At 49.9% G+C, this 57,391-nt stretch carries 56 protein-coding genes (1 of these 56 cut by a window edge); 27 read left to right on the top strand and 29 right to left on the bottom strand.

The genetic code is table 11. The features are described 5' to 3' along the window. The 11 genes from ACXAF9_RS02010 to ACXAF9_RS01960 all read right to left on the bottom strand — a co-directional run. Window positions 1-73, bottom strand: the start of a protein-coding gene (locus ACXAF9_RS02010; protein ID WP_475069682.1) for a DNA polymerase III subunit delta'. Its footprint begins 950 nt before the window's first position; the window shows 73 of its 1,023 coding nt (coding positions 1-73); its start codon is at window positions 71-73; the stop codon falls past the left edge of the window. Then, entirely contained in the window at window positions 70-702 is a 633-nt protein-coding gene (gene tmk / locus ACXAF9_RS02005; RefSeq protein WP_475069680.1) for a dTMP kinase, read from the bottom strand. Before tmk ends, ACXAF9_RS02010 begins: the two co-directional genes overlap by 4 nt. Window position 703: 1 nt before the next feature. Then, window positions 704-1,741: an endolytic transglycosylase MltG gene (mltG, locus tag ACXAF9_RS02000; protein WP_475069678.1), complete on the bottom strand. Its 1,038-nt coding sequence runs from the start codon at window positions 1,739-1,741 to the stop codon at window positions 704-706. Continuing rightward, window positions 1,738-2,592: an aminodeoxychorismate lyase gene (gene pabC / locus ACXAF9_RS01995; protein ID WP_475069674.1), complete on the bottom strand. Its 855-nt coding sequence runs from the start codon at window positions 2,590-2,592 to the stop codon at window positions 1,738-1,740. Before pabC ends, mltG begins: the two co-directional genes overlap by 4 nt. Before the next feature lie 52 nt (window positions 2,593-2,644). After that, window positions 2,645-3,883 (bottom strand): beta-ketoacyl-ACP synthase II, encoded by a 1,239-nt coding sequence (fabF, locus tag ACXAF9_RS01990; RefSeq protein ID WP_475069672.1) that lies wholly within the window; start codon window positions 3,881-3,883, stop codon window positions 2,645-2,647. Window positions 3,884-3,982: 99 nt separating this feature from the next. Then, window positions 3,983-4,216: an acyl carrier protein gene (gene acpP, locus ACXAF9_RS01985; protein ID WP_475069670.1), complete on the bottom strand. Its 234-nt coding sequence runs from the start codon at window positions 4,214-4,216 to the stop codon at window positions 3,983-3,985. Between the two features lie 168 nt (window positions 4,217-4,384). After that, window positions 4,385-5,128, bottom strand: coding sequence for a 3-oxoacyl-ACP reductase FabG (gene fabG, locus ACXAF9_RS01980; RefSeq protein ID WP_475069667.1), 744 nt, complete (start codon window positions 5,126-5,128; stop codon window positions 4,385-4,387). A gap of 14 nt (window positions 5,129-5,142) precedes the next feature. Beyond that, window positions 5,143-6,075 carry an ACP S-malonyltransferase gene (gene fabD / locus ACXAF9_RS01975; protein WP_475069664.1) on the bottom strand — a complete coding sequence of 311 codons (933 nt, stop codon included), beginning with the start codon at window positions 6,073-6,075 and terminating at the stop codon, window positions 5,143-5,145. Between the two features lie 123 nt (window positions 6,076-6,198). Next, window positions 6,199-7,260 carry a phosphate acyltransferase PlsX gene (gene plsX, locus ACXAF9_RS01970; protein WP_475069662.1) on the bottom strand — a complete coding sequence of 354 codons (1,062 nt, stop codon included), beginning with the start codon at window positions 7,258-7,260 and terminating at the stop codon, window positions 6,199-6,201. A 2-nt stretch (window positions 7,261-7,262) separates the two neighbouring features. Next, window positions 7,263-7,442: a 50S ribosomal protein L32 gene (gene rpmF, locus ACXAF9_RS01965; protein WP_475069660.1), complete on the bottom strand. Its 180-nt coding sequence runs from the start codon at window positions 7,440-7,442 to the stop codon at window positions 7,263-7,265. Between the two features lie 17 nt (window positions 7,443-7,459). Next, window positions 7,460-7,981, bottom strand: coding sequence for a YceD family protein (locus tag ACXAF9_RS01960; RefSeq protein WP_475069658.1), 522 nt, complete (start codon window positions 7,979-7,981; stop codon window positions 7,460-7,462). A 122-nt stretch (window positions 7,982-8,103) separates the two neighbouring features. Here ACXAF9_RS01960 and ACXAF9_RS01955 point away from each other — a divergent pair, with 122 nt between their 5' ends. Further along, the gene (locus tag ACXAF9_RS01955; protein WP_475069656.1) at window positions 8,104-8,682 is read left to right on the top strand and encodes a Maf family protein; all 579 of its coding nucleotides are present in this window, start codon (window positions 8,104-8,106) and stop codon (window positions 8,680-8,682) included. Between the two features lie 22 nt (window positions 8,683-8,704). Here the strand turns inward: ACXAF9_RS01955 and sppA are convergent, their stop codons facing one another. After that, entirely contained in the window at window positions 8,705-9,715 is a 1,011-nt protein-coding gene (gene sppA, locus ACXAF9_RS01950) for a signal peptide peptidase SppA (protein ID WP_475069654.1), read from the bottom strand. Next, complete coding sequence (locus tag ACXAF9_RS01945) at window positions 9,705-10,370, bottom strand: HAD-IA family hydrolase (RefSeq protein WP_475069651.1); 666 nt, start codon at window positions 10,368-10,370, stop codon at window positions 9,705-9,707. The genes sppA and ACXAF9_RS01945 overlap by 11 nt, the downstream gene beginning before the upstream one ends. A 307-nt stretch (window positions 10,371-10,677) precedes the next feature. Between ACXAF9_RS01945 and ACXAF9_RS01940 the strand changes: the two genes are divergently transcribed. From ACXAF9_RS01940 to ACXAF9_RS01930, 3 genes are all read left to right on the top strand, one after another. Beyond that, window positions 10,678-12,171: an alanine/glycine:cation symporter family protein gene (locus ACXAF9_RS01940; RefSeq protein ID WP_475069647.1), complete on the top strand. Its 1,494-nt coding sequence runs from the start codon at window positions 10,678-10,680 to the stop codon at window positions 12,169-12,171. Window positions 12,172-12,304: 133 nt separating this feature from the next. Beyond that, entirely contained in the window at window positions 12,305-14,113 is a 1,809-nt protein-coding gene (gene nadN, locus ACXAF9_RS01935; RefSeq protein WP_475069643.1) for an NAD nucleotidase, read from the top strand. Window positions 14,114-14,297: 184 nt separating this feature from the next. After that, window positions 14,298-16,973 (top strand): bifunctional diguanylate cyclase/phosphodiesterase, encoded by a 2,676-nt coding sequence (locus ACXAF9_RS01930; RefSeq protein ID WP_475069639.1) that lies wholly within the window; start codon window positions 14,298-14,300, stop codon window positions 16,971-16,973. 16 nt (window positions 16,974-16,989) lie between these two features. On the opposite strand, the gene ACXAF9_RS01925 is transcribed toward ACXAF9_RS01930, so the two are convergent. From ACXAF9_RS01925 to ACXAF9_RS01910, 4 genes are all read right to left on the bottom strand, one after another. Next, a complete protein-coding gene (locus ACXAF9_RS01925) occupies window positions 16,990-19,818 on the bottom strand; it encodes an EAL domain-containing protein (RefSeq protein WP_475069637.1) in 2,829 nt (942 codons plus the stop codon). Window positions 19,819-19,968: 150 nt separating this feature from the next. Further along, the gene (locus tag ACXAF9_RS01920; RefSeq protein ID WP_475069633.1) at window positions 19,969-21,126 is read right to left on the bottom strand and encodes a type III PLP-dependent enzyme; all 1,158 of its coding nucleotides are present in this window, start codon (window positions 21,124-21,126) and stop codon (window positions 19,969-19,971) included. A 144-nt stretch (window positions 21,127-21,270) separates the two neighbouring features. Then, window positions 21,271-21,870, bottom strand: a complete 600-nt coding sequence (locus tag ACXAF9_RS01915) for a CBS domain-containing protein (protein WP_475069630.1) — start codon at window positions 21,868-21,870, stop codon at window positions 21,271-21,273. A 206-nt stretch (window positions 21,871-22,076) separates the two neighbouring features. After that, window positions 22,077-22,247, bottom strand: a complete 171-nt coding sequence (locus ACXAF9_RS01910; RefSeq protein ID WP_475069627.1) for a DUF1127 domain-containing protein — start codon at window positions 22,245-22,247, stop codon at window positions 22,077-22,079. A 184-nt stretch (window positions 22,248-22,431) separates the two neighbouring features. Between ACXAF9_RS01910 and ACXAF9_RS01905 the strand changes: the two genes are divergently transcribed. The 5 genes from ACXAF9_RS01905 (at window position 22,432) to guaD (ending at window position 30,003) form a co-directional block, all read left to right on the top strand. Then, window positions 22,432-23,868 carry an aminotransferase-like domain-containing protein gene (locus ACXAF9_RS01905; RefSeq protein ID WP_475069624.1) on the top strand — a complete coding sequence of 479 codons (1,437 nt, stop codon included), beginning with the start codon at window positions 22,432-22,434 and terminating at the stop codon, window positions 23,866-23,868. A 158-nt stretch (window positions 23,869-24,026) separates the two neighbouring features. Beyond that, window positions 24,027-25,484 carry a xanthine dehydrogenase small subunit gene (gene xdhA, locus ACXAF9_RS01900; protein ID WP_475069621.1) on the top strand — a complete coding sequence of 486 codons (1,458 nt, stop codon included), beginning with the start codon at window positions 24,027-24,029 and terminating at the stop codon, window positions 25,482-25,484. Next, window positions 25,481-27,838 (top strand): xanthine dehydrogenase molybdopterin binding subunit, encoded by a 2,358-nt coding sequence (gene xdhB, locus ACXAF9_RS01895; RefSeq protein ID WP_475069619.1) that lies wholly within the window; start codon window positions 25,481-25,483, stop codon window positions 27,836-27,838. The genes xdhA and xdhB overlap by 4 nt, the downstream gene beginning before the upstream one ends. Next, window positions 27,835-28,677 (top strand): xanthine dehydrogenase accessory protein XdhC, encoded by an 843-nt coding sequence (xdhC, locus tag ACXAF9_RS01890; protein WP_475069617.1) that lies wholly within the window; start codon window positions 27,835-27,837, stop codon window positions 28,675-28,677. Before xdhB ends, xdhC begins: the two co-directional genes overlap by 4 nt. A 6-nt stretch (window positions 28,678-28,683) precedes the next feature. Further along, on the top strand, window positions 28,684-30,003 hold the full coding sequence (gene guaD / locus ACXAF9_RS01885) for a guanine deaminase (RefSeq protein WP_475069615.1): 1,320 nt from the start codon (window positions 28,684-28,686) through the stop codon (window positions 30,001-30,003). On the opposite strand, the gene ACXAF9_RS01880 is transcribed toward guaD, so the two are convergent. Further along, window positions 29,992-30,735 carry a GntR family transcriptional regulator gene (locus tag ACXAF9_RS01880; RefSeq protein WP_475069613.1) on the bottom strand — a complete coding sequence of 248 codons (744 nt, stop codon included), beginning with the start codon at window positions 30,733-30,735 and terminating at the stop codon, window positions 29,992-29,994. The genes guaD and ACXAF9_RS01880 overlap by 12 nt on opposite strands. Window positions 30,736-30,761: 26 nt before the next feature. Then, window positions 30,762-31,115, bottom strand: a complete 354-nt coding sequence (uraH, locus tag ACXAF9_RS01875) for a hydroxyisourate hydrolase (protein ID WP_475069611.1) — start codon at window positions 31,113-31,115, stop codon at window positions 30,762-30,764. Window positions 31,116-31,297: 182 nt separating this feature from the next. On the opposite strand from uraH, the gene puuE reads away from it, so the two are divergent. From puuE to ACXAF9_RS01845, 6 genes are all read left to right on the top strand, one after another. Continuing rightward, window positions 31,298-32,206: an allantoinase PuuE gene (gene puuE / locus ACXAF9_RS01870; RefSeq protein WP_475069608.1), complete on the top strand. Its 909-nt coding sequence runs from the start codon at window positions 31,298-31,300 to the stop codon at window positions 32,204-32,206. Between the two features lie 5 nt (window positions 32,207-32,211). Continuing rightward, window positions 32,212-32,745, top strand: coding sequence for a 2-oxo-4-hydroxy-4-carboxy-5-ureidoimidazoline decarboxylase (gene uraD, locus ACXAF9_RS01865; RefSeq protein ID WP_475069607.1), 534 nt, complete (start codon window positions 32,212-32,214; stop codon window positions 32,743-32,745). Beyond that, the gene (gene alc / locus ACXAF9_RS01860) at window positions 32,742-33,749 is read left to right on the top strand and encodes an allantoicase (RefSeq protein ID WP_475069605.1); all 1,008 of its coding nucleotides are present in this window, start codon (window positions 32,742-32,744) and stop codon (window positions 33,747-33,749) included. Before uraD ends, alc begins: the two co-directional genes overlap by 4 nt. Before the next feature lie 13 nt (window positions 33,750-33,762). Continuing rightward, complete coding sequence (locus tag ACXAF9_RS01855) at window positions 33,763-34,263, top strand: ureidoglycolate lyase (protein WP_475069602.1); 501 nt, start codon at window positions 33,763-33,765, stop codon at window positions 34,261-34,263. A 119-nt stretch (window positions 34,264-34,382) separates the two neighbouring features. Continuing rightward, window positions 34,383-35,006: a TetR/AcrR family transcriptional regulator gene (locus tag ACXAF9_RS01850; RefSeq protein ID WP_475069599.1), complete on the top strand. Its 624-nt coding sequence runs from the start codon at window positions 34,383-34,385 to the stop codon at window positions 35,004-35,006. Window positions 35,007-35,107: 101 nt separating this feature from the next. Beyond that, window positions 35,108-35,365, top strand: a complete 258-nt coding sequence (locus ACXAF9_RS01845) for a hypothetical protein (RefSeq protein ID WP_475069596.1) — start codon at window positions 35,108-35,110, stop codon at window positions 35,363-35,365. Window positions 35,366-35,373: 8 nt separating this feature from the next. Here ACXAF9_RS01845 and ACXAF9_RS01840 read toward each other — a convergent pair whose 3' ends face one another. Both ACXAF9_RS01840 and ACXAF9_RS01835 read right to left on the bottom strand, forming a co-directional pair. Beyond that, window positions 35,374-35,610, bottom strand: a complete 237-nt coding sequence (locus ACXAF9_RS01840; RefSeq protein ID WP_475069594.1) for a DUF1653 domain-containing protein — start codon at window positions 35,608-35,610, stop codon at window positions 35,374-35,376. Window positions 35,611-35,676: 66 nt separating this feature from the next. Continuing rightward, window positions 35,677-36,183 carry a hypothetical protein gene (locus ACXAF9_RS01835; protein ID WP_475069592.1) on the bottom strand — a complete coding sequence of 169 codons (507 nt, stop codon included), beginning with the start codon at window positions 36,181-36,183 and terminating at the stop codon, window positions 35,677-35,679. Between the two features lie 137 nt (window positions 36,184-36,320). On the opposite strand from ACXAF9_RS01835, the gene ACXAF9_RS01830 reads away from it, so the two are divergent. Beyond that, window positions 36,321-36,764 (top strand): universal stress protein, encoded by a 444-nt coding sequence (locus ACXAF9_RS01830; protein ID WP_475069589.1) that lies wholly within the window; start codon window positions 36,321-36,323, stop codon window positions 36,762-36,764. Window positions 36,765-36,792: 28 nt separating this feature from the next. Here ACXAF9_RS01830 and ACXAF9_RS01825 read toward each other — a convergent pair whose 3' ends face one another. The 3 genes from ACXAF9_RS01825 to ACXAF9_RS01815 form a co-directional block, all read right to left on the bottom strand. Further along, the gene (locus ACXAF9_RS01825) at window positions 36,793-38,715 is read right to left on the bottom strand and encodes an ATP-binding cassette domain-containing protein (RefSeq protein WP_475069587.1); all 1,923 of its coding nucleotides are present in this window, start codon (window positions 38,713-38,715) and stop codon (window positions 36,793-36,795) included. A gap of 73 nt (window positions 38,716-38,788) precedes the next feature. Then, window positions 38,789-39,511, bottom strand: a complete 723-nt coding sequence (locus tag ACXAF9_RS01820) for an extensin-like domain-containing protein (protein WP_475069585.1) — start codon at window positions 39,509-39,511, stop codon at window positions 38,789-38,791. 73 nt (window positions 39,512-39,584) lie between these two features. Continuing rightward, on the bottom strand, window positions 39,585-39,917 hold the full coding sequence (locus ACXAF9_RS01815; protein WP_475069583.1) for a hypothetical protein: 333 nt from the start codon (window positions 39,915-39,917) through the stop codon (window positions 39,585-39,587). Between the two features lie 174 nt (window positions 39,918-40,091). Here ACXAF9_RS01815 and ACXAF9_RS01810 point away from each other — a divergent pair, with 174 nt between their 5' ends. Next, complete coding sequence (locus ACXAF9_RS01810) at window positions 40,092-40,931, top strand: endo alpha-1,4 polygalactosaminidase (protein WP_475069581.1); 840 nt, start codon at window positions 40,092-40,094, stop codon at window positions 40,929-40,931. An 89-nt stretch (window positions 40,932-41,020) separates the two neighbouring features. Continuing rightward, window positions 41,021-42,994: a transglycosylase SLT domain-containing protein gene (locus tag ACXAF9_RS01805; RefSeq protein WP_475069579.1), complete on the top strand. Its 1,974-nt coding sequence runs from the start codon at window positions 41,021-41,023 to the stop codon at window positions 42,992-42,994. On the opposite strand, the gene ACXAF9_RS01800 is transcribed toward ACXAF9_RS01805, so the two are convergent. Next, window positions 42,969-43,259 (bottom strand): glutaredoxin family protein, encoded by a 291-nt coding sequence (locus tag ACXAF9_RS01800; protein ID WP_475069577.1) that lies wholly within the window; start codon window positions 43,257-43,259, stop codon window positions 42,969-42,971. The genes ACXAF9_RS01805 and ACXAF9_RS01800 overlap by 26 nt on opposite strands. Window positions 43,260-43,462: 203 nt before the next feature. Between ACXAF9_RS01800 and ACXAF9_RS01795 the strand changes: the two genes are divergently transcribed. From ACXAF9_RS01795 to ACXAF9_RS01765, 7 genes are all read left to right on the top strand, one after another. Further along, window positions 43,463-45,205, top strand: coding sequence for a PHA/PHB synthase family protein (locus ACXAF9_RS01795; protein WP_475069576.1), 1,743 nt, complete (start codon window positions 43,463-43,465; stop codon window positions 45,203-45,205). Window positions 45,206-45,313: 108 nt separating this feature from the next. Further along, window positions 45,314-46,072, top strand: coding sequence for an ATP-binding protein (locus ACXAF9_RS01790; RefSeq protein ID WP_475069575.1), 759 nt, complete (start codon window positions 45,314-45,316; stop codon window positions 46,070-46,072). An 18-nt stretch (window positions 46,073-46,090) separates the two neighbouring features. Beyond that, window positions 46,091-47,455 carry an MATE family efflux transporter gene (locus tag ACXAF9_RS01785; protein ID WP_475069574.1) on the top strand — a complete coding sequence of 455 codons (1,365 nt, stop codon included), beginning with the start codon at window positions 46,091-46,093 and terminating at the stop codon, window positions 47,453-47,455. Window positions 47,456-47,531: 76 nt separating this feature from the next. Further along, window positions 47,532-48,521, top strand: a complete 990-nt coding sequence (locus tag ACXAF9_RS01780; protein WP_475069573.1) for a DUF3080 family protein — start codon at window positions 47,532-47,534, stop codon at window positions 48,519-48,521. Window positions 48,522-48,684: 163 nt separating this feature from the next. Then, window positions 48,685-49,332 (top strand): transglutaminase-like cysteine peptidase, encoded by a 648-nt coding sequence (locus ACXAF9_RS01775; protein ID WP_475069572.1) that lies wholly within the window; start codon window positions 48,685-48,687, stop codon window positions 49,330-49,332. 20 nt (window positions 49,333-49,352) lie between these two features. Further along, the gene (locus ACXAF9_RS01770) at window positions 49,353-51,293 is read left to right on the top strand and encodes a bifunctional diguanylate cyclase/phosphodiesterase (protein WP_475069570.1); all 1,941 of its coding nucleotides are present in this window, start codon (window positions 49,353-49,355) and stop codon (window positions 51,291-51,293) included. A 76-nt stretch (window positions 51,294-51,369) separates the two neighbouring features. Beyond that, a complete protein-coding gene (locus ACXAF9_RS01765; protein ID WP_475069566.1) occupies window positions 51,370-51,996 on the top strand; it encodes a DsbA family protein in 627 nt (208 codons plus the stop codon). A 61-nt stretch (window positions 51,997-52,057) separates the two neighbouring features. On the opposite strand, the gene ACXAF9_RS01760 is transcribed toward ACXAF9_RS01765, so the two are convergent. The 3 genes from ACXAF9_RS01760 to ACXAF9_RS01750 all read right to left on the bottom strand — a co-directional run bounded on the left by ACXAF9_RS01760 (window position 52,058) and on the right by ACXAF9_RS01750 (window position 55,926). After that, window positions 52,058-52,267 carry a cold-shock protein gene (locus tag ACXAF9_RS01760; protein WP_475069563.1) on the bottom strand — a complete coding sequence of 70 codons (210 nt, stop codon included), beginning with the start codon at window positions 52,265-52,267 and terminating at the stop codon, window positions 52,058-52,060. A gap of 296 nt (window positions 52,268-52,563) precedes the next feature. Then, entirely contained in the window at window positions 52,564-55,518 is a 2,955-nt protein-coding gene (locus ACXAF9_RS01755; protein ID WP_475069561.1) for a choice-of-anchor I family protein, read from the bottom strand. Window positions 55,519-55,644: 126 nt separating this feature from the next. Beyond that, a complete protein-coding gene (locus ACXAF9_RS01750) occupies window positions 55,645-55,926 on the bottom strand; it encodes a putative quinol monooxygenase (RefSeq protein ID WP_475069559.1) in 282 nt (93 codons plus the stop codon). Window positions 55,927-56,148: 222 nt separating this feature from the next. Between ACXAF9_RS01750 and ACXAF9_RS01745 the strand changes: the two genes are divergently transcribed. Together ACXAF9_RS01745 and ACXAF9_RS01740 are read left to right on the top strand one after the other, a co-directional pair. Then, window positions 56,149-56,394, top strand: coding sequence for a type II toxin-antitoxin system CcdA family antitoxin (locus ACXAF9_RS01745; protein ID WP_475069557.1), 246 nt, complete (start codon window positions 56,149-56,151; stop codon window positions 56,392-56,394). Beyond that, window positions 56,394-56,711, top strand: a complete 318-nt coding sequence (locus ACXAF9_RS01740) for a CcdB family protein (RefSeq protein ID WP_475069555.1) — start codon at window positions 56,394-56,396, stop codon at window positions 56,709-56,711. Before ACXAF9_RS01745 ends, ACXAF9_RS01740 begins: the two co-directional genes overlap by 1 nt. 220 nt (window positions 56,712-56,931) lie before the next feature. Here ACXAF9_RS01740 and ACXAF9_RS01735 read toward each other — a convergent pair whose 3' ends face one another. After that, a complete protein-coding gene (locus ACXAF9_RS01735; RefSeq protein ID WP_475069553.1) occupies window positions 56,932-57,168 on the bottom strand; it encodes a DUF6933 domain-containing protein in 237 nt (78 codons plus the stop codon). Between the last annotated feature and the right edge of the window lie 223 nt (window positions 57,169-57,391).

Below are 57,391 nucleotides of genomic sequence, written 5' to 3'. Positions count from 1 at the left end.
GCTCCCATTGCGACGAAAACCAAGGATACACTTCCGCATTCAGCGCATGATATCGATCCGCTATATCGCTCATGCTAATCCTAAACGCTCAGTGATGTGCGCTTTAATGTCTTGCTGAACCGACTCAAGGGATTGCGAGGCATCAATGACCGCAAAGCGTGAAGGCGTCTCATCTACACGCTGATGATAACCTTTACGCACTTTTTCAAAGAAGGCTAATTTCTCTTGCTCGAAACGGTCAGGTGCGCTGCGCGCCAATGCGCGTTGCATACCCAGCTCCACCGGCATATCCAACAGGACGGTGAGGTCTGGGGAGGTACCCTTTTGCACTAACGCTTCGAGCTGAGCAATGATCGACCAATCGATTCCTCTCCCCATGCCCTGATAAGCAAACGTGGCATCGGTGAAACGATCACTCAACACCCAAGCCCCGCGCTGCAAGGCAGGCAAGATCACTTGATTCAGATGCTGAGCACGCGCAGCGAACACCATTAAGATCTCTGCATCTTGATGGACGTGCTCGTCACGCGGTGACAATAAAAGTGAGCGTAACTCTTCAGCTAACGGGGTGCCGCCGGGCTCACGGGTCAGCACTACCTCGATGCCCTGCGCCTCTAGGACGGACTTGATGAAACCGATGTTGGTGCTTTTACCCACCCCTTCAGTTCCTTCAACAGTAATAAACTTACCAAGTTGGCTCATGTTACGACCCTGGAGTTGAACGGTAGTTTTGGCTGCGTTTTAGCTGATACGCCCGCACCGCTTTATTATGCTCACGAAGCGTTTTCGAGAACTGATGGCTTCCGTCCCCTTTTGCCACAAAATACAGCCAAGGACCTTTCTCAGGGTTCAGAGCGGCTTCAATCGCACTTCGCCCTACCATCGCAATCGGGGTCGGCGGCAATCCATCAATGGTGTAGGTGTTATAGGCCGTTGGCGTTTTAAGGTCTTTGCGGCGAATGTTGCCTTTGTAGTTATCACCCATACCGTAGATAACCGTTGGGTCCGTTTGCAATCGCATGCCGACACCCATACGTTTTACAAACACGCCAGCAATCATAGGACGTTCGCTAGGTACCGCGGTCTCTTTTTCAACGATCGAAGCCATAATGAGTGCTTCGTAGGTTGAGCGGTAAGGCAGCTTCTCGGCACGTGTTTCCCAGGCAGTATCTAAGCTATCGTGCATCGCCTTGTAGCTTCGCTTTAACAAAGCAAGATCGGTGGTACCACGTTCAATTTGATAAGTTTCTGCAAGAAACAGCCCTTCAGGGTGTTTCTCGGTCGCACCAATTTCAGACAGGATCTGATCCACCGTTAAGTCCTGCGTGGTTTGTACCAGCACATCATTATTGGCTAGCGCGACACGAAGCTGCTTAAACGTCGTGCCTTCAACAATTGTAAAGAAGTGCTTAACACTGTCGCCCGATACAAACCGCTGAATCAAAGACTGCGGCGTTAGGCTCTCATCGATCCGGTACTCACCCGCTTTAATGTGACCGATCTGCGGGTTCAACTTCATGTAAGCCTTCACATAGTAAGGCTTATTGATCACCCCTTTGCTTTCAAGATCACTTAACAAGCGATTAAACGAAGTACCCTTCTCCAACACATAGGATGGGATCGGCTGCGCCAGCGCAATGGGCTGATCGATATAGGTTTTATAATCATTCCAAACCCAAGCGGCGGCGCCCGCCCCGGCCAATAGGAGAACAACAAAGGTTAAAAAAATCTTTTTAATCAAACTTCAGCCTCATCCAAGCGCTTTTGAATCTCTAAGGTGGTTGGCCCCACATCCCAGTGGCAGCCCATCATCTGCGTTACAGGCCAGATTCCAATCAAAGAGTTGCAAACAAAGACTTCGTCCGCATCTTTAATCGCGTTTAAGCCCTCGCTCACAATATGAACGGATTGTCCCTGTGCATTAAGGGTTTGAATTATAAAGCGTCGTAGCGTGCCTTCAATACCACAGTAGGTAAGATCCGGCGTAAATACCTCTGCGCCCTTAACCCAAAAAAGGTTACTCATTGTGCCTTCAACAACATGCCCTTCGGTATCAAGCATCAAGCCCTCTGCGTATTCCGTAGATTGCCACTCGGCACGCGCTAACACTTGCTCAAGTCGGTTGAGGTGTTTTAAGCCACTTAAAAAAGGGTTACGCGCCAAAGGTGTATCGCACACAAACACGCTAACCCCGTTAATATTGCGCTCTTTCATAGGATGATAAGGAGCAATACTTGCGATCACACTCGGCTGATCCGCCCCATCGGGGTTATAGCCTCGAAGCCCAACACCCCGTGTAACTACCCACTTCATCACAGCCGTTGGCAAAGCGTGCTCATTCGCAAATGACACAAGCTGACTGACACTTGCATTCAAGGCCTCTTGAACGACTTTGATCGCCTGATCACTGAACTTGAGACGCACCAAACCTTGATAGAGTCGCTCTTGATGGAACTCAAGAAGACAGGGCGATCCATTGTGCAGTTTAATCGTCTCAAACAGTCCATCACCGTACGCAAGACCGCGATCGGCAGGGTTGATGATTTGGTTTGGAACGCCATTAATCAGCGTTAAAGAGAGTGGTGTTTTCATGAAAGGAAGCATAACAGAGAAGCCTCCCTGTTATGCTTTTTAAAAGAGCGATTTAGATCTTTTTAAAGACCAAAGTGCCGTTTGTGCCACCAAACCCGAATGAGTTTGAAGCCGTTGCCGTAATTGAGCATTCTTGCGGCTGGTGAGCCACATAGTTCAAATCACAACCGTCAGATGGGTTATCCAAGTTGATCGTTGGAGGCGCCACCTGATCACGAATCGCCAAGATCGAGAAAATCGCTTCAACCGCACCGGCTGCACCCAGCAAGTGACCAGTCATCGATTTTGTCGAACTCATGCGCAACTGATCAACGTGCGAACCAAACAGCGCTTTTGCGGCATTGGTTTCCGCCATGTCACCAGCTGGCGTCGAAGTACCATGCGCGTTCACGTACTGGATCTCTTCTGGGTTCAACCCAGCGTCCTTAATAGCGTTACGCATCGAATTCGCTGCACCTTCGCCTGTTTCCGGTGGCGCGGTCATATGGTGAGCGTCATCGCTCATACCAAAGCCAACCAGTTCACAGTAAATTTTAGCGCCACGTGCCTTGGCTTGTTCGTACTCTTCCAGTACGACAATGCCAGCACCATCACCTAAGACAAAGCCATCGCGGTCTTTATCCCATGGACGACTAGCGCGCTCTGGGTCATCGTTGCGCGTTGATAAAGCACGCGCCGCTGAAAAACCACCTAAGCCAAGCTCTGTGGTTGCCATTTCGGCTCCACCTGCAATCATAACGTCCGCATCACCGTACTGAATCATACGCATGGCTGAACCAATATTATGAGTACCGGTTGTACAGGCAGTGGTAATCGCGATGTTAGGGCCTTTAAAGCCGTACTTAATCGCGAGATTACCGCTGATCATATTAATGATACTGCCAGGGACAAAGAAAGGAGACACACGACGCGGACCACTGTTGCAAATCGTGCTGTACGTTGATTCGATAAAGGTTAAACCACCGATACCTGAACCCACGGCACACCCAATACGCTCCGGGCAATAAGGTGCTTCAGAAATACCCGAATCTTCAACCGCTTGATAAGCAGCTGCCATACCGTACTGGATGAATAAATCCATCTTTCGAGCATCTTTAGGGTTCATATACTCAGAGGCGTCAAACCCTTTAACCGATGCCGAAAATTGAGTCCCATAACGAGAGACATCAAAGTGGGTAATTGGGGCCGCACCACTTTTTCCGGCCAGAATTTGTTCCCAAGTACTCTCGACAGTGTTACCTACCGGCGACAGCATACCTAATCCGGTAACCACCACTCTTCTTCGAGACATAAGTGCCACTCCGCTACAAAGCACATAAATAGAAAAGCCGCATTCTAAGGACTAGATGCGGCTTTTCGGTCAAACTATAACTCGTTGACGACGAGACGATTACTGGTGAGCGTTTACGTAATCGATTGCCAGCTGAACTGTGGTGATTTTTTCAGCTTCTTCGTCAGGAATCTCAGTTTCGAACTCTTCTTCCAGCGCCATTACCAGCTCAACAGTGTCCAAAGAATCAGCGCCCAGGTCATCTACGAAAGATGCTGAGTTTACAACTTCTTCTTCTTTAACACCCAGTTGTTCCGCGATGATTTTCTTTACGCGCTCTTCAATATTGCTCATAACTCTTCCTATCTTTTTATCAACCCTTCATACCGAAGGCATGAAATCGTGATTTTATTAGAACCCACCTTACCTAGGCAAGGAGGTAGCTTAAATTCTTGATTAGCTGACGGCCAATTATCAACAAATTGCCGAAAATTACAATCTCTAAAGCAGCGAAAGCTTGCCTTAGCTCATGTACATACCGCCATTGACCTGAATGCTTTCGCCGGTCACATAGCCCGCACCTTGACTTGCCAAGAAACCAACTACAGAAGCGATCTCTTCTGGCTGGCCTAGGCGATTCATTGGGATTTGAGACTGCAGATTCGCTTTGTGCTCTTCTGGCAGATCTTTGGTCATATCCGTGTCAATGAAGCCGGGTGCTACACAGTTCACTGTAATATTACGCGAACCGATCTCACGAGCCAACGCCCGCGTGAAACCTTCCATACCGGATTTAGCGGCCGCATAGTTTGCTTGACCGGCATTACCCATAGATGCGACCACCGAGCTGATGCTGATGATACGACCCCAACGGGCTTTGGTCATGCCGCGCAGGCATGCTTTAACCAGACGATAAATCGAAGTCAGGTTGGTGTTCAACACATCGTTCCACTCATCGTCTTTCATACGCATCATGATGTTATCGCGCGTGATACCCGCGTTATTCACCAAGATTTCGATCGTACCAAACTCGTCCTGAATCGACTTAATTACAGACTCAATGGATTCTGCATCAGCCACATTCAGCTTAAGACCACGGCCTGTTGCGCCCGCCTCAGTTAAGTATGCTGAGATCGTATCCGCACCGTTATCACTGGTTGCCGTACCGACCACAATCGCACCCTGGCTTGCCAGTTCAAGCGCAATTGCTTTACCGATACCACGTGTCGCACCGGTAACCAGCGCAACTTTACCTTGAATACTCATAAACAACCCTTGCCTTACGACGCAATCGCGTCCTGAAAACCCGATGGTTCGTTAATCGCTTTAACCACCAACGGCTTATGAATCTTTTTATTCAGACCACACAATACTTTGTTTGGCCCACACTCGAAAGCCGCTTCGACACCTTGCTCAACCATAGACTCAACACATGCCGTCCAAAGGACCGGGCTGTATAACTGAGCCAACAAGTTTGCTTTCAGCGTTTCGACATCCGATGCCACTTTTCCATCAACGTTTTGAACCACCGGGATGATTGGCAATGACACCGATACATTGGCTAATGCTGCAGACAACTGCTCGGCAGCAGGCTTCATCAGCGAGCAGTGAGAAGGAACACTGACAGCCAATGGCACAACGCGTTTAGCGCCCGCTTCTTTACACGCTACCTGCGCGCGCTCTACCGCGTCTTTTTCACCGGCTATTACGACCTGCCCAGGGCAGTTATAGTTCACTGGCGAGACCACTTGGCCCTGTGCCGATGCGGCACAGCTTTCTTGGATCAGCTCATCCGATAAACCCAAAACAGCCGCCATCGCACCAGTGCCTGCAGGCACCGCTTGCTGCATAAACTCACCACGCAGCTTAACCAACTGAACACCATCGGTAAAACTGATGGCACCTGCGCACACCAACGCGGTGTATTCACCCAAGCTGTGGCCGGCCATAATTTTTGGGTCCGCACCACCTTGCTTTTTCCATAAACGCCACAAAGCCACACCTGCGGTTAGTAGCGCCGGTTGTGTTTTATCGGTCGAGTTTAAATCGTCTTCTGGGCCGTTTTGAACCAGCTCCCACAAATCGTAACCCAATACACCTGATGCTTCGGTGAAAGTGTCCTGAATGATTGGGTGCTCTTGCGCCAGCTCACTGAGCATCCCTAAATGCTGGGAGCCTTGGCCTGGAAACACAAATGCAAACGATTGAGACATGGGAACAATTTCCTCTAAAGAGAATTAACTCGGTTAACGACCTTCAAGCGCACAAAAAACAAAAAAGCGCCTGAAAATTAAAGGATGGGTAGTTTACATGATTGGGCCAAAATTAGAATGCTTTCAGCCGTTTTGATCAGAATCTTTCTCGGTAGAACGCTGAAAATCGTTGTAAAACTCCAGACGTTCCGCGATTTTACCCGGCAAATTACTGCGAACCTCGCATACCGCCTGATCAATCGCATAACCAAAGCATTTAGCGTTCGCATTGCCATGACTTTTCACCACAATCCCCTGCAAGCCCGCCAAGGTCGCACCATTTCGTCGGGAAGGGTCCATCTCTGCCTCAATTTCTTTAAGGACAGGCTTTGCAAGCCAAGCAATAAGACGGCGATAGGCATTTTTCATAAAGCTGCGACGCACTTTGCGCCCAATCAATTTAGCAAGCCCCTCACTGCTTTTTAGCGCAATATTCCCAACAAAACCATCGCACACAATCACATCGGCTTTGCCCATAAAGACGCCATGCCCTTCAACGTACCCAACGTAATTCAGCGCATTAAATTGGCGGATAAGGTCATTCGCAAGCTTTACCTGCTCATTCCCTTTTATGACTTCCTCGCCAATATTTAAGAGTCCAACAGTGGGTCGTTCTCGACCATCAACCAACTCTGCTAGCACGGCCCCCATGATGGCAAACTGCAGGAGATGCTCTGCACTGCAATCCACATTGGCACCCAGGTCCAGCAAATGACAATGCCCGTTATAGGTCGGCACCGAGGTAATAATGGCTGGGCGATCAATCCCTGCTTGCATCTTCAGATGCTGGCGACCAAACGCCATGAGCGCCCCGGTGTTTCCAGCACTGACACACGCATCGGATGATTTGTCTGCCACCTGCTTCACCGCCCGACACATGGATGAGTCTTGACGATGACGAATGGCCGATGAGGGCTTTTCTCCCATCGCGACAGATTCACCGCAATGCTCGATGACCAAACGATCTTTTAGATCAGGGGTAATGGATAAACGGGAAAGCTCAGCATCAAGATGTGACGATTCACCGTAACAATGAATAATGAGATCTTTGTGTCGACTTAGCGCCGATAGGCAAGCCGGGAGAGTAACGCGGGGACCGAAGTCCCCGCCCATCGCATCAACGGATAATGTGACGCGATTAATCAAGCTTATTCGCTGTCGTTGTTAACGACCTGACGACCACGGTAGAAACCGTCTGCAGTCACGTGGTGACGACGGTGAGTTTCGCCAGTAGTCGCGTCAACAGACAGAGTTGGGCCAGTCAGCGCATCGTGAGAGCGACGCATATCGCGACGTGAGCGTGACTTTTTGTTTTGCTGTACAGCCATGGTAAATAACTCCTAAATCATTTCTTACCGGCCTTCAGTTGGGCCAGCACACTGAATGGGTTCGGTTTATCGGAGGCTGATTCCTCAGCCTGGTCCTGGTCGCCGAATGAAGTCTGAACAGTGCAATCCGCGTGGTATGGAACAAGCGGCAAACTGAGAATCAGCTCTTCTTCAACAACCTGCAACAGTTCGATCTCTTCGTCCTCAACGATCAATGGATCATAGGATTTGGGCAGTTGCTTTGCCCGATCTTCATTGAACGCGATTGCCAGATTAAACTCTGCCTGGACTTCGACTTCGACCGGCTCAAGGCAACGCTGACAGGTCATATGAACCTTGCCATGTGCATCACCTTTTATAGTACGTATTCTTTGTTCGTCCAGTGAAAACAAAAGATCGACATCAATGGTGTCTTCTTCGTTACATAGAAAAGACACAAAATTAGGCATCTTTTCGACACTGGCACGACCTTGTAACCGCACCTCCCGCTCAGCTAGCTTTCGCGGGTCAATTATTTTCGGTAAGTTACCGTACGACATAAGCGCGCAATTCTAGGGCTCAAGGCCCTTCCTGTCAAAGGGGTAAAGGGGTAGATTCGCTAAAAAGCACGACTATTTTACGCTTTCATACCCGATTAGATAAGAGGTAGATCAAAAGTTTCATGTCTCAACTCGTTTTAGCATCCAGTTCACGATACCGCCGCCAACTTTTAGAAACATTAACGCACGATTTTCAGTGTGCAAGTCCTGATATTGATGAGTCACCAAAATCCCAAGAAAGCCCCAAATCACTGGCGCTTCGTTTGGCCGAACAAAAAGCCTTAGCTCTAAAGGATGATTATCCAAATCACTTAATCATTGGGTCCGATCAAACTGCAGCGGTCGACGGTGTCTTTCTGAACAAGCCCGGCAATGCCGAACGCGCAGTTGAACAGCTCCTAGCCATGCAAGGTAAAACAATTACCTTTTATACAGGACTTGCACTGTATGACAGCACGCATCAAACCATGCAATCCGATGTAGTGAGCTTTGATGTCACCTTACGAGCATTAAGCCGTGAGCAGATTGAGCGTTATGTCGAAAAAGAAGCGCCATTCGATTGCGCTGGCAGCTTTAAAGTTGAGGGGCTTGGGATTGTTTTGTTTGAGCGCTTGGAAGGATCAGACCCAAATGCATTAATTGGGTTGCCAATGATTCGTTTAGTCGACTTTCTGAATCTAGCTAACCACCCTCTTTTATAAGGGCGGTTAGCACCATGAGCTATTAATACTGAATCGGCGATTGCCCCAACCCCAAAGAGGTCGAGATCGTTTTGGCAAACGACACACCAAGACGATCCACCAACTCATCCAACGGAGAGGCTTTAGGCGTGTACAACACGGTGTTTTCAACACCGATCACATCCCGCGCAACTGAACCCGTACTGCCCAATCCATCGACCAAACCTTTTTGCACCGCTTGCTCACCCGTCCACACCAAGCCAGAGAACAGCTCTGGATCATCCGATAGACGATCACCGCGACCTTTTTTAACTTGATCGATAAACTGCTGATGCGTGGTGTTCAGTACACTCTGCCAAAAAGCCTTATCGCTATCACGCAGCGGCTGGAAAGGATCCAAGAAGGCCTTATTTTCCCCAGCCGTTAGCGCTCGGCGCTCGACGCCCAGCTTATCCATCAAATCCACAAAGCCAAAGCTGCTTGAGATCACACCAATGGAGCCCACCAAACTGGCCTTATCGGCGTAGATTTCATCGGCTGCGGCAGCAATGTAGTAGGCACCAGACGCACCGATATCCATAATCACCGCATAGACAGGCTTTTCTGGGTATAAACCTCGTAAGCGCTTAATCTCATCATAGACATATCCCGCTTGAACCGGGCTTCCGCCTGGGCTGTTGATTCGCAAAACAACTGCTTTTGCTTGTTCGTTTTCGAAAGCCTTCCTTAATAAGTACACCAAGGTATCGGCATTGGCATCTTGATCGTCAGCGATCGCACCTTTCACATCAATGACAGCAGTGTGCGCTTCGGATTCATGACTGTCTTCTACTTCAAAAGACGGCTTTGTCCAAAAGATCACCAATAACGCAAACAAATAAAGAAACGTCAGGGTTTTAAAGAAGATTCCCCAACGACGGGCACGGCGCTGCTCTACGAACAACCCATTGACCATTTTCTCGATTAACTTCCACTCTTTACCTTTTGAAGCCGCTTTGTTTAATTCGGACTCCAGTTTTTCATCTCGGGTTTCCCCCCAATGATTATCGCTCACGCATAACCTCCTGATTGCAGAGCCAATGACCTATCTCTTCAAATTGATTCGCTGTAAATAACGGGTTGTATGGATGCAGCCTCTCTGGTGCATGTGCACCATACGTGACTGCAATACACCCCATCCCTGCTCGCTCGCCCATTTCTAGGTCGTATTCTGTATCACCCACCATAATGGCATGCTCCGCAGGCACGCCGGTTTCTGCCAAAATCTCGTTTAACATGTGCGGATGCGGTTTGGATGCCGTTTCATCCGCGCACCGAGTAATCTCAAAAAGATGCGCCAACCCGGTTTCCTCCAAAACCCGATCTAGCCCGAGGCGGCTTTTTCCCGTCGCTACCGCCAATCGGTATCCTTTTTGCTTCAGCGCTTCCAGTGTTTCTTTGGCCAACGGGAACAAGGTCGCCTCAGCGTGGTTTTGCTCAACGTAATGATACGCGTATCGAGCTTTCATCGGCTCCATTTGCTCTGGTTTGATCTTTGGGAACATCATCAAGATCGCCTCAGGCAACCCTAAACCTATGATATTACGAACCACATCATCACTGGGATGACTTAAGCCCACATCACTGGCCGCCGCCTGCATACTGGCCACAATTTTAGCGGTGGAATTAATCACCGTGCCGTCCCAATCAAAAATAATCAGCGAATACATACCGCATCCAATATCCTTTTATATAGGCGTGACATCATAAGCCAGATCGTACAAGAAGACACCTTTGCAAACCCGCCGCAAAAACCTTTCGCTAGTTGTCGCTACTCCTACATCATAAGTGATGCAGATAATGATACTTTTTATTACGCCAACCCCGTTATACATGAAAAAATCTTGTCTATATGTTTACTTATAATCATCTTTCACGCCAAATAACGAATAACAGGAAAAAACACTTGCGCAATCTCTATAGAATTTGCAGCCTTAATAATAACGGGGATAACCCCACCACCTATCGGAGAAAACTATGGAATCCATCGTTGATGCCCTAAACGGTATCATCTGGAGCCCTGCATTAATCTACTTATGCTTGGGTGCCGGATTGTTCTACTCTATCTTGACTCGCTTCGTCCAAGTTCGCATGTTCGGCGAAATGTGGCGTCTGCTGTTTTCGGGCACCAGCTCAGAAAAAGGCATCTCATCTTTCCAAGCGCTTGCCGTATCTCTGTCCGGCCGTGTAGGTACTGGTAACATCGCTGGTGTTGCGGCCGCGATCGGTTTCGGTGGTCCTGGCGCTGTGTTCTGGATGTGGGTTGTTGCTTTCTTGGGTGCAGCAACAGCGTACGTTGAGTCAACGCTAGGTCAGCTGTACAAGGAAGAACACGAAGGCCAATACCGCGGCGGTCCTGCTTTCTACTTCGAGAAAGCCATGGGTCAAAAGTGGTTTGCATGGATTTTTGCTATCGCGACCATCATCGCATGTGGTTTGTTACTGCCGGGTGTACAGTCAAACAGCATCGGTAAGGCCGCTGAAATCGCATTCGGAACAGGTTCTATCATCGAAACATCGATGGGCGACCTGAGCGTTACCAAAATCATCACAGCGGTTGTGATCGTAATGATTCTTACGTTCATCATCTTTGGTGGCGTTAAGCGTATTGCAAGCTTCACACAGGTTGTTGTGCCCTTCATGGCTTTGGCCTACATCGTAATCGCTTGCTCTATCGTTGCTCTGAACATCAACGAGCTTCCTGCGGTTATCTCTTTGATCGTTAACGATGCATTCACAGCACAAGCAGGCTTTGGCGCAGCGATTGGCTGGGGTGTAAAACGTGGTGTTTACTCTAACGAAGCCGGTCAAGGTACAGGCCCTCACGCGGCTGCCGCGGCCGAAGTTCAGCACCCTGCACAGCAAGGTCTGGTTCAAGCCTTCTCTGTTTACATCGATACTCTGTTTGTATGTACCGCTACGGCCTTCATGATTTTGATCACTGGCGCGTACAACGTACACGGCATCGGCGAAGGCGTATTCATCATTCAGAACCTAGCAGCTGACATGGCCGCTAACAGCCCGGCTTTTACGCAAGCGGCTGTTGAAAAAGTTCTACCGGGTGTGGGTGAGCCGTTTGTTGCTCTGGCTCTGTTCTTCTTCTCCTTCACGACCATTTTGGCGTACTACTACATCGCTGAAACCAATCTGGCTTACCTTAAGCGCACACTTAAAATGCCTGGGTTCGACTTCCTGCTGAAGCTGGCTCTGCTGTCCTCTACCTTCTACGGCGGCATCAAAACAGCTAACTTGGCATGGGGCTTAGGTGACGTTGGCGTTGGCTTGATGGCATGGTTGAATATCGTAGGTATTCTGGTGATCTTCTTCATGGCTAAGCCTGCTATCCGTGCTCTGCGCGACTACGAGCAGCAGCATAAATCAGGCACGGACACTTACACGTTTAACCCGAAAGCTCTGGGCATCAAAGGCGCAGACTTCTGGGAGAAGCGCTTTAGCAAAAACAACAAGTAAGTTGTTTATGTAATCACCAAAAAGGCGCCTTGTGCGCCTTTTTTGTTTCTTATAACTGACGCCATTTTGTCATCAACATCGTTTAGCCTGTGGTGCACTAAAAAACGGTATGACACACATGGAGACGTCATCAATGAAGTTGAGGTACTTGCCTATTTTCGCAACCGCAGCACTGGTAGCCGGCTGCAACAGCGATTCATCCCAAGAGATCACACTGAAACTCTTGCACATCAACGACCACCACTCGCACCTAGACAGCGAAAGCACCACGTTAACTGTGGACGGAGTGGAAACCGATGTTGAGATCGGTGGCTTCCCTCGCGTTGTTGCGATGATTGATCAACTGGCCAGTGCCAACAGCGACCCTGTTTTGAAGCTGCACGCAGGTGATGCCATCACAGGCGACCTCTACTACACCCTATTCAAAGGGGAAGCGGATGCGGCCTTGATGAACGAGGTGTGCTTTGATGCGTTTGAACTGGGTAACCACGAATTCGATGACGGGGATGAAGGCCTTGTTCAATTTCTTGATTGGCTAAACGAAGGCAACTGCAACACCGTTGCTTTGGCCGCCAACGTGGTGCCTGAACTTGGCGTGTCGCCCTTAGCGCTTAATAGCCAAACCGATTATTTCCAACCTTACCTTTTAAAAGAAGTTGAGGGTGAAACCGTTGCCATTATCGGTTTAGACATTGCTTCTAAAACGAAAAACTCATCAAGCCCAGACGCTACGACCGAATTTTTGGACGAAACCGAAACTGCCCAGTACTACATTGATGAGTTAAAAGAACAAGGCATTAACCGCATCGTTCTGCTGACGCATTACCAATACGCAAACGACCTCACCCTAGCCAGCCAACTGACGGATGTTGACGTTATCGTTGGCGGCGACTCGCACAGTCTATTGGGCAGCGGCTATGCCGACTTCGGTTTAAACCCAGAAGGTGAATACCCAACACGTGTGAGCAACGCCGATGGCGATACCGTCTGCGTTGTTCAAGCTTGGCAATACTCCTACGTGGTTGGCGAGCTTAACGTGACGTTCAATGAAGATGGTCAGGTTAAATCCTGTTCTGGCCAGCCGCACCTGCTTTTAGGTGACACGCTGACCCAAAATGATGTTGAGTTATCCGGTAGCGAATACGACGCGGTTGCAACAACCCTGACCGAGTCCGGCCTTTTTAGCTTCATTGAACCCGATGCCGATGCAGCAGCTGTATTAGCAGGCTTTGCAGATGAGGTAGACACCCTGCAAACCCAAGTCATTGGCACCAGCACTGATGACCTTTGTCTTGAACGAATCCCAGGCCAAGGCCAAAGCACTCTGTGTGACGTATCCGATACGGCCTCTCATGGCAGCGATATTTCGAACGTAGTCGCATTGGCCTTTAAAGAGATGAGCTTACGCTCGGATGTATCGATCCAAAACGCGGGCGGCGTTCGCGTTGACTTGGCCGCAGGCGATATCACCATTGGCGATGCCTACACCCTGCTTCCTTTTGCCAACACCATTGTTGAGCTTGAGATGACAGGCGCCGAAATCAAATCAACACTTGAAGACGCGCTGGATTACGCCCTGTCCGAAGGCGGCTCAACGGGCGCTTACCCATACGCGTCTGGCCTTCGCTGGGACGTTGATCTGTCTCAAGCCAAAGGCAGCCGCTTCTTTAACGTACAGATCAAACGCAAAGCCGATACCGACTGGAGCACTCTGGGCGATACCGATTCCGTGATCGTTGCTACCAACAACTACATCGCACAAGGCAAGGATGGTTATGACACCTTTGGCATCGTGTTTAACGACGGCCGAGTGGTAGATACTTACCTTGATTATGCGAAGTCATTTGTTGATTACGTGACCGAGCAAGGCTCTATCAGCCGACTACCTGAAAGTGACTACAGCACCCAAGCGTTTTACGACGAAAACGGCGTACTGCAGTAATTCTTTCTGCCCCACCCTGCAGACCGGCTTATTTTTAGTCGGTCTGCTTCCGATATTGCCCATTCTTGACTAACCTAGTTTGTATGGGACTTTTCAAATATGACAAAATAGTCCTCTGATCAGGATCTGTAATACCAAGGAAAGGTATCCATCTTTCCAACGTATTAGAGCTTTGTCAGTTGCTATGCATCAAATCATTAACAATCCAGACATTGAAGGCCTGAGGCTCACGTATGTAAAAATCATTCGTGAACAACAACTTTGGACCCAAGGCAAAGAGCGCTCTATCCAGTACATTTTAAGAGAGACCGCCACCGCCCTTCATGTCGCCTGCGCAAGCTCATGGCGCTTAAGCGCCAACACCATGCTATGCAACCACTATTATGAGCTGGCAACTGACCGTTTTATGCCTCAAGGCTCTTTGGAACTGGACCACTACCCTGAGTATTTCGAAGCCGTTACAACCGAGCGGATCGTCAGCGTATCCGATGTAGAAACCGACTATCGCACGCAAGCTTTGTGCAGCGCTTACCTAAAAGAAGCCGGTGTTACATCTCTACTCGACATTGGCCTTATGAAGGAAGGCAAACTCAATGGCATCCTTTGCTTAAAGCACAAAGGAGAGCATCGGGAGTGGACCAAAGAAGAGGTTGTTTTTGCTGTTTCGATTGCTGACTTGATCAGCCAAATTGAGAACTATTACGTTCTTAAGGAAAGCGAGCAAAAATACCGTGTACTCTTTGATCAATGCGCGGATGCCATCTTTATTACGCGCAATAACACCATTGTGGAATGCAATAGCACTGCGCTGACCATGTTTGGTTGTCGACGTGCCGATGTGATTGGACAACATCCGGGTTTTTTCTCGCCCTCGGAGCAACCCGATGGGAAATGCTCTTACGAAAAAGCCCAAATGATGATCGATTTGACCTTGAAGGGGAACAAACCGGTTTTCGAGTGGATGCACTCTAAGCTTGATGGCACGCCGTTCTGGACGCAGGTCACACTGAATACGTTCTCGATCAATGACGAACAACACATCATTGGCACCATCCATAACATCCAAGATTATCGAAGTGCCGAAGAGACCATCATAAAGCTGGACTCACTGCACACAGCCATCATCGACAGTGCTCGCTACACCATCATCACCACCGACCATCAAGGGATCATTCAAAGCTTTAATCATGCCGCGGAAGCCTTACTGGGTTTTGATGCCACTGAGTTAGTGGGAAGAACGGCATTCGCCGATTTGATTAAGCCACTGGAGCTTGAGCGCCGTGCCGCGGATCTGTCCCACGCACTCAAACGCCCTATTAAGGCGGACCACCAAGCGGTTTTTAGCCAGCTTGAAGCCAACAATCTAGAACAAGAGTGGACCTACATCACTAAAGACGGCAAAGAGATCCCCGTCATGATGTCCCCTGCTCTGATTCATGACGCAGACAGTGACCAAGACCATTATCTGGCCATCGCTTATGATTTATCTGACTGGAAAGCCACAGAGCGAGAGCTGATCGCTTACCAAGAAGAGCTTGAATACCGCGCCAGTCACGACTCACTGACCGATTTAGCCAACCGAACCCAACTACACCAGGATGCCCAACGCGCCATTACCGAGGCCTCCATCCATCAACGCCGGGTCGCGATGATGCTGCTGGATTTAGATCGCTTTAAAGAGGTCAACGACACCCTTGGTCACCACATTGGCGATCAACTCTTGGTTCAGCTGGCTGACCGCTTAAAGCAGATCGTCTCCTTACATAACGCGCACTTGTACCGACTGGGCGGCGACGAGTTTGCTGTGCTCTTTACCCACTTTAAACACAGCACCGAGATTCTGCATTTTGCCACGCAACTGACCGATATGGTTCGCCAACCCATTAACGTCAAAGGCGCCACACTGGAGCTAGGCGGCAGTTTGGGAATCTCGATCTACCCAGAACAAGGCTCAAACTCGCACGACTTATTGAGATGTGCCGACGTTGCTATGTACAGCGCAAAATCACACTCATCATCACTGATGTTTTATGACGTTAATTTTGATGCGCACTCCCCAAGACGCCTGAAACTAATGGCCGAACTTGGCCTTGCGATTCGTGAAAACCAGTTAACGCTGCATTACCAGCCGCGCATCAACTTAAAGGACAACACCTGCTCCGGCTGCGAAGCCCTGATTCGTTGGGAGCATCCGGAGCTTGGCCGCATACCCCCAGATGAGTTTATTCCGCTTGCGGAGATGGGCGACATCATTCATCAACTGAGCCGTTGGGTTATTGAGCGTGCCATAAAACAAATTGTAGAGTGGCAGCAAATGGGGGTTATTTTACCGATCGCCATCAACCTATCGGCCAAAAACCTCGTCGACCAGTCACTGGCACGCGAGATTGCCTCCTTATTGCACGCCTACAATGTGGAGTCCCAATGGTTGGAAATTGAGATCACCGAAAGTGCCTTTATCACTGACCCGGAACGAGCCGAAACCACCTTACGAGATCTCAACACGCTCGGGATTCATATGGCCATTGATGATTTTGGTACGGGCTTCTCGTCGCTGAGCTTCCTAAAACGCTTGCCGATCAGCACCTTGAAAATCGAACGAAGCTTCGTTGACGAATTGATGACTGACGACCAAGATGCCGCCATTGTGAAATCGACCATTGGTCTTGCACAGAGCTTTGGTTTAGAAACCATAGCCGAGGGCGTAGAGGATCAAAACACGCTGTCCATTCTCGGTGATTTGCAGTGCAAACACGCGCAGGGCTATCACATCTGCAAACCCTGCCCAGCCGATCAGTTTGTGGAATGGTACAGCGAACAAGAAAAAGACGACCACACCGGGGATTTCTACATCATCTAAACCGGCGCTAGTGGCTTTACTGCTCCAACTTCGTTAAACGGGCCGTTGTTTCATCAAAGCTTTCAGGTTTAGAGAGATAAAAGCCTTGGATGTGATCGCATTTAAGGGCTTTTAACACATCATATTGATATTTCGTTTCAACCCCTTCTGCAACAACATCCAATGCCAACGAGTGACCAAGCGCCACCGTTGCTTGGATGATGGTACTGTCCGGTAAAGACTCCGAGAGATCTTCAATAAAGCTTTTATCAATCTTAAGACGCGAGACATTTAGCTGGCGCAACGTCACCATGGACGAATAGCCCGTTCCAAAGTCATCGACCGCCAAATGCAGCCCCTTGGCCGTATATTGATTGATCAACTCAAGCGTTTTGGGTGAGGCATCCATGTAAGCCGACTCGGTGACCTCGACCTCCAAAAACTCCAACGGCGTACCGCTGGCATCGATCATATCGAAAAGGTCAATCATCGACATCTGGTTGCGCATCTGGATCGGTGATACGTTAATCCCCACACGACCGAAAGAGATCCCTAAGTCCAACCATTGCTGCACATCGGAGCACACCTGTTTAACCACACAGAGCGCTACCTCGTTGATGCGCCCGCGCTTCTCGGCGATATGAATGAAGGATTCGGTATCCACCAGCCCCTTTTCAGGGTGATGCCAGCGCACCAAGGCCTCCAGTCCCGAGATCGCCCCCGTGCGGGTATCATGTTGCGCGTGATACACCACGCAAAGCTCTTTTAAGAATGAGCTTTGACTCATCATGGCGACAAGTTCAGCGTCGCGTTTAACGGCCTCTGTCATTGCAAGTTCATAGAACAGATAGTGATTACGCCCTGCCTCCTTGGCTCGGTAAAGCGCCGTATCGGCTTGCGATACCCACTCCTCGGCGGTCAATTTCCGATCGCAAATCACCAAACCCAAACTGACTGAAGTGCGTATAGCAATCCCAGACACCATAAAGGGCTCTTCAAAGCACTCCAGTATCTTTTCGGCTAACGCCGCTGTATCGATGGGTTCTTTTACTTCCGCTTGCACAATCGCAAACTCATCGCCCCCTAAACGCGCAAAGGTATCGGACGAGCGCAGCACCTGGCTAATCCGATCGGCAACCTCCACCAGCAAGGCATCTCCCACCGGGTGCCCTTGTGTGTCGTTGATCTCTTTAAAGTGATCAAGGTCCATCATCAACAAGCCACACGATTGATCTATGCGGCGGTTTTGATCCAACACTTGGACCAATGCCTCCTGAAAATACCGGCGATTTGGCAAGCCCGTCAGTGAATCGTGATACGCCAAGTAACGGATGCGCTCTTCGGCATTTTTTCGGTGAGTAATATCATGGAAGGTAACCACAGCACCGTTCACAGTATGGCTATGAAAAATCGGCGAGCTCCAATACTCAACCGGGAAATAGGAGCCATCTTTACGCCAAAAAACATCGCCATCCACTCGATGGTGCGTTGCCTCCTCGATGGCAAGCAACATGGGGCATTCCTCTTTTGGGTACGCCTCCCCATTGATGCGCGAATGATGAAACAGACGATGGCCGTCTTCCCCCACAATCTCATCAAGATCCAAGCCCAGCATTTGTGCGGCGGCGGGATTTGCAAAGGTCACGGTGCCGTCTAAATCCAGGCCAAAAATCCCCTCTTTACTGTGTTCTAGTAACAGCTGAGATTTCGCTTCGGCACTCTCCACCGCTTCTTCGTATTCCCGCTGTAAGCGAAGATCACGAATCACACAGATAAGGTATTGCTCCCCACGAAACTCAAAACCATTCGAGCGCACCTCAACCGGAATTTCAGTGCCATCGGACAGGGTATGATAGGTTACAAATTGACACGGTTTGTGCTGAATGTCTTGCCAGTATTGATCCAGATCCTCTTGGGAAATAGACACATTCCAGTCTTGAATGGTGGTGAGGTAGAGCTGCTGGCTGTTAACCTGATAATGCCGAAGGGCCGCCTGATTCGCGTAGATGATCCTAAATTGATCGTGCGGAGAAGCACAGATAATCGGCTCTATGCTGTTATCCACCATCGCTTTCACTAAAGAGAACTCTGCAAGCATCTCCTCTTGAACGGTGATGTCTGTGCCGGCTGATAAAATACCGTATCGACTACCATCCGCACGGATCAAAACTTGGTTAAACCAACGGATCACACGTCGCTCGCCAAGCGATGTAATGATGGGGCGCTCGACCTCTTGCCGGGGCGTATGATCCCCTTTCATTAGGCGCTCGAAGGCTTGCTTTGCGGTGGAGCGGTCTTCTGATGGGATAAAACGATCAAACCAATTAAGTCCTATCGCATTCTCCTGGTCGATGCGCAGCAAACGGCAGGCAAAACGGTTGATTAACGTAATTTCACCACGCACATTTAACGTAATGACGACGGCCCCAACAATGTTGAGATAGTGATAGGCATTTTCGGCCATCCACTCATTTGACCCGGCAGGCGATTCAGGAATATTGGCCTGATACACCGTAGGGTACGCTTTAATGGCCAGAGTGAATCGCACCCTTTTACCCACAAATGCCGCTTCAAGGCTGACCGAGACATAGCGACCTAAGCTGTCTTTAAACCGGAAAGCGTGGTGTTGATGCAAAGAAGGGTCGGAAAGATGGCTGATAAACCGCGCAAAGTCACTGCGATCATTTGGGTGCAACAGCACTTCCAGATAATGAGGCTGCAGCCATAACTTACGGTGATACCCAAGGAAAGATTCGTTACCAGAGTCCGGCGTAAATACCGATAAGCCGGGGTCATAATACCCCGCAAAATACACCTCAATCCCCAAGGCCGACTGCTTTGGACGCTCTTGTGCACGACTGTCCATCTTTGTGCCACCACCGTTTTCACGTTTATTATTATTTTAGAACAATTTGCACTGCTAAGCACAAGGTTTACAAAACCTTTCAAATGTAAATTGTACTTTCTACCCCTACCCCAAACAAAAAACCGGCCTAAGCCGGTTTTGTCACTTTCTTTATATAAAATAAGTCTTTAACGGAGGAAAGCCATTAAACTCAACCGAGCAATAGCTGCTGGTGTAAGCCCCTGTCGCTAGCCAATAGAGCTTATCGCCAATGTGTAAATCCAACGGCAAGGCGTATTTGTGGTTCTCGTACATGATATCCATGCTGTCACACGTAGGCCCGGCTAATACCACCTCTTCGGTTTCGCCATCACGCTCGGTCAAAATCTGGTACTTAATCGCCTCATCTAAGGTTTCGATCAAACCATTAAACTTACCGACATCGGTGTAAACCCAACGCTCTAGGGCGGTTGATGACTTACGCGAGATCAAAACAACCTCGGATACCATCACCCCCGAATCCCCTACTAGGGAGCGTCCTGGTTCTAAAATGACCTCCGGAATATTATCCGGAAAGTCTTCCGCCAAGAAACGGGAGATCTCTTCAAGGTACACCGATATGTCGTTGTTTTTCTGAAGGTATTGAGCCGGAAAGCCGCCACCCATATTGATCATCTTAAGGAAGATGCCGTGCTCGTTCGCTAATCGCTCGAACACCACTTTTACCTTAGCAATGGCACCGTCCCACGTATCAATTTCACGCTGCTGGGAACCCACATGGAAAGACACACCGTAAGGCACCAAGCCTAACTCACGAGCCATAACGGCAAGCTCAAACGCCATTTCCGGCGAGCAACCAAATTTACGGGACAGCGGCCAATCCGCCCCTTCCGCGCCTTCGGTTAGAATTCGGATGTAAACGGACGACCCTGGCGCAAGCTCAGCAATGTTTCTAAGATCCGCTTCAGAGTCGGTCGCAAATAAGCGCACGCCTTTTTCATAGAAATATTGGATGTCTTTGCGCTTTTTGATCGTATTTCCGTAGCTAATCCTGACAGGGTCAACATTGAATTTTAAAACACGATCAAGTTCATAAACGGAGGCGATATCAAAGTTAGATCCCAAATCCGCTAGCAGTTGGATCACTTCTTCTGCGGGATTCGCTTTAACGGCATAAAAAATCTTCGCAAAATCGAAGCCTTTAGCCAGTTCTAGGTACTTTTCCCGGATGGTGTTTAAATCGACAACCAGAAAAGGGGCTTCCTTTTCGTGGGCAATGGTTTGGACTTTTTGCCAAAACTCAGAAGAAATTGCGGTTGGAACGTTCACTACGCCAGTCACCTCACTTGCTTACGATCAGCCTTTAATAAAAAAGCCCGTAATGGTTCACATTACGAGCTTAGAAAAGTGCGCTAAGTATAAAGGAATTGATTGGCTCACAAAACAGAATGAGCCACTTTTCCTAGGATTCGTTTAGAAGGACGCCGCACCGACAACAACTTTCTCAACATCGGCAAAGCTTTTGGCCCCAAGCAGTACATCGAAGCCTACTTTTAATCGGCGGGACACATCACTGGCCGAAATAATGCCGCAAACTTTCTTTGTGCTGGCAGCACTGTCGACCACCAATAGGTGTTGCTCACCCGATGCGGACAAAGTCTGCATAATGTCGCCAATCTTGACTTGTTTGACCTGCTCCAAAGTGATGGCGCTTAGGCGTTTTTTAGGCACCATGATGTGCTTAACCTGCACATCTTCACGCGCAATACCGTTTTGCTGCATGTACGCCATCGCATTTCGGCCCAGCACTTCTCGTGAAGTGATCACACCGACAAATTCGCCTTGTTGATCAACCGCCAGCAATAAACGTACATGCTGGCTCTTCATTAATTCGTGCGCTTCGTCTAAGGGTGCCGACTTAGAGATCGTTATCGGTTGCACTTTATGGAAGTCGGTTACGACCTTCTCGGCCGGGCTTCGCATGTTGATGCTTTCTTCTTGCGTAATGGGTGATACGAACTCATTTACATCGGCAATCTCGTGCAAACGCACTTGGCGAAATTCTTGTGACATCGCCAACCTCCTTTTTGATAATCAATGATGAGTGAAGCGCGGCTAAACATTTTGGCTTGTGTCGAAATGAAGCACCTTTGAGTAGTAGCCGCCTTACAAAATCTCTTCACTCTGTATTATCTCTGAGCCTGCCGCTTAGGCTTTGGTTCCTAAGCCTTGTGCAACAGTTTGTTCACTTAATCTCCATAAATCTTGCTGTAATAACCTTATGCTTTCCAGAACGGTTTTTGCGCCTCGCAAAGCGCATCGGCTCGGCTAATGCCGATGTCTTTTAACGCACTGGCATCTAATGATTTAAGTGCTTTTCGAGTGAGGTAACGTTGCTGATACGTGGCCAGCTTGGAAGCTAAGGGTCTCAACACAGATAGGATCAACATGGGGGCTCTCCTTTTGATCGGTTATTGCATGTTGAACAGTGTAGGGATTAGACTGAAACCATTACAGATTCAGTAACAGATTATTTTAACCGACACAGATAAGAACTATCTGATCTGTACTGGTTTCTTGAAACCAATCTGTAATGACGAATCGTCCAAGCCGACAACGCATTAGGAAAACGAGATGAAACTGTACGAGTCACTGGCGCAGCAACTTCAAAGCCGAATCGAAGAGGGCTTTTACACCGCTGGTGATAAACTCCCCTCCATTCGGGAGCTTCACCAAGCTCACGGGGTAAGTATCTCGACCGTTCAGGAAGCCTTTCGGCTGTTGGAAGCCGACGGCTGGGCGGAGCCTCGCCCCAAATCTGGCTACTATGTGCTTAACCGAGCCAAACAACGAGTCCAGCTGCCCAACATTTCAAGGCCTGCCCAAAAACCACTGGAAGTGGCCCATTGGGATGAAGTGCTTGGGCTACTATGCGCGCAAACCAAGCCGGACTTTACCCAGCTCAGTCGTGCTGTGCCTTACCTGAATGCCCCAACCCTCAAGCCACTGACCAAGCTGATGAGTGACATCAACCGGCATAAGCCCGTCAGTGAAACCCTCTCGTATGAAACACTTAAAGGGTCCCCTAATCTGCGTTTGCAAATTGCCCGCATCATGGTGGATTCAGGTTGCCGCCTACACCCGGAAGACCTGGTCATTACCAACGGTTGCCAAGAAGCCCTCTCGGCCAGCTTGCTCGCCATTGCGGAACCTGGGGACATCATCGCCGTAGACTCACCGAGCTTTTACGGCTCGATGCAGATCATGAAGGCGTTAGGCTTAAAAGCGTTGGAGATCCCCACCCACCCAGAAACCGGCATCAGCTTAGAAGCCCTAGAGATGGCCTTGGAGCAGTGGCCAATTAAGGCACTACAAATTACGCCTACCTGCAATAACCCGCTGGGCTACACCATGCCCGATAGCAACAAACAGGCTCTTTTGGACCTAACCGCGGCGTACGACCTTCCTATCATTGAGGATGACATCTATGGGGACCTTGCTTACCAAGTGCCCAGGCCACCCTCGATCAAGTCCATGGATACCGAAGGTCGGGTGCTGTATTGCTCATCGTTCTCGAAAACGTTAGCACCGGGCTTTCGTGTTGGCTGGGTAGCGCCCGGGCGTTACCTAAAACAGGTTATGCGGATGAAATACGTGGTCACAGCGAGTACCTCCACCGTATCGCAGCTTGGTATTGCAGAGTTCATCGCCCAAGGCGGATATGAGCGCCACTTGCGTAAGATGCGTACCCAATACCTGGCCCATCGAGATCAATTGATCCAGATGATTCAGGCATACTTTCCCAGCGATACCCGCATCAGCTATCCCACGGGCGGCTTTGTATTATGGGTTCAGTTAAACGCGAAGATTGATACAGTGGAGCTCAATAACCGAGCGGCCGACATTCAAGTCAGCATCGCTCCAGGCGTCCTCTTTTCGGCCAAAGACAAGTACAAAAACTGCATGCGTCTTAATTACACGGAACCGATGGATCACACTTTTGAAGCCTCCATCGAGCGCTTGGGCGATTTGATTAAAACGGTCTATCAGGAGAAATCGCTCCCGATTTAAGCGCGAATGAGGACGTGCGCACTGTTTTGAAGCATATATCCGTCAAAAACGGCTTTTTATACAGAGAATGGTTGGCCTATCAATTGCTTATCAATTTTTATTGACCCAAAAGTCAGAAAAAATATAAGCTCATTAGACCTAATTTCAGGAGTACGCCGGTGATCCGTTTTTTGCTGAATGACTGCCCCATCACATTGGAACAGATCGACCCAAACACTACGGTGCTCAATTACCTTCGAAAACAAGAGGGTTTAACCGGCACCAAAGAGGGCTGCGCCTCAGGTGACTGCGGCGCGTGTACGGTGGTGTTAGCCGAACCAAGTGATCAGTCTGAACAGCCGTTAGTGTACCGATCCATTAACAGCTGCATGACCTTTATTGGCGCCCTTCATGGGAAGCAACTGATCACGGTTGAACACCTGACAGCAAACGATCAATCACTGCACAAAGTCCAAGCGGCGATGGTGGATCATCATGGATCACAATGTGGTTTTTGCACCCCTGGGATTGTTATGTCGCTCTTTGCGATGGATAAATCAACGGCCTCGCCCGATATGAAAACCTGTTTATCCGGTAATCTGTGCCGCTGCACAGGCTACCAGCCGATCCTGAATGCCGCCGACTCGATTTTGGCCGGCAAGTCGGTTGACCGCTTTGAACAACAAAGCGTTCAAACCGCCGAGCAACTTAACGCATTTACCGCCCAAGAAAGCCCTAGTCTTCAGTATGACCAGCTAAGAGCCTTCTCGCCCACCAGCCTCGATCAGTTGGATGAACTGCTCACACTCTACCCGGATGCAGCATTACTGGCCGGCGGGACCGACCTTGCGTTGGAAGTAACCCAGAAACACAAAACCTTACCAACGCTGATCCACCTTAATCAGGTGGACTCACTCAAAGGCACTCACTGGCATGAAGACAGCCTCACGATCGGTTCGGCCACGTCCCTCACCGATGCTCTAAAGGATCTTAAACAGTGGGACCCCGAGTGGGAAAGCCTGCTTCACCGCTTTGCCTCTTTGCAGATTCGCAACCAAGGAACACTTGGCGGCAACATTGCCAATGCGTCCCCCATTGGAGATAGCCCACCAGCACTGATCGCCGCTAAAGCCAGCATCACGCTGCGTTCAGGCAAAGGCGAGCGCAGCCTGCCGCTGGAGTCCTTTTTTATCGACTACAAGCAAACCGAACTACAATGCGGCGAATACATCCACTTAATCACCTTGCCAAAACGGGATACAGATTCACACTATCGCCTTTATAAAGTCTCCAAGCGTCTCGATGATGATATATCCGCCGTGATGGGCGCTTTTCAGGTGTGGGTTGATGATGGCGTGGTTCGAGAAGCGGTACTGGCATTTGGCGGCATGGCGGCCATTCCTAAACGCGCACACTTAACCGAGCAAGCTTTAACGGGCCAACCTTGGTCGCTCGAGAGTATTGAGGCGGCCGCGAAGATGATCGCGTCGGACTTTACACCAATGAGCGACGCACGAGCGAGCCAAGCCTACCGCGAATTGATCGCTCAAAACCTCTTGGTACGCTTCTTTATGGAGATCGAGGCCAAGCACTCCTACCGGATTGAACATTACCTACCCGAGGAGGCGCACTCATGAGCCATACGGTCGAAAAACTCAGCCAAACCGAGTTAGAAGCGCGCTTTAAAGCCGACCTGACCACGGGCGTGGGCAAAAAACGGATTCACGAAAGCGCCACCAAGCACGTGAGCGGCGAAGCCACCTACATTGATGATCGGTTAGAGTCTCCAAACCAGCTGCATGTGTACGCCCTACCGAGCCCACATGCTCACGCCACGATTGCCACGATGGACCTCTCGAGCTGTTGGCTTGAAGGGGTCGCGGCCGTCATTAGCGCTCAAGATATCCCGGGCGAGCTTGACATCGGCCCCGTGTTTCCGGGTGACCCACTGTTGGCCGATGGAAAGGTCGAGTACGTAGGACAACCTGTGATCGCGGTTGCGGCCACAAGCCCCGAGCGGGCTCGTGAGGCTGCGCATCGCGCTAACATCGAGTACGAAGTGTTGGACGCCATCTTGGATGTTAAAACCGCTCTAGAGCAGAAACATTTTGTACAAGAGAGCCATACCCACACGTTGGGGGATGCGGCTAGCGCACTCAAACAGGCACCACACACCCTCTCGGGCGAACTGCACATTGGAGGTCAGGAGCATTTTTACCTTGAGTCGCAAGTGGCGAGCGTGATGCCAACCGAAGATGGTGGCATGTTGGTGTACAGCTCGACCCAAAACCCAACCGAAGTGCAAAAGTTGGTTGCCGAGGTGCTGGGCATCCCTATGAACCAAGTGGTTGTGGATATGCGCCGGATGGGCGGCGGCTTTGGTGGTAAAGAAACGCAATCAGCCGGTGTCGCTTGTTTGTGTGCGGTGATTGCAGCAAAAACAGGTCGTCCGACCAAAATGCGTTTAGCCAGAAGCGATGACATGCAGATGACCGGCAAACGCCACCCGTTTTATGTCACCTATACCGTGGGCTTTGATGAGCAAGGCTTACTTCAAGGACTACACATGGAGCTTGCGGGTAATTGCGGTTACTCCCCCGACCTTTCTGGTGCTATCGTTGATAGGGCGATGTTTCATGCCGACAACGCCTATTACCTAGGTAATGCCACGATTATTGGGCACCGTTGCAAAACTCACACGGCCTCCAATACCGCGTTTCGAGGCTTTGGCGGCCCCCAAGGCATCATCGCCATTGAGGAGGTGATGGATCACATCGCGCGCTTCTTAAAGCTCGACCCACTTACAGTGCGCACACGCAACCTGTACGGTAAGGATACTCGCAACATCACCCACTACCATCAAACCGTGGAAGACAACTTTCTGGATGAGTTGATCGGTGATTTAAAAGACAGCTGCGATTACGAAGCCCGCCGCACCCGCATCGAGGTTTTTAATCGATCCAACCCCGTGTTTAAAAAAGGGCTGTCGCTGACACCGGTGAAATTCGGCATCTCCTTTACCAACAGTTTCTTGAACCAAGCCGGGGCGCTGATCCACATCTATACCGATGGAAGTATCCACCTTAACCACGGCGGTACTGAGATGGGCCAAGGCCTAAACACCAAGGTGGCTCAGATTGTGGCCGAGGAGTTTCAGGTCGATATTGATCGCATCAGCATTACAGCCACCCACACCGGCAAAGTGCCCAATACATCGCCAACGGCCGCATCATCGGGGACAGACTTAAATGGTAAAGCCGCACAAAATGCCGCCCAGATTATAAAACAGCGCTTAATAAACTTTGCGGCCGAACATTTTGGATGCCAAGAACAAGAAGTGTACTTTCATAACAACGTTGTTAAAGCCGGCGATGCGTTGATCAGCTTTAATGAACTCATCGCCCTGGCTTACACGGGCCAAGTCTCGCTCTCGAGCACCGGTTTCTACAAAACCCCAAAAATCCATTACAACCGAGAAACCGCCAGCGGCCGCCCTTTTTATTACTTCGCGTTTGGGGCTGCGTGCAGCGAGGTGATCATCGATACACTCACCGGTGAATACAAAGTGCTGAGGACCGACATCCTTCACGATGTTGGTGCCTCACTTAACCCGGCCATCGACATTGGTCAGATTGAGGGCGGCTTTATACAAGGAATGGGCTGGCTGACCACCGAAGAGTTGGTGTGGTCCGATAAAGGGCGACTTATGACAGACGGGCCTGCGACCTATAAAATCCCCGCGATTGCCGATACCCCCCTCACCTTTAATGTGCACTTGGTGGAAAACCGCAAGAACCCAGAAGACACGGTGTACCACTCTAAAGCTGTGGGTGAGCCGCCGTTTATGCTGGGCATCTCCGTTTGGTGCGCGCTAAAGGATGCGGTCGCAAGCCTGAGTAACTATACCCATCAACCTAAGATCGATGCACCCGCCACACCTGAGCGTGTATTGCAAGGCGTTATGCAAATGAAACGCGAGGCGCAGTCATGAACCACAGCACTTGGCTGACCGCACTTGAGCGCCTTTGTCGCTCGAATACCCCAGCGATTTTAATCACGGTAGCCCAGCACAAAGGCTCCACCCCAAGGGAGAGCGGCACCAAGATGATCGTCACGGAAAATGAGATCATCGGGACGATTGGCGGTGGTCATCTAGAACATAAAGCGATTGAACAAGCGCACACCCTTTTGGCCGATCATAGCCAAGAGACTCAGCTGATCGCCTACCCACTTGGCGCAGCCCTAGGGCAGTGCTGTGGTGGTGCTATCCAGCTGTTGTTCGAGCCGATCAACCCTCCCGCCATGCAGATTGCGGTCTTTGGTGCTGGCCATGTCGCTAAAGCGCTGATCCCCATTTTGGGTGGTTTGAGCGGCCAAGTGCACTGGATAGATGAACGTGAGGCGCTGTTTCCTGAGCAAGTACCGGATAACGTGACGCGCGTGATCACCGATGACCCGACCGAGGTGATTGAAACCTTGCCTGCTGATTGTTACGTTTTGATCATGACGCACAATCATGCCTTGGATCAGCAGTTAGTCGAGGCGTGGCTTCGCTCTGGTAAAGCAAGCTATCTCGGTATGATTGGCTCCGCCACCAAAAAACGTAAATTTCAGCACCGCTTACGGCACAAAGGCTTTGATGAAGCGCACATTGCGCAGCTGCACTGCCCCATAGGACACCCCGATGTCGGTGGTAAACGACCCATGGAGATCGCCGTTTCGGTCAGCGCCGAGCTGGTCCGTTATTATCAAAGCCGCGAGACGGCCAACCCTGAATCATCGATCGACGCCTCCGCAAAAGGCGCCATCGCATACATCAACCAAAACTGAGTGACCATGCAAACAACTGCCCCGCAAGCGCGTGCTTACCGCGCATCGCTGTTCCACACATTAAATAACCCTGCCCACTGCCCATTGGATCAGTGTTATGAGTATTATCAAGACGGGCTTTTGCTGGTCGATGAATCAGGCACCATCACCGCAATGGGTGATGCGAAAACACTTCTGCCAACACTCGATGAAAGCATCGAGGTCACTCATTACCCGAACCACCTGATCACCCCAGGGTTTGTGGATACCCACATCCACTACCCGCAAACCGAGATGATCGCCTCCTATGCAGAGCAGCTACTGGATTGGTTAGACACCTACACCTTCCCGTTTGAGTCTCAGTTCGGGGATTATCAACACGCTCATCAAGTGGCGACCTTTTTTTTGAATGAGCTGTTAAAAAACGGCACAACCACCGCCTTGGTATTCGGAACCGTCCACCCTGAATCGGTGGATGCCTTCTTTGATGCTGCGTTTCAGAATAACTTACGCATGATTGCGGGCAAGGTGATGATGGATCGCCACGCGCCAGATTACCTAACCGACACCGCCGAAACGGGCTACGCCGAGAGCAAAGCATTGATCGAGCGCTGGCACCGAAAAGGGCGCCTTGCTTATGCTGTTACCCCCCGCTTTGCTCCAACCAGCACTCCAGAACAACTGGATGCTTGCGCCAAACTGCTGAGCGAAACCGAAGGGCTTTACCTACACACCCACTTGGCCGAAAACCAAGATGAATGCGATTGGGTTGGATCGCTTTTTCCTGAGCAACGCTCGTACTTGGACGTGTACGATCATCACAAGCTACTGACCGAACGCTCGGTGTTTGCTCATGGTATTTATCTGGATGATCACGATTGCAAACGTCTGCATCAAGAAGGCTCATCGATCGCGTTTTGCCCCACATCGAACCTCTTTTTAGGCAGCGGCTTGATCGATATGAATAAGCTGGATGATCACAAGGTAAATGTCGGCATGGGCACCGATGTGGGCGGCGGAACGAGCTTTTCCATGCTGCAAACCCTGCAAGATGGCTACAAAGTCAGCCAGCTTAAACGCCAGCGCATCAACCCAATTAAAGCCTTCTATCTAGCCACGCTGGCTGGGGCAAAATCGCTACGGTTAGAGGATAAGATCGGCACACTCGAAACAGGCACCGAGGCCGACTTTATTGTCATCGACCTTGCGGCCACCGAGCTGATCGATCGACGTATTCAGTGCGCCAGCAACATCGAAGACATCCTGTTTGCGCTGATGATGCTGGGGGATGATCGCTGCATCAAAGCCACCTACAGCTTAGGGCACTGCGTGTATTCACGCCCCTGACCGAAGATGACCAAACACCGCCTCTAGGGTATCGGCATCCTCTTTCTCAAAGCGGAGTTTGGCCTCGATGTGATCCAAATGCTCATCCATAAGGCTCAGCGCGCGAGCGCTGTCGCCCTCCTCGATGGCTTTAAGTAAGGTCACATGTTCATCACAGGAGCAATGCGGTTTACTCGGAATCTCGTAAACCGCAATGATCAAGGACGTTTGGGACACCAAGCTTCGCATAAACTGCATTAAAGGTGCGTTACCCGCCAAAACCGCCAGCAATAGGTGAAACTCACCCGATAAACGGATAGCACGCCCGTGATCGCCGGCATCCAAAGCCGCTTGCTCCTCTTTGATATGGGTCTCTAGAGCTTTCAGGGCTTTTTTAAAGCCGGGCTTTCGGGCGTTGAGTGTTGCTAGCTCTACGATGGAGCGCTCCGCAACGCGTCTCGCGTACAAAACAGATTCGGCCTCGCGTGGGGTGGGCGATGCGACCACAGCCCCTCGATTCGGTCTAAGCTCGATGACCGATTCATGGGCTAAACGCGATAACGCACGGCGAATGATCGTTCGGGACACACCAAACAGCTCACCCAGTCGCTCTTCACTGAGGCGTGTTCCTGGAGAGAGTTTTTGCTCCAGAATGGCATCGAAGATGTGTCCGTAAATGACCTGATCCTGTAATGCACGCTGATTGTTCTTACTCTCGGTTTCGGCCAACGCCAAAAGATCAGGACCATTCACGCAAAGGCACTCCCAAACACGCGGTCTTAACTGCCGCGATAGGTTGAATAACTGTACGGGGACACCAACAAAGGCACGTGGTAGTGATCTTCGGCGTGACTTACACCAAAACGCAAAATCACCTCATCCACAAACGGTGTTGCTTCGGTCTCGACACCGTTACGTCGAAAATAGCTGCCTGCCTCAAACACCAATTGATACGTACCCACCTGAAAATCTTCCGCGGCTAACAGCGGAGCATCGCAGCGGCCATCGCTGTTTGTCACCGTTTCGGTCAAGAGTTGATATTGGTTATTCGCTACACGATAAAGGCGAACCACCATATTTGCCCCAGGACAGCCACGGGCCGTATCCAGCACATGCGTTGTTAAGTATCCCATACTCTTTAATCCTATTAATTGTGCACAATCTTGATGCATTCAACAAAGTTTAATGACCAAGATTGGGGCATAAATTCTGCGATTTAGCCTTTTTTATAAAACTTTGGTTAAACATATCGCTTTTGAATGGAAAAGTCTTTATATATGGATGCAAGAGCAATTGTATACAATATGGAGCCTACATGGATTACCCTCGCGATTTGATCGGTTATGGCAATAACCCACCCCACCCGAAATGGCCTAATCAAGCTCGTGTCGCTTTATCCTTTGTGCTCAATTACGAAGAAGGCGGCGAGCGCTGCATTCTTCATGGCGATAAAGAGTCCGAGGCCTTTTTGTCCGAAATCCCGGCGGCCGTTCCCTTCCCGAATGAACGCCACATCAGCATGGAGTCCATTTACGAATACGGCAGCCGTGCAGGCGTTTGGCGCATTTTGAAACTGTTTGAAAAGCACAACATCCCATTGACCATCTTTGCGGTGGCAATGGCGGCCGAACGCCACCCCGATGTCATTAAAGCAATGCACGAGGCTGGGCATGAAATCTGCAGCCACGGTTACCGTTGGATCGATTACGCCAAGTTCGACAAAGCCCAAGAGCGCGAGCACTTAGATAAAGCCATCGAAATCCTAACCAAGATCACCGGTGAGCGCCCCTTAGGCTGGTATACCGGCCGCAACGGTGTGCACACCCGCGATGTGGTAATGGAAGAAGGCGGCTTTTTATACGATTCCGACGCGTATGATGATGACCTGCCCTATTGGGTCAACAATCAAGGCAAAGGGCATCTGGTGATCCCTTATACGTTGGACTCAAATGATATGCGCTTTGCGACCGTACAAGGGTTTAACGCGGGCGAGCAGTTTTTCCAATACCTGAAAGACAGCTTTGATGTGCTATACGAAGAGGGTCAAGAGAGCCCTAAAATGCTGTCGATTGGCTTACATTGTCGATTGATTGGCCGCCCGGGCCGTTTAGCGGCCTTAAAGCGCTTTATCGAATACACCCAACAGTTTGACAACGTGTGGTATGCACGTCGCATCGACATTGCAAAGCACTGGCACACCACACATCCGTTTCAAGCAGGATAAGGCCGATGACAGTAAATACACTACAGCCCAGCCAGCTTTCAGAAGTCGCCTTCATCGAGTGTTTTAAAGACATTTATGAACACTCACCGTGGGTCGCCAAACGGGCGTATCACAATGGCCCTGTTGATCAGTTCGATCAACTTGATGCATTACACCACGCCATGAGTCAGGTGTTGCTAGAAGCCACGAAAGATGAGCAACTGGCGCTGATCAACGCCCACCCCGATTTAGCGGGCAAAGCGGCCATCCAAGGCGAATTGACGGAATCCTCTACTAAAGAGCAAGCCGGTGCAGGCATCAGTGATTGCTCGCCGGAGGAGTTCGAGCGCTTTAATGCTCTTAATAGCGCATACCAAGCTCGGTTTGGCTTTCCGTTTATTAAAGCCGTGAAAGGCAGTAACCGATACGAGATTTTAGATGCGTTTGAGACCCGCATTCATCACTCACACGATGATGAGTTTCAAACCGCACTGAACGAGATTAACAAAATTGCTCGCTTTCGATTAGAAGCGATGATGCAACCAGAGACCACAGCATGAATCAGGACCGCGTAAAAACACCCGAATCCAACGAATACTCCAAATGGCTTAACTTGGCGGATGCACGTCTGGGTTCTAAAGCGACCTTTGTGACCGACGACTGGTTTGCTGAGGTTAACCGCATGCTTCAACCCACCCCACCGCTTTGGCGTGAAGGCGTGTTCGATGACAACGGTAAGTGGATGGATGGCTGGGAGTCTCGCCGCAAGCGCTTTGAAGGCTATGACTACGCCATTGTAAAACTGGGCGTACCGGGTATTTTCAAAGGGGTGGATATCGACACCGCGTTTTTTACCGGTAACTACCCGCCTTCGGCTTCTTTAGATGCCTGTTATTGCCCAGAGGGCGAGCCAAGCGAGACGACCGAGTGGACACCTGTGCTGCCTGCCGTGAATTTAAAAGGCGACAGCCACAATGTGTTTGCCATCGACAGTGAGCAGCCGTGGACCCATGTGCGTTTTAATATCTTCCCCGATGGTGGCGTCGCGCGACTGCGCATTTTTGGTCAACCGTTTGTGGCATGGAGTGGTGATCACCAAGAGCAGCTCGACTTTGCATCGTCACTTTTAGGTGCGCGCGCTTTGGCCTGCAGCGACCAACATTATGGACACATGAGCAACCTACTAAACCCAGGCCGCGGCGTAAATATGGGCGATGGCTGGGAAACCGCGCGCCGCCGGGTGCCGGGCAACGACTGGGTCATTATTGCCCTTGCTCACCCGTGTCATCCAGAAGAGATCATCATCGATACCTGTCACTTTAAAGGCAACTACCCAGACCGATGCTCAGTACAAGCGGCGTTTGTAGAAGGCGGCACCGACGATCAAATTGCAACACGCAGCCTTTACTGGAAGGAGCTACTGCCACCGCAAGCGATGGAGATGGATGCCATTCACATCTACTCCACCTTAAACGACTTAGGCCCAGTGACGCACATTAAGCTCAACATCTTCCCTGATGGTGGGGTAAGCCGCATTCGCGTGTTGGGTAAAGCCGCGGTTTAAAAGGACAGTAAAGATGAGCAAGCTTCAACTGACGATTGAGCCGCTGACCCAAGAAGCGTTCGCCCCCTATGGGGAGGTGATCGAAACCGAGGGTCGGGACCATTTCCTGATCAATAAAGATCACACCAAACGCTTCCACCAACTGGCCAACGTGCAGTTGGATGATCAAGGCCAAGGCATCATTAGCATCTTTGAAGCGACCACCTATGCCAAACCGCTCAAGATCGACATGATGGAATACCACCCCTTTGGCAGCCAAGCCTTTGTTCCAATGAGTGAACAGCCTTTTCTATTAGTGGTTGCCCCCAAGGGTGATTCGGTGAGTGTGGATCAACTTAAAGCCTTCAAGACCAACGGTCGCCAAGGAGTTAATTACTTTGCGGGCACCTGGCATTACCCGGTGATCGCGCTCAATGATGGCGATCGATTTTTGGTCGTGGATCGCTCAGGCCCAGGCCATAACTGTGTCGAACACTTCTTTGAAGCCGACCAGATGCCAACGCTTCTGACTTGAGTCGTTCATCAAACATGGCTAATATGCTGCCCCGCTGAGTAAATTCCACTCAACCGGGGTAGCCTTATCCTTTTTTGCAGGCACACCCGGCCTCGTCTTTTAGCAGTAAAGAGTACAGCATGAGCCGAATCCGCGAGAGAAACAGCGAACTCATCTTAGACGCCGCGTGCATCGAGTTTGCCGAAAAAGGCTACGCCGCCACCAAAATCATCGACGTTGCAAAACGGGCCGATCTTCCTAAACCGAATATCTATTATTATTTTCAAAGCAAAGAAAACCTGTATCGCTGCGTTTTGGAATCGGTGATTGATCCGCTATTGGAAGCGTCGAACCCCTTTGAGGAGTTTGATGACCCAGCGGCTGCACTTACGGCTTATATTCACACCAAGATTCGGATCTCAAAAGAGCACGCGAATGCATCCAAGGTATTTGCGAGCGAAATCATGCACGGCGCGCCTTTTATGCCAAAAGACATCGCCGATAAATTAATGGATCAAACCATTCGGACAACGGCTCGCCTGAATAAATGGATGGATGAAGGCAAAATGGAAAAGGTCGATCCCAAACACTTGTTATTTACCATCTGGGCTTCGACGCAAACTTATGCCGACTTTGACTGGCAAATTAAACGCGTTGCCGGTAAAAAGCGTTTAAGTCAGCAGGATTATCAAACCGCTGCCGATTGGATTACCCAAATGGTACTGCGCGGCTGTGGACTGTCTGTCGACGCTACCACTGAATAAAAAGTGTGCTATGATTGAGACATAGTCCAAACCGCTACTACCTTCGTACAGAGTAATCTCTCTAATACCAACTGACGTCCAAATCAGGCTGTAGTTCGCTAATGAATGAAGAAGAGTTTTTATCGCGTTTAAACGCGTTATCGCTTAATGAGCTGGATTCTCTTATTGAGAAATTAGAACAAAAAGCAAAAGCAAAAAAAGAAGAACAAGAGCGTCAAGCCAAAGCGCTTGAAGAAGAAAAAGAGCGTAATAAATTCGCCGTTAAGGTGCCACCGCGTACCAGCAATGACATCCAGAAGATGGCCGACGATATGGGCTTAGACCTCTCCAGTCTAATGCGAGAAATCAATCGCCGCTAATCCGACGATCAGTCACCGATGTATTCAAATCGCGCTACGGTTTTACCCTCTTTCTTAACGCTTTCAATAAACATGGTGTACGGACGCACCCAAAGGGCTTTGTCTTTGTCGTAGTGCGGATAGTACAGCACATGCCACTCGTCTGTTTCGGAATGACGTACAAGGTCAATGACCTCGTATTCTGGCCCTTTGTAATGACGATAACGCCCCTTTGGAAGATTGGGCTTTACTGACGTTTCTGGCATTTTGGGCTAATCCTCTCTTTAGGCTCTTTGCTTTGTTGCACTTTGTTCTGTTGCACGCGGCCCCGTTTACACCCTGTGTTCTATCAAGGTTTCCAAAGCGGCTTTCAGCGCATCCATCCCTTCGACATCGGTGTTTTCGGACCAATACCCCGATACATGTATCGGCGTTGATTCAAGCCCCACAACATCCTCCGGCAAAAGACCAATCACCGTACTCAGAACCTCTAACTGCGGCTTTTCGAGTGCTCGCTCCCCTATTTTCCAACTCCACCCTTCGGGTAGGCCTTCGTTGGCGATGGAGTCCACTTTAAACACCTGCCAAGGTGTGGTGTCTGGCTGGCGGCCCTTTGCATCTTTTTTACGAATCAGGCGGTACGCAGCAACGTTTTTGGTATCGCTTTCATATTCACCTTGAGCTCGTGGCGGCTCTACCCGAATCAGCTGAACAGTAAAGCCGCGTTTTCGGGCTTCCAATCTAAGCGTCGCTAGGTATTTCTCACGTCGAGTGGGCATCATCCACATAACAGAGCCCATTAAAGAGAGGACAACAAAAACAATAATGGCGATTTTCAAGGCAGGCTCCAGAGGGGTCATACAAAGAACAGTGTGTTGCTGCGCATTATAGGTGAAAGCCATGTTGATTAGCATCATGCTTTCAGCGCTTAGGCTGTGTTAGTCTCAAGCTATCAACACGTATAAGGAATCATACTATGGGCGTTTACAATAACATTTTGCTAGCGGTCGACCTTTCAGATGAATCAGATCAACTGATCGAAAAGACCCGTACCATCGCTCAGAACAACCAAGCCACCGTTCGCGTGTTACACGTTATCGAACCTTTAAGTTTTGCGTACGGTGGTGATGTACCTATGGATTTGACCGCTGTTCAGGATCAACTGAGCAGTCACGCCAAAACCAATCTTGCGGCGTTCTGTGAAAAGTTTGAATACCCCGTCAGTGAGCAATTAGTGCTGGTCGGTCATACCGAAAATGAGATTCACCGCATTGCTCAAGAGAAAGAGTGCGATCTGATTGTCGTTGGCAGCCACGGCCGCCACGGTTTGGCGTTATTGCTGGGCTCTACAGCGAACAGCGTATTGCACGGGGCACCATGTGATGTGCTTGCGATCCGAATGATCGAACCACAAGCATAATTACTTAAAGCTAGCGGTGCAGGTGGGCTTAGCCCTCCTGCATGGCTTCTAGCTCCATCCAGCGCTCCATCAGAACTTCCAGCTCGGCCTCTTGCTTGGATAGCGCTTCAAGACGCTCCGTTACTACGGTGTGGTCTTGATCATAAAAAGTGGCAGAGGACACTTCCGCTTGTAAGGCTTCCAGCGCGGTTTCGGCCGCTTCAATCTCGGCTGGCAAGGCATCTAATTCGCGTTGCAATTTATAACTGAGTTTCACCGTTTTCTTCGGTGCTGTTTCCGCTTTTGGCGCTTGCTCCGATTTAGCTGGTTCCGAACGCCCCTGCTGCTCTGGTGCTGCTTTACGCGTGCCGGTCTTTTCACCAAAGTTGGCTGGGCGCTGACGCAACCAGTCTTGATAACCACCCACGTACTGACGCAGCTTACCGTTACCTTCGAAGGCCACCGTGCTGGTGACCACATTATCCAAGAAGGCCCGGTCGTGGCTCACTAATAGGATGGTGCCTTTAAACTCCATCAGAATCTCTTCCAGAAGCTCTAGGGTTTCGACATCCAAATCGTTGGTTGGCTCATCGAGCACCAAAACGTTAGCGGGTTGGCTGAACAGCTTTGCCAAAAGCACGCGGTTACACTCACCACCAGAAAGTGCTCGTACTGGGGTGCGCGAGCGCTCAGGTGAGAACAAGAAGTCGTTCAAGTAACCGATGATGTGGCGACGCTGACCGTTAATCTCAATCGACTCACGCCCTTCCGAGATGTTATCGATAACGGTTTTATCCGGATCAAGTTGGCCACGCAACTGATCAAAATACGCCACTTCAATTTTAGTGCCTCGTTTGATCCAACCCTCATCTGGGTTGATATCACCTAAGATCAACTTCAGCAACGTTGACTTACCTGCACCGTTTGGCCCGATCAAACCGATACGATCGCCCCGTTGCAGACTCATGGAAAAATCGTCGATGATCTTTTTATCACCAAAAGATACTTTGACGTGATCCAACTCGGCGATCAATTTACCAGAGCGTTGCGCCTCATCCAGATTAAAACTCGCTTTGCCTTGGCGGTTAAGGCGCTCTGAACGCTCTTTACGCAGTTGATGCAACGCACGCACTCGGCCTTCGTTTCGGGTACGGCGGGCTTTAATACCCTGACGAATCCATACCTCTTCCTGGGCCAGTTTCTTATCAAACAATGCGTTTTGGCGCGCTTCGTTTTCAAGTAGCACCTCTTTTTGTTCAAGGTAGCTTGCGTAGTTGCCAGTGAAGCTCGTGACTCGGCCACGGTCCAGCTCGATGATACGTGTCGCTAAGTGGTCCACCAGCGAGCGGTCGTGCGATACAAACAACAGGCCGCCTTTAAAATCGACTAGCTGCTGTTCCATCCATTCAATGGTGCTAATGTCCAAATGGTTGGTTGGCTCATCCAAAAGTAACAGATCGGGGTCTTGCACCAAGGCAGAACCCAGCGCTGCACGACGACGCCAGCCACCGGACAAAGAGGACATCAAGGCCTCACCATCCAACGACAGTTGGGACAGCACACGCTCTACGCGTTGTTCTAACTGCCAACCATCTAAGGCTTCAATTTTTTGCTGCAGGGTCTCGAGCTTGCGCAAGGCATGCGGATCATCGCTTACCGCCACACGATCGTACTCTTCGCGCAACTCGCGCACTTCAGCAAGGCCTTCGGCCACAACATCCCATACACGGCGCTCATCAGCGGCAGGCAGGGCTTGTGGCAGTTGCGCGACACGGCAAACCGGATCAATCCAGAGCTCTCCGCTGTCCAGCGCCACCTCTTTTAGGATCACCTTCATCAAGGTGGATTTACCGGCTCCGTTTAAGCCCACTAAACCGATCCGCTCACCGGGTTCAATCACCAAATTGACATCCGTTAGTAGGGGCCGGGCACCAAACGCCAGGGAGGCGTTGTCGAGTCGAATCAGAGGCATAGCGTTCTCAAGTTAACCAGTTTTAGAGGGCGCTAAGTGTACTGGATAAAGATCTTAAATTCAGCGAAAACCATCATCGACAGACACCAATGCCCCACTGACCCCGTGATGCTTGATCTAAATGAAAGTGATCGGCATGGGCCGCATTGTAATCAGGGGATAAAACGGTCGAAAACAAACGACAAGCGCCATCTCTTATCTCGCGCAGAAACTGCGCTTTGGGCCCCTCTTTGGTCCAGTCGTGTTGCAGTGAAATACGCGTACCGTCGCTTAACGTGAAGCCTGCCACATCCAGTGCATTTGCGGTGGCGTGTTCACTCCATCGTCCTTCAGAGCGGCCATACATGCGCCGACAGCTGTATGACCCATAGTGTTGGATTTGAGTGACCTGTGCATCAAAGAAACGCTTGGCCGCTGGCTGCAACACTTGGGACTCCCACACATAGTAGGCGCTCATCACGCTGCAATTAGCCGTTACATTGCTGGGGCTGAGTCGGGAGGTAATCGATGCCGCACGGGGCTGAGAGACCGCATTGTCGACCCGACATTGGCCAGAGCCTTTTGCAGGAGCAACATTAACCGTAACACCGGCTTGCTCGAAAACACGCTGACACGCCTCTTTGTCGCTTTGAGTCGCCAAGAGCTTTGTGCGCGTCCACATCCCAATGGGGTCATTTAAACGGAGTGCGGTCCAAGGAAAGTCCGCTGGGTGATTCACTACATAGCGATACGCTTGTGTAGCAAGATAAAAAAGGGCTAGAACCATCAAAAAGGCAGAGAAAAACCGAACAATCAAACACTCACTCCCGCTAACCTAGTCAGCTGTGGTTTGCTTGTTTAGTCAGACTCTGCCTTTTGCGGTTCCGGATTTAGCGATCCAAATAGCGATTAATGAGCTCGACCAGATGCGAATTTAACTCATCTTCTAACGCATCTGGGTTTTGTTGAAACAAGATTAGGTACTTTCCTGCCTGATCCCGCGATAACCCTCGACCACTGATCTGGTAATCAAACTCGGGCATGGTTTTATCAATACGAGGCAGTATTTTTAAGTTTAAGTAATCCGTGTGCCACGACTCCATCTCGTCCATGGCATAGCCACAAAAACGTGCGACCAACTTCTCCCCCTCGGGCCCGAGGCATCCACCCTCAACCCGGCACACAAAGGTCAGCTTTTTCTCTTCCGGTACGTTATTAATCATTCAATTTATCCAGAGCTCTAATACAGACTGCACTTTAAAGCGCTTAATGTTTGATTGTTAGCTTTAGTAAACTAGTACAAAACCTTATTTTTACAAGAAAAGATAAACACACGTTTAAAGATTTTTACACACAGCCAGACTATGCTGTTACCAGCAACAGATGGAATGCAATTTATGGACTTTATGAAGCAAAAACAGAGTATTACGGCGCTTTTGTGTCTTAGCGTATCAATAGGTCTGGCCGGTTGCGGCGGTGGCAGCAACGACAACGAGTTTTCATCGGGCAGCGACAATTGGTACAAGCCCTCGGTCGATACCACGTGGCAATGGCAACTGACTGGCACGCTGAACACTGACTACGATGTGGATCTGTACGACATCGACTTGTTTGATACATCGGCTGACACCATTGCGGCTTTGCAACAAGATGGCCGCAAAGTGATTTGCTACTTTTCGGCAGGCTCTTATGAGTATTGGCGCGACGATGCCGATGACTTCCCCAACGAAACCTTGGGCGACCCAATGGATGGTTGGGATGAGCGTTGGATCGATATCCGCTCCAGCGAAATACTCACCCTGATGGAAACGCGCCTCGACCTTGCGGCACAGAAAGGTTGTGATGGCGTTGAACCGGATAATGTAGACGGTTACAGTAACACCACGGGGTTTGATCTAACCGCTCAGGATCAGCTTACTTACAACCAAGCCTTAGCTGACGCCGCTCACGCGCGTGGTCTGGCCATAGGCTTGAAGAACGATCTTGATCAGATTAATGATCTGGTCGACTCGTTCGATTTTGCTGTAAATGAACAATGTAATCAGTACGACGAATGCAATTTACTCAGCCCTTTTATCGAAGCGGGTAAACCTGTATTCAATGCCGAATATGCGGATCTTTACGTCGATGATGAAACTGAAAGGAATCAACTCTGTCAATCGATGAACGACTCAGGGATTCGAACACTTGTTTTGCCATTGGATTTGGACGACAGTTTTCGATTCAGTTGTTTTTAATACCACTTTTTACTGCTGTGTTTAAACGTTTTGGGCTTTTGACCGACACACTGATATAAGCCAACTTTAAACCAGCAAGGGCTAATCACATGAAGTTATTGCGCTCTACCCCGCTGCTTGCTCTGCTGACCTTACCAGCATTGAGCTCCCCGTATGTTTTGGCAAACGATGATGCCAAACTGCGCCCAACCTACATAAAAGCGAAACTGGCTTTTGATAAAGGCGACCGTGCGACGGCCGACCAACTGACGGCGCGCATCAAAGACTACCCGTTGCAGCCATACCTAACACTTCGCCAATACAAACGCGATGCAAACTTGATCTCGGATGCGCAGTTTAAAGCATTTCTTGATCAAGAACGCGGCACCGCGTTGGCTGACGATGTGCAACGCTTGCGTTTGGATACCTTGTTCAACAAGAACCAGTGGCAATCTTACTTGGCGGCGTTTAACGAGATGCCCATCAATTATGGTGCTTACCCTTGTTTAGAGGCCCGCGCCATCTATCAAAGCGGGCACGTTGAGAAAGCCTTTGAGCAAGCGACCCAACTTTGGACCGTTGGCCACTCACAAGACAACGCTTGTGACCCGCTGTTTGGCGAATGGATGAAGGCCGGACACCCATCGAACAGCGATGGTGTCGAGCGTTTTTGGCACGCCGTTAGCGAAGGCAATTTTAGCATTGCGACCTACTCGCAAAAATTTATCAAAGATGCCTCAGATAAAGCCGAGGCGGATCTTTTCTGGAAAATCAAAGAAGACCCAAGCCTTGTGAAGGATGCGGCTTTGCTTAAGGGCAAATCAAGAGGCCAAGGCGTGATGCTGGCTTACGGTGTGCGTGAGCTGGCCCGTAAAGATGTGTACGCTGCTGTGGATGTCTGGTTGCGCGATCGAGACCGCCTGAGCGTTGACCCCGAGAAGAGAACCGAGCTAAACGATTACTTTGGTAAGCGCTTTGCCAAAGGGTATCGCACACAAGCAGACCAAGTATTAGCAAAGCTTGACCCAACCTACAGCATGGGCGAGTTGACCGAGTGGCGCATCCGATTGGCCTTGGCCGAAAAAGATTGGAAAAACGCGCTGGCAATGATCGATAAACTCCCTGCGGATCTCAAATCGGAAGACCGCTGGGAATACTGGTCAGAAACCCTCAAAGGCCGCTTGGACAAAAGCTACTCACCTGATTACAGCAAGGTCATTAAAGAGCGTAGCTTTTACGGTTTCTTGGCCTCTGAAATCATTGATGCGCCTTTCCGCTTAAATCAGCGCCCACTGCCGTTCCAAGATGCGGATAAAACCCGTGTCGAGAACTCCATCTCCATGCGCCGCATCAAAGAGTTGAAATCGATGGGCCTTGAGTGGAATGCGCGCTCAGAATGGAACGCGATGGTCAAACACATCCCGGAGGCGGATATCCATGCCGCATCACACATTGTGTACGACTGGGGCTGGTACACCCAAGCCATTCGCGGTGCCGCTAAGATCAAAGCGTGGGATGATTTGGACATTCGCTTCCCGAAACCGCACCTGCCGATGTTCCAAGAGCTGGCTCAGGATCGAAACATCAACCGCACGTGGGCGATTGCCGTTGCTCGCCAAGAGAGCGCCTATAACCCAGAAGCTAAATCGCGCGTTGGTGCACGCGGCTTGATGCAGCTGATGCCAGCCACAGCCAAGCAAACGGCGAAGAAGTTTGAGATCGACTACAAAGGGGTGGATCAACTCTATGACCCACGCACCAATGTGGAACTGGGTACCGCGTATCTTGCCGAAATGCTGGAAACCTTTAATGGCAACCATGTATACGCGACCGCGGCTTACAACGCTGGGCCGCACCGCGTGAAACGCTGGTTAGAAGCACGTGGGGATCTGCCCTTGGATGCGTGGATTGAGACCATCCCATTCGATGAGACTCGCCGCTACGTACAAAACGTGCTGACCTACCGCATCATTTACGATGCGATGTCGTCCCAGCCAAGTCGTTTGTTTAATGACCAAGAAACCAAGTCATTAGCTCTCAGCCAGATGGGTACACCGCTTAAGGTGAATCCGGGCGCGTATTAACAAAAGCTAACAGCTGTGATTGATCAAAAGGCCAGGCAAGTTCCTGGCCTTTTTGTTGCTCGTTAATCAATACAGGAATCCGAGTACCGTACTGCTCTAGCAAAGCATCATCATAAGCGATATCTATGTAATCGACTCTGATCTGCGTGCCATCCAAGCCACTTGCGATCATCGCCTCGGCTACCTCACAAAGATGACAACCGTATGTCCCTAGCAATAAAAACGAGCGCTTTCCACACATCTTTTGATCCCCTTTTTGACTCATCGAAGAGCTCTACCCTACCCATTGTTGATCTATAGTCGCATTTTATTCAGACAATGCCTTTTCTTGAGTGCTAAGTGGTTGCAACGCCCAATCACACAAGGCTATTCTGAGCTTGCAGGACAATAAGAGAACCTATCAATCAATGTGTGAGCAGTTTTGATCAAGGGATCAACTCACGGTCACTTTAGGAAAAGGGCACTCTCATGGACAACACCCAGTCGGTCTTAAACGACCCGCAGGAATTCATCGCCTATTTGAATCAGGAAACTCAGAAGATTCTGGACAACTATATCGCCGGTGGTGGCGATGATGTGTTTAGTCAGTTCAGCCGCTCCTGGACGGAGCTTATCACACGCTCGATGGAAGACCCCTCGGCTTGGATCAATGCTTTTACCGAATACCAAAAAGCACACCTTAATTTGTGGCAAAACTTTTGGGCCGGTTTGACCGAATCTGCCCCGGTGGCTGAGCCAAGCCCTGGCGATCGTCGCTTTAATGCCGATGAGTGGTCGTCACATCCGATCTTTAATTACATTAAGCAGTCTTATTTACTCAGCGCGAACTTGCTCAAATCCATGGCCGAAAACGCCAATCTGGACGTTGGCGAGCAGAAGAAGCTCGAGTTTTACACCCAACAATACATCGATGCGATGTCACCGACGAACTTCGCGGCTACGAACCCCGAAGTGCTTCAGCACGCATTGGATACCCAAGGTCAGAGCTTGCTGGATGGCCTTAAAAACCTCTTAGCCGACATCGAAAAAGGTCGTATTTCTATGACCGATGAAAGCGCCTTTACCTTAGGCGAAAACATCGCAACGACCGAAGGCTCGGTGGTGTTTGAATGTGATCTTTTCCAGTTGATCCATTACAAACCGTTAACCGAACAGGTGTACGAAAAACCCACCCTGATCATTCCACCTTGCATCAACAAGTTTTATATTTTGGACCTTCAGCCACATAACTCCTTTGTGCGTTATTGCGTTGAGCAAGGCCAGAACGTGTTCTTGATCTCGTGGGCAAACCCAACGCCTGAACAAGGCGATATCTCGTGGGATGACTACGTGGGTGATGGGGTGATCCGCGCCATTGACCTGGTACGCGAGATAACCGATGTACCTAAAATCAACACGGTGGCGTGGTGCATTGGTGGCACACTGCTCAGTACTGCGCTTGCAGTGCTGGCTGATCGAAAAGTCGACAGCGTGGGTTCGGCGACCTTCTTGACGACCCTCACCGACTTTGAAGACGCCGGTGACTTGTGTGTGTTCATTGATGAAACACAAGTCAAGCAGCTAGAGGGTAAGGTTAAAAGCCAAGGCTACCTATCTGGAAAGGAGCTTGCGACCTCGTTCAACCTGCTGCGCTCTAATGATTTGATCTGGTCGTATGTGGTGAACAACTACCTGAAAGGCCAAACGCCACCGCCGTTCGACATTCTTTACTGGAACAGCGATTCGACCAACCTTCCAGCCGAGATGTACACCTACTACCTGAAAAACATGTACCTCGAGAACAAGCTGTCCAAGCCCAATGCATTGACTGTCTGTGGCTCAAAGGTAGACCTTGGAAACATCAAGATCCCTTGTTATTTCCTGTCCACCATTGAAGACCACATCGCCCCTTGGAAAGGCACTTTTAAAGCCACAGAAACCTTTGGAACCGACATCGAGTTTACCTTAGGCGCCAGTGGTCACGTGGCAGGTGTGATCAACCCTGTCTCGAAAAACCGCCGTCACTATTGGGTAAAAGGCGAGCAAGGCAAAGGGCCAGAACATTGGCTAGAAACCGCCGAACGTCAAGAAGGCTCTTGGTGGGCCAACTGGCAAGAGTGGCTTCGTCGTCGTGCCGGCAAAAAAGTGGATGCTCCAACGACTTTAGGGGATAAAAAACACGCACCCATCGAAGCGGCTCCTGGTCGCTATGTTGCAGTTCGAATCAACTAAACACATCTCAACAGAGTGTTGTGTACAAAGGCTTCCCTTGGGAGGCCTTTTTTGTTGATCTGCGGGTCAAGCAATCCTAACATCGACATCTGATAAAAGGAGCATTGCATGTCTACGATCGACTGGAACACAACGGTCGGCGCCGTTTGGCGCCATCATACCCAAAGCCTTCGAGCGGTTCGTCATCTGGACCCGATCCGTCCAGAACAACTGCTGGGCGTCGATCGCCAGAAAGCGCGTTTAATTGAAAACACCGAACGCTTTTTAAACGGACAACCGGCCAACAATGCATTGCTGTGGGGTTCGCGAGGGACCGGCAAGTCATCCCTTATCAAGGCGATGTTAAACGCCTATGCCGACCAAGGCCTTCGTATGTTGGAAGTCGACAAAGACGACTTAATCCACCTGCCCGAAATCGTTGATGGGATCCGCGAGCTACCCTATCGATTTGTGATCTTTTGTGATGACCTCTCTTTTGAGGCCGGCGAAAAGACCTACAAAGCGCTTAAAAGCGTGCTGGAAGGCTCATTGGAGTTACCGCCGGATAATGTTCTGATCTACGCCAGCTCTAACCGCCGCCACCTTCTGCCTGAAACTCAAGCGGATAATCAGGATGTGACCGTTGTGGGCACTGAGCTTCATCTTGGGGATGCGATTGAGGAGAAGATCTCCCTGTCGGACCGCTTTGGCTTATGGCTTTCGTTCTACCCCATTAACCAAGATGCGTACTTAAACATCATCGACCATCTGTTTGATCACCCCACAGAGACTGAGCAACTGCACAAAGACGCGATTCGTTTTGCTCATGAAAAAGGGGTACGCAGTGGCCGTACCGCAAAGCAGTTTTTTAAAAGCTACACCGCCTAAACCGATAAGCGCTCACACATGACTCATTATTTTAAGGAGCTTAAGCACCTGATGGTGCTTGTGCTGCCGATTATGTTGACCCAGATTGCCCAATCCTCGATGGGCTTTGTGGATACCCTTGTCGCCGGCCGTTACAGCGCCGATGCACTTGCCGCGGTGGCGTTGGGTGCAAGCTTTTGGATACCGCTATTTTTGACCTGCACTGGCGTGATGATGGCGGCCACGCCGATGGTGGCGCACGAGGTAGGCGCACAGCAAAAAGATAAGATTCCCTCCATTGTGCAGGCAGGCCTTTGGATTGCGATGGCGCTTGGCGTGTTGGCGTTTTTCTTTTTGCGAAACGTCGGCCCTATTCTGCACTGGATGAACGTTCCCGAGCAGTTAGCCAACGATACGCAGGCGTACCTGTCGGCCATTTCGTGGGGCTTACCGGCGGTGATGTCTTATCAGCTCTTTCGGGCGTATTTCGAGGGTTTAGGCCAAACACGCCCGGGGCTCATCGTGGCGCTTGGGGCCGCTGTTTTGAACGTGCCGCTGAACGTCATCTTCGTGTTTGGCTATTTTGGTGCGCCAGAGATGGGCGGTGCAGGCTGTGGCGTCGCATCGGCCGTGTGCATGTGGGTGAGCGTTATCGCAACCGCCTTGATGCAAAGGTACAGCCCGCGCTTGACGCTTGGTACCTCTATTCTGACGCGTCCGGATTGGTCTCAGATTGGTCAGCTCTTAAAGCTAGGCTTACCCATAGGTATCGCCATCTTTGTTGAAACCAGCATGTTCAGTGTGATCGCTATTCTGCTGGCGCCCTCAGGCACCGTTGTGGTGGCCGCGCACCAGATTACCCTCACCTTCACCAGCCAAGTGTTTATGATACCGCTGAGTTTCGCACTGGCCTCGACCATTCGCATTGGTACCTTTTTAGGCGCAAAAGAGAGTGCCGCAGCTTGGCTTACGGCTAAAACGGTGTTGATTACCTCAGGCTTAGTGGCCATCGTTACCAGCACTTTGGTGTGGTTCTTTGCCAAAGAGATCGCTTTGGTGTTTACCGATAACCTTGCGGTCATTGAGCTTGCGATTTCGCTTTTGATGATTGCAGCCTTGTTTGAGATATCCGATGCGCTTCAAGTGACCACCGCGGGGGCGCTGCGTGGTTATAAAGACACACGCGTGCCTTTGTACCTGGTTTGCTTTGCTTACTGGGGCATTGGATTACCGCTTGGGTATCTGTTGGCGCTGACCGATACCCTTTTGCCTGCGATGGGTGCGGCCGGTTTCTGGTATGGGCTATTGATCGCTTTATCTGTAGCGGCCGTACTGTTAATCATACGACTGTTTCGGATTAACAAACGCTATTATGTACCGAGTGCTGCCGCAATGGGGGCGTAGCCACCTCGCCCTTCTGACCCTCTGTTTGGCGGCAATGGTCCTCTGTGGCTGTCAAAAATCAGAGGGGGAGCGTGACATGCTCGATGATTATGCCGAGCGTGTCGCTCGTGTATTGGATCAGGAGCTTGATGAAAAAACGAAGATCCCTCTGCCTGCGCTTCCACCTGCCCGAGTACGCTATCAAGCCACCGAAGATCTTCGCGAAGGTGTGCTCGATGTGTTGGATTTTAGACAATGCCAACTCTTGCATCTAATCTCGGAGCGAAACTCCATCCTAGGCAAAGTGGCCACCAGCAGCCAACGACTCATCTATGAGCTTCGCTTTTTAGACACCATGAGCGCCTGCATCCCCATCCTGGAAAGTGACACCGAGACTGACCCCGAGGTGATCGAGCGCGCCAAGGCCATCTTGGCGCAAAAACAAGCCGACCTCCCTATCCACTTGTGGAATGCATGGTTTACAGGCCAAGAGATTGAAGAGTCGTTAGCGCTTAATCAGCCACCGCTGAGCACCGAACAAACCCTTGAGACCCACAACGCTTTAAACGCACTGAGCGCGTATACTCACTTGGTTGAAACCGCCCTCACTAACAACACCTCATCCACATCGGCTACCGAGCAAGTAAAATCGATTGAGCAGTGGATGCAGATGCGCTTTAACGACCCGTTGGGAACGCCTCTGCTTCGCGGCCTGATCGATGTCACTGCCACGCTGAATCAAGTGGCCAATACACTGAATGCGCGATTGGATCGAAAACCCTTTTGCTATCCCAATATGCGAAACCCCGACGCCGATATCCTAAAAAACGTATTCACGGTCCACTACGCCCAAAAGGTGCAACCCTACATGGCGGGTTTAAACCGTTTAGGGGAATCTTGGTTCACACATCACAGTAAATTATTGAATTTATTAAAAGAACCGGACGATTTCAGCGCTTATTCAACTCAAGTAATGCGCCTTGAAGCCGAAAACAGTCTTTGGGTTCAGTTTCAATCGGCCACCCGAAAGCACACCAAAGCATGGCAGCGGTTACTTAGCCAATGTGGAATGATGCCAAGCCGTTGATCCGATCATGATTTTTTATCGATTCAGACCGTGTGGCATTTGCTGAATCACCGATCTTGAACCATCTTTAAGTAGGTTGATGTAAACGTAAGGTCGGACCTCTCTTTTGAACACCAAAGCCCCCCATCAAAGATCCAGCTTAACGCTCAAGGCACAGTGTCTGATGCTGGCGAGTATGCTGTGTTTATCGATGCTCTCTTGGGTGGTGATAGGCGATGTTAGCCTTCGGTTATCGCGTGCTTACATCAACGAGCTGGGTCAGCAATACGGCGAAGAAGCCAGACGCCGCTTACTGGCGTGGCAACGTTTGATCGAAGACTCTCAAAGCCTACCCGAACCACAGAAACTGCAAGCGGTGAACCGCTTTTTCAACCAAGTCCGCTTTTTAAACGACATCGACCACTGGAAGCAGGAAGACTATTGGGCCACCCCATTGGAGTTTCTGATCAGTAATGGTGGGGATTGCGAAGACTTCTCCATCGCAAAATATTACACACTCAAGGAACTTGGTGTAGACATCAGCAAAATGAGCATCGCTTACGTAAAAGCGATTGAGCTTAACCAAGCCCACATGGTGCTGACCTACTACGAAACCCCAAGCGCAGTCCCTTTGGTGTTGGACAATCTTATATCCGCCATCAAAACCGCCGACAAGCGGCCAGATTTGGTTCACGTCTACAGTTTTAACGGTGATAATTTATGGCTATCGAAAAAGGGTCGCAGAGCGCAACTGGTCGGCCCATCAGAACGGCTTGGTCCTTGGGTTAAGCTGCAAAGCCGTTTGGAGAACAATAATGTTAATGTGCAATAAGGTGTTTAAAGGAGTGTGGTATGTCACTGGTTAATCAATTGATCGGAGCCGTCTTTGCCGTCTTGATTGGCTTAGTCTCTGGCACCTTATACATTATGTCGGACAGCTCGAAAGCGATGCTGGTGAGCCAACTGGAGTCCCACGGTCAAGATGCCGCCACCCACTTAGGCTTGTATGCCGCGCCTTACATCGCCGACAAAGACACCGTGCTGATCGAGACCACCGTTCAAGCCTTGTTTGATAACGGCTACTATCAGTCAATTAAGATTACCGATGGCGAGGGCAACACCCTTTATCAAACGAACACTCCACCGCACATCTCGGGCAAAGCCCCCGATTGGTTTATCGATTTCTTTAAACTGACACCGCCCACCATGCATCAGGAAGTCAGCTACCAGTGGCGTAAAGTGGGTAATGTCGAAGTCCAAAGCCGCGCCGACTACGCCTACGAGAAGCTTTGGTCCGGTACGGCGGATACCTTAATTTTGTTTGTCACTCTCTCGCTGGTGTGTGCCATGTTACTGAGCGGCCTGATCCGCTGGATTATTCGCCCGCTTAAAGGCATCGAAGCCCAAGCCAACGCACTTGAAAATCGTCAATACCTCGAACTTGAAGAGATCCCCAAAACGCGGGAGCTTAAAAGTGTGGTGCTTGCGATGAACAGCATGGTCAAGCGCGTGAAAAAGATGTTTGACGAGCAATCCAACCTGATCGAAAACTTGCGCCAAACCGCGTATCAAGACCCACTCACAGGCTTACCGAACCAACGCTCTACGTTGTCTTCCCTCAATAGCTGGTTTGACCAACACAAAGAGTTTGGGCCAGGGTCTCTCTTGTACTTGAGTATTCGTGATCTGCAAGGCCTAAACACCAAGCTAGGCGAGGAGCAAACCAACAACGCGATCAAAACAATCGCAAAGCATTTGCAGGATTTTAGCCAGCAGTTTGAGCCGAGCATCGTAGGCCGATTAAGCGGTGCCGATTTTATCTGCGTCTTCCCCCTCATTGAGGAAGAGCCGATTAAACGCCACATTGCGGAGTTTCTGTTAGGGCTCGATACGCAATTGGGCAAAGCGTTTAACTTAAGCGCCGAATCCCCTGTTCAGTACGTGTCGATCACCTGCTTTGAGGAGACCGACAGCGCCGACCATGTGTTGTCGGATGCAAAACGCGCCTGCGCCGAAGCACGCGCTCAAAACCAAGCACTGCTTTTGCCCGGCCGATTCAGTGGCTCGAACATCGCTTCTCAGAACTGGCAGCATCATGTGGCGCAATCTATCTATCAAGAATCGATTGTGCTCCAGTACTTGCCTACCGTGGCAAGCAACCAGAAAGACGAAGTGCAAAAAGAGCTACTGGCGCGCATCTACGACCAAGAAGGTCAGCTGTGCCCCGCCGGTGCGTTTATTCCTGTGGTGAAATCACTGAATTTGATCCATGCGCTGGATAAGTTGGTGCTCAGTAAAACGTTGGAGGTGCTTAGCCAATCCAACCACGAGCGTTTAACCGTCAATTTAACCCAACAAACGTTGCACACCGAAGGGTTTATTGAGTGGCTGGACGAGAAACTCAAAAGCACCCAGCCAGGTCGTCGCTTAAACATCGAGATTAACGAAACCGCCATCTTAAACGATGTGGTTCAGGTGATCCGTTTCCGTCAGTTCCTGAAAGAGTACAACGTCGGCTTTGGCGTCGATAACTTTGGTATCCACCCAAGCGGGTTTAGCTACCTGTACTCAGTACAACCGGATTACATCAAGATGGATGGGTCTTTAATTCGCGAGATTGAGGAGCACCCCGCCGATGGCTTCTTGGTCCGAAGCTTGGTCAGTGCTGCACACAGCCTAGAGATACAAGTGTATGCCGAGCGTGTTGAGCGACCATCGCAAACTCTGGCCTTGATCGATTTGGGATTGGATGGCTTCCAAGGCTTCCTGTTTGGGCAACCGAAAACGCTGTAATTCGTAAAACGGCCTGTTCTCTTTAAGCGCAGGCTGTTAGCGTTAAGGCTGATGGAAACCCAAGTAGGATGACACTATGCCAGCCGTTTTAATCTATTGCTATGACCCCATGTGCAGTTGGTGTTGGGGTTTTCGCCCCACCTGGAACACCTTAGAAGCGCTGTTAGCCGATGATCTTGCCCATGGCCGTCTGATTATCCAACCCTTGCTCGGTGGCTTAGCCGAGGATTCTGACCAGCCGATGCCAGAAGAGATGAAACAGAAACTGGCCTCGATCTGGAAACAGATCGAAACCACCCTTGGTACATCGTTTAACTATGATTTCTGGACAAGCACAACCCCAAGGCGCTCCACCTACCCAGCCTGCAGAGCTTGCTTAGTAGCAAGGGATTTTGATCTTGAATCACAGATGCGTTACGAGATTCAGCAAGCGTATTACCTGAACGCGCAAAACCCATCGGATATTGAAACGCTCACTCACTGTGCCGAACGGATTGGGATTAACCCGGCTGACTTTACCAGCAGCTATGAGGGGATCGTTAAAGAACAACGGCTGGAAGATGAAATACAACGCGCCAGAGCCATGGGACTGAACTCGTTTCCGTCGCTGGCACTGCTAAAAGGCGATTCACTTTACCCGGTGCCGTTGAATTACCGCGATGCACACAGCATGAAGGCGGCGATAGACGAACTACTTCGGTAGGCCTAATAACAAAAAAGCGAGCCTAAGCTCGCTTTTTTTATTCAAGAGAAAAAACCGGTTATCAGATAACGCGGATTTCTTCAGCTTGAGGACCTTTTTGGCCTTGGCCAACTACGAATTCAACTTTCTGACCTTCAGTCAGAGTGCGGAAACCGTCGCCAACGATCGCTTTGAAGTGAGCGAAAACGTCTGGGCCGTTATCCTGCTGGATGAAGCCGTAACCTTTCTCTTCGTTGAACCATTTTACTACGCCAGTAGATTTGTTAGACATGTTCGTATCCTTTTATAGAATGAATATTTGCTGCAAAGCAGCGTAATGTTTAGCAGAAGAGACGCTTAAATTTTCTGCTACAGGACGACGAACTAAATGCGGCGAAATGGAGAGAATGATCTAGAGAACCTTTTTGCTGAAAGCAATATTGATGACTATCCGCCTCTAAGTCAACCCATATTTCGCAATAAATCAGTAATTTTTTGCGAAATTATCGCTGCATCCGTTTATCGTCTTTTGATCCTTAAAACTCAGTTAAAAGCGCCCTGCATGGGCGCTCTTTAAACTGTCATGGGTTACTGGATCTGGTACACCGTCGTGGTGCCGGACACCTCGTTAGCAACCACCAACAAAGGTTTACCGGTTGGGGAGCTATCGGCCGAGATAAACTTCATCCCCTCGGGCGCTACATCCCCTTCACTGCCCTCTGGCTGAGTGCGATCGATGTTTTCGATGTACTCAACAAACTGGACGCCATAAGGGTTGGTTACATCGTAGATGAAGATGCCACTGGTGCGCTCAAGCCCCACAAACGCATAAGTGCGCTCATCAATGGTGCCAAGCGTAATCGCCTCTGGCTCACCACCTTTGTCGTCGCTTCGACCATCCACACCGTTAAAGTCGAGCCCTAAACGCCCAGCCGTGATCTTGCCAAAGTCTGCGTGGCTATCGAAGACCTGCTTACCTTGATTCCAGATCGAGAATGAGCGCGCACCGTAGTTGTGGATCACATCAATATCACCGTCACCATCGGTATCACCCGTGGCGGTCGTCACCTTTAAGCGCCCCAAAATCGCATCATCTTGTGCATTGGCGTATTGGGCATTGTTGGCATCCAACAGGTTATCGCTGACCAAATCGTCGGCGCGCTCCTCTTCGGAGTACCCATCGTAATCGCGAGAATCCCCTTCGTTGGCGGTCATTACCATCACGGCGTCGCCCAACTGGCTGCTGAACGACATCGAGGTAATACCATCGGGCTGATACATGCCAACCACATCCTCATAGCTTGCGAAGTTGACCGCATCGTCTTTATCGCTGCTATCAATCTGGTTGCTGGCTAAGCCGTAATCTTTGGTACCCAACGCATGAATGGCGGTAATGCTCTGGGTGGTTAGGTCGATCTCGGCTAATGCGTTTGCTTCCTGAAGCGCTACAAAGGCGCTCTGGCTGTCCGCCGATACCGTGATGTACTCAGGCTCCAAGTCCATTGCAACGCTTGCACCAGGCCCAAATACGCGTACCGCATCATCCAATTCGGATGCACGTGTGCCGCCTGCATTAAAGGCCGTGAAGTCCAGTGTAGTGGCCGTTGTGGCAGGAACGCCGTTATTGACCGCAATCAGGGAGACACTGCCCTCTGGATCAACCGTATAATCGTCGTTTGGCTCACCTTCGTTAGCAACCAACACCCATTGACCATCCGGCGAGAAAGTCACCATATCGGGTAAAGCCCCTACGGTTACCGATTGGATAAACTCGATGCTGGAACCGCTGATATCATAAAACGCGATAACGCCGTTACCTTGCTTGTTATCGTTCTCGATAGCCACCGCCATAAGATCACCGTAAATGCTAAGGCTATTCGCAGCCCCTAGCGCAACGCCCGTAACATCATCCTGAACTGACAAGGTTTCGAGCAAAGGCACATTATTCAGTGTAATCGGGTTCGCCGCGACTTGATCGGTTAAACCAGAGAGGTCCAACACATCTACTTTTTGATTGTTGGCATTGACGATAAACGCGCGCTGAGTGGCCGCATGGTAATCGACAATCTCGGCCGCGCTCTCATCATAAACACCGCTGTTATAACGACCGATCACCTCCATCGAGATACGCGAAGCATTCTCGCCTTCGGTCAACTGCGTACCCAGCGGCATTAACGTGACTTCGGTGGATTCACCTGTGATACCAAAATCATTATCGTTGATCAGTAATAGAGTCTCGCTGTTAAGCAGCGCAATGCCTTCAACCTTGGTTGGCAAGGCGGTACCGGATGGCATATCGGTAAGCGAGTTAAAGACTAAGGATTTTAACACCGGTGTCGCGCCCAACGCAGAAGGGTCAAAGACTTGTTCCAGCGTTTTTGGGTCCGTGCTTTCAGGTGCGGTCACAGTGCCTGAGCTGATGGTGGTATCCATGATGTTATCGCCGCTATCGAGTGATACCCGATACAGCTTGGTGGTGGCCGCGATACGTTCAAGGATGATCAGGTCATCTTCACCGACCGCCATCATCTCAGAGATTTTTACGTTGTTCTGTTTATGGCTGTCATCCCCGTTGCCGTTTTCATCCGCAAAGGATTCTGGGTAATCCAAGGTGTAAACATACTCACCCGCCTGAGCACCCAAAGACCCATCGGTGTTTAAGTTGAATTTCACCAAACGTACGGTACGCGAGGTTTTGTAGGTGTCGTTGTCTGGGCTTGCCAGTGGGCTTTGCATGATAAAGTACAGAGCCGACTCATCGGGCGCTAGGGCAATCGATTCGATACCACGATTAAGCTTGCGCATCTTTAAAATATCGGGTAATGCACCTGTGACTGGGTAACCGGCATCGGCCAAATCACCAGCTACCGAGGCGGGTACTACGCGCTCTAATACTTCGCCAGTGCTGCTGATGTGTGCCAAAGATGGGCCATATTCTTCACTGATCCAAAAAGAGCCATCCGCCAAGCGCACCAGCGCTTCGGGGTCCATGCCAGAGTTATCGTAATCTAGGGCGTTGCCATCGATATCAAAAGCACCTTCGGTGTTGGTCGACGTCAGGTTATTCGTAAGGCCGGTGATGTCGGTGCCATCGGTCTTTTTAAGGGGGATCTCTTCAACTTTTTTAGCGCGAAAGTGCCCGACCTCGCCACTGAGCTCCCACTTGATGATTTTGGGTGCAAAGCTTGGCACGGGGAAGATCTTACCGTCATCGTTACCCGCGCCGCACTGCTCGGCCACTCCTAAAACGGCTTCGGTTTCATCACACGCAATGTTGGGGCCGCGATCGGTGATGGTGTAGAAGTATTTTTCGTCATCACCGCTTGCATGGAAAGCACCACTGCCAAACCCAACCGATAACGGTAGAGAGCGGGCCTGCCCATCTACGGTGTAAGCGACACTGCCTAAAGACTCGCTTAAGCTGACCTGCCCTACTTCGTTAGCATCAAGGGAAAGGTCCAAATTAAGATCATCATTATCTTGGCAACCGGTTAATATAACGGCACTGATCGCTACGGCCAGCAAAGCGGGTTTGAACTGCATGGAGCCTCCATTTGACCCAATATTGTCATTAAAATCGCAAGGCCGAACACATTACGAAGGCAAGGTGACAAATCGAATACAAATGGATGACGGTTTTGTAACAAGGGGCTACAGCGCCCCGGCTGCTTAGGCAGAATAGAAAGTGCCTTTAGGAGGCGCCCCAATCAGAGACATTGCGGCCTGCATTTGTTCTTTAGGGTAGTTTTCGATGCTGCGTGCGTGGTCCTCTTCGGATGCCCATTTTTCGATAACGACGAAATCACTGTCATCATCCTTGCTACGAAGGACTTCGCACATCAAACAACCTTGCGAAGAAGAGATATACGGGATCAAAGACTTAAGAAATACGAACAACTCATCGGCCTTTCCTTCGGCCGCCTGAAATTCATTAATGCGGGTAATGCTCATGGTTAATCCTTTATGTTTAGTGCATTTAGGTGTTATTCATCGTGTACAGATAGGTTACTCCGCCACCGACTGATAGTATAAGTAACAGACTCAGATCCAGATGCAAGAAACTCTTTGATTCTGCTCAATCGTACACATAGGGATAGAAACCACAGTCACTTGTTACATGCTTACATTGAGCCTATACTTTGTGCGCATACACAATACGCATAGGTTGCTATCATGAAAAACGCATATAGTACGCAAGCACCAAAAAAAGCTACAAATTTAAGCTTAAACAGCGAGTTACTCGCTGAGGCTAAACGCTTAAATATTAATCTTTCGGCAACAATGGAAAAGGCACTTGAGAAAGAAGTGAGTCAACGCCTGAAAGCTGAATGGTTAGAGCAAAATGCTGATGCCATTAATGCTTGCAACGAGCTAACTGAAAGCCACGGGCTATTTTCTGATTCTTACCGAGCATTCTGATGCCACAATTTTCGCTATACAAAAACAACGATAAACGCTCTTCAACCGCATACCCATACTTTGTTGACGTTCAAAGTGAATTGCTTGATACATTGAACACGCGATTAGTTATTCCGCTAACGCCTACTGCGTTGTTAGAGAAAAAAGCGCCCAGTCATTTATGCCCCGTAATCCATATTGATGAAGGTGACTTCGTCATTCTGACTCATCAAATGGCAAGTGTACCCACCAAAATTCTAAGAGAGCCTGTCAATAATCTAAGCACCTTTAGAGACGAGATTATCTCTGCTATCGACTTTCTAATTACTGGTTTATAACGGGACTGTCGGATTGAATATTTAACTCGATAATACTCTACCTCACAGCCCTCTTAATGTTTTAAACACCTAAAAACAGTTTTTTCAGACTCTTTTCTGATGTATTCAAACACGTTTTATATCGCCACACAAACTCTCATGAGAGAAAGCGTAGGCCATTTAACCGATAGCCTTTAGCAAACTACCGCTGAAGCACAACAGACATGAATTGCGCGTTTGATTATGCATTTGTCAGCAAGTCTCTAACAGAGTCTACGGAATAACCCCACCCGATGTTGCGCTGAGGCATACGATTCACTCTATGGATAATAGCTCCGATATCCGAATAATCAAACCCACCAGCATCACCAACTGAAATCTGATAGTGAAATATCAAATCATTGATGTTTCCCAACACCTTTCGGCTATTGGTTTTTGTAAATGCGATTGCCGTACTGAAACCTATGAGCTGAATCATATAACTCACTTACTTTAATTGCTAATTTGAAGTTAACGAGACTGTCGGATTAGACATTTAACACCATAAGACTCCATCCCACAGTCCTCCTTCATATTCCTTAACGCCTAAAAACCGTTTTTTCAGGCTCGCTTTGATGTATTCAAACACATTTTATATCGCCGCACGAGCGCTCTCATGAGGCTGCTTTCCTTAAAGTTAGCCTCGTCCCAGCGCATTAATG

Source organism: Neptunomonas sp. ABH4_499, assembly GCF_056160565.1.
This window is presented reverse-complemented; position numbering and strand designations above follow the sequence as displayed.

What these genes read in the sequence shown, in the direction of transcription:
- tmk (WP_475069680.1), bottom strand. Translation starts at nt 702, where the DNA reads ATGAGCCAACTTGGTAAGTTTATTACTGTTGAAGGAACTGAAGGGGTG.
- pabC (WP_475069674.1), bottom strand. Translation starts at nt 2,592, where the DNA reads ATGAAAACACCACTCTCTTTAACGCTGATTAATGGCGTTCCAAACCAA.
- fabF (WP_475069672.1), bottom strand. Translation starts at nt 3,883, where the DNA reads ATGTCTCGAAGAAGAGTGGTGGTTACCGGATTAGGTATGCTGTCGCCG.
- acpP (WP_475069670.1), bottom strand. Translation starts at nt 4,216, where the DNA reads ATGAGCAATATTGAAGAGCGCGTAAAGAAAATCATCGCGGAACAACTG.
- fabG (WP_475069667.1), bottom strand. Translation starts at nt 5,128, where the DNA reads ATGAGTATTCAAGGTAAAGTTGCGCTGGTTACCGGTGCGACACGTGGT.
- fabD (WP_475069664.1), bottom strand. Translation starts at nt 6,075, where the DNA reads ATGTCTCAATCGTTTGCATTTGTGTTTCCAGGCCAAGGCTCCCAGCAT.
- rpmF (WP_475069660.1), bottom strand. Translation starts at nt 7,442, where the DNA reads ATGGCTGTACAGCAAAACAAAAAGTCACGCTCACGTCGCGATATGCGT.
- ACXAF9_RS01960 (WP_475069658.1), bottom strand. Translation starts at nt 7,981, where the DNA reads ATGTCGTACGGTAACTTACCGAAAATAATTGACCCGCGAAAGCTAGCT.
- ACXAF9_RS01955 (WP_475069656.1), top strand. Translation starts at nt 8,104, where the DNA reads ATGTCTCAACTCGTTTTAGCATCCAGTTCACGATACCGCCGCCAACTT.
- ACXAF9_RS01945 (WP_475069651.1), bottom strand. Translation starts at nt 10,370, where the DNA reads ATGTATTCGCTGATTATTTTTGATTGGGACGGCACGGTGATTAATTCC.
- ACXAF9_RS01940 (WP_475069647.1), top strand. Translation starts at nt 10,678, where the DNA reads ATGGAATCCATCGTTGATGCCCTAAACGGTATCATCTGGAGCCCTGCA.
- nadN (WP_475069643.1), top strand. Translation starts at nt 12,305, where the DNA reads ATGAAGTTGAGGTACTTGCCTATTTTCGCAACCGCAGCACTGGTAGCC.
- ACXAF9_RS01930 (WP_475069639.1), top strand. Translation starts at nt 14,298, where the DNA reads ATGCATCAAATCATTAACAATCCAGACATTGAAGGCCTGAGGCTCACG.
- ACXAF9_RS01925 (WP_475069637.1), bottom strand. Translation starts at nt 19,818, where the DNA reads ATGGACAGTCGTGCACAAGAGCGTCCAAAGCAGTCGGCCTTGGGGATT.
- ACXAF9_RS01915 (WP_475069630.1), bottom strand. Translation starts at nt 21,870, where the DNA reads ATGTCACAAGAATTTCGCCAAGTGCGTTTGCACGAGATTGCCGATGTA.
- ACXAF9_RS01910 (WP_475069627.1), bottom strand. Translation starts at nt 22,247, where the DNA reads ATGTTGATCCTATCTGTGTTGAGACCCTTAGCTTCCAAGCTGGCCACG.
- ACXAF9_RS01905 (WP_475069624.1), top strand. Translation starts at nt 22,432, where the DNA reads ATGAAACTGTACGAGTCACTGGCGCAGCAACTTCAAAGCCGAATCGAA.
- xdhB (WP_475069619.1), top strand. Translation starts at nt 25,481, where the DNA reads ATGAGCCATACGGTCGAAAAACTCAGCCAAACCGAGTTAGAAGCGCGC.
- xdhC (WP_475069617.1), top strand. Translation starts at nt 27,835, where the DNA reads ATGAACCACAGCACTTGGCTGACCGCACTTGAGCGCCTTTGTCGCTCG.
- guaD (WP_475069615.1), top strand. Translation starts at nt 28,684, where the DNA reads ATGCAAACAACTGCCCCGCAAGCGCGTGCTTACCGCGCATCGCTGTTC.
- uraH (WP_475069611.1), bottom strand. Translation starts at nt 31,115, where the DNA reads ATGGGATACTTAACAACGCATGTGCTGGATACGGCCCGTGGCTGTCCT.
- puuE (WP_475069608.1), top strand. Translation starts at nt 31,298, where the DNA reads ATGGATTACCCTCGCGATTTGATCGGTTATGGCAATAACCCACCCCAC.
- uraD (WP_475069607.1), top strand. Translation starts at nt 32,212, where the DNA reads ATGACAGTAAATACACTACAGCCCAGCCAGCTTTCAGAAGTCGCCTTC.
- alc (WP_475069605.1), top strand. Translation starts at nt 32,742, where the DNA reads ATGAATCAGGACCGCGTAAAAACACCCGAATCCAACGAATACTCCAAA.
- ACXAF9_RS01855 (WP_475069602.1), top strand. Translation starts at nt 33,763, where the DNA reads ATGAGCAAGCTTCAACTGACGATTGAGCCGCTGACCCAAGAAGCGTTC.
- ACXAF9_RS01850 (WP_475069599.1), top strand. Translation starts at nt 34,383, where the DNA reads ATGAGCCGAATCCGCGAGAGAAACAGCGAACTCATCTTAGACGCCGCG.
- ACXAF9_RS01845 (WP_475069596.1), top strand. Translation starts at nt 35,108, where the DNA reads ATGAATGAAGAAGAGTTTTTATCGCGTTTAAACGCGTTATCGCTTAAT.
- ACXAF9_RS01840 (WP_475069594.1), bottom strand. Translation starts at nt 35,610, where the DNA reads ATGCCAGAAACGTCAGTAAAGCCCAATCTTCCAAAGGGGCGTTATCGT.
- ACXAF9_RS01830 (WP_475069589.1), top strand. Translation starts at nt 36,321, where the DNA reads ATGGGCGTTTACAATAACATTTTGCTAGCGGTCGACCTTTCAGATGAA.
- ACXAF9_RS01825 (WP_475069587.1), bottom strand. Translation starts at nt 38,715, where the DNA reads ATGCCTCTGATTCGACTCGACAACGCCTCCCTGGCGTTTGGTGCCCGG.
- ACXAF9_RS01815 (WP_475069583.1), bottom strand. Translation starts at nt 39,917, where the DNA reads ATGATTAATAACGTACCGGAAGAGAAAAAGCTGACCTTTGTGTGCCGG.
- ACXAF9_RS01810 (WP_475069581.1), top strand. Translation starts at nt 40,092, where the DNA reads ATGGACTTTATGAAGCAAAAACAGAGTATTACGGCGCTTTTGTGTCTT.
- ACXAF9_RS01805 (WP_475069579.1), top strand. Translation starts at nt 41,021, where the DNA reads ATGAAGTTATTGCGCTCTACCCCGCTGCTTGCTCTGCTGACCTTACCA.
- ACXAF9_RS01800 (WP_475069577.1), bottom strand. Translation starts at nt 43,259, where the DNA reads ATGAGTCAAAAAGGGGATCAAAAGATGTGTGGAAAGCGCTCGTTTTTA.
- ACXAF9_RS01795 (WP_475069576.1), top strand. Translation starts at nt 43,463, where the DNA reads ATGGACAACACCCAGTCGGTCTTAAACGACCCGCAGGAATTCATCGCC.
- ACXAF9_RS01790 (WP_475069575.1), top strand. Translation starts at nt 45,314, where the DNA reads ATGTCTACGATCGACTGGAACACAACGGTCGGCGCCGTTTGGCGCCAT.
- ACXAF9_RS01785 (WP_475069574.1), top strand. Translation starts at nt 46,091, where the DNA reads ATGACTCATTATTTTAAGGAGCTTAAGCACCTGATGGTGCTTGTGCTG.
- ACXAF9_RS01780 (WP_475069573.1), top strand. Translation starts at nt 47,532, where the DNA reads ATGCTCGATGATTATGCCGAGCGTGTCGCTCGTGTATTGGATCAGGAG.
- ACXAF9_RS01775 (WP_475069572.1), top strand. Translation starts at nt 48,685, where the DNA reads ATGCTGGCGAGTATGCTGTGTTTATCGATGCTCTCTTGGGTGGTGATA.
- ACXAF9_RS01770 (WP_475069570.1), top strand. Translation starts at nt 49,353, where the DNA reads ATGTCACTGGTTAATCAATTGATCGGAGCCGTCTTTGCCGTCTTGATT.
- ACXAF9_RS01765 (WP_475069566.1), top strand. Translation starts at nt 51,370, where the DNA reads ATGCCAGCCGTTTTAATCTATTGCTATGACCCCATGTGCAGTTGGTGT.
- ACXAF9_RS01760 (WP_475069563.1), bottom strand. Translation starts at nt 52,267, where the DNA reads ATGTCTAACAAATCTACTGGCGTAGTAAAATGGTTCAACGAAGAGAAA.
- ACXAF9_RS01755 (WP_475069561.1), bottom strand. Translation starts at nt 55,518, where the DNA reads ATGCAGTTCAAACCCGCTTTGCTGGCCGTAGCGATCAGTGCCGTTATA.
- ACXAF9_RS01750 (WP_475069559.1), bottom strand. Translation starts at nt 55,926, where the DNA reads ATGAGCATTACCCGCATTAATGAATTTCAGGCGGCCGAAGGAAAGGCC.
- ACXAF9_RS01745 (WP_475069557.1), top strand. Translation starts at nt 56,149, where the DNA reads ATGAAAAACGCATATAGTACGCAAGCACCAAAAAAAGCTACAAATTTA.
- ACXAF9_RS01740 (WP_475069555.1), top strand. Translation starts at nt 56,394, where the DNA reads ATGCCACAATTTTCGCTATACAAAAACAACGATAAACGCTCTTCAACC.
- ACXAF9_RS01735 (WP_475069553.1), bottom strand. Translation starts at nt 57,168, where the DNA reads ATGATTCAGCTCATAGGTTTCAGTACGGCAATCGCATTTACAAAAACC.